At 56.6% G+C, this 56,045-nt stretch carries 54 protein-coding genes and 1 riboswitch (2 of these 55 cut by a window edge); of the genes, 23 read left to right on the top strand and 31 right to left on the bottom strand.

Annotated features, from left to right (window positions below; all coding sequences use genetic code 11):
* Both HMJ29_RS03465 and guaB read right to left on the bottom strand, forming a co-directional pair.
* On the bottom strand, positions 1–1,155 hold the 5' portion of the coding sequence (locus tag HMJ29_RS03465) for a GAF domain-containing SpoIIE family protein phosphatase (RefSeq protein ID WP_171590179.1). It extends 945 nt beyond the left edge of the window; the window shows 1,155 of its 2,100 coding nt (coding positions 1–1,155); its start codon is at positions 1,153–1,155; the stop codon falls past the left edge of the window.
* Between the two features lie 213 nt (positions 1,156–1,368).
* Positions 1,369–2,841, bottom strand: a complete 1,473-nt coding sequence (gene guaB, locus HMJ29_RS03460) for an IMP dehydrogenase (protein WP_171590178.1) — start codon at positions 2,839–2,841, stop codon at positions 1,369–1,371.
* A gap of 434 nt (positions 2,842–3,275) precedes the next feature.
* Between guaB and HMJ29_RS03455 the strand changes: the two genes are divergently transcribed.
* On the top strand, positions 3,276–4,121 hold the full coding sequence (locus tag HMJ29_RS03455) for an oxidoreductase (RefSeq protein WP_171590177.1): 846 nt from the start codon (positions 3,276–3,278) through the stop codon (positions 4,119–4,121).
* An 82-nt stretch (positions 4,122–4,203) separates the two neighbouring features.
* Here HMJ29_RS03455 and hrpB read toward each other — a convergent pair whose 3' ends face one another.
* Together hrpB and HMJ29_RS03445 are read right to left on the bottom strand one after the other, a co-directional pair.
* A complete protein-coding gene (gene hrpB, locus HMJ29_RS03450) occupies positions 4,204–6,732 on the bottom strand; it encodes an ATP-dependent helicase HrpB (protein WP_171590176.1) in 2,529 nt (842 codons plus the stop codon).
* Between the two features lie 86 nt (positions 6,733–6,818).
* Entirely contained in the window at positions 6,819–7,142 is a 324-nt protein-coding gene (locus HMJ29_RS03445; RefSeq protein ID WP_171590175.1) for a rhodanese-like domain-containing protein, read from the bottom strand.
* A gap of 122 nt (positions 7,143–7,264) precedes the next feature.
* On the opposite strand from HMJ29_RS03445, the gene pnuC reads away from it, so the two are divergent.
* The 4 genes from pnuC to HMJ29_RS03425 are packed head-to-tail and all read left to right on the top strand — an operon-like array spanning position 7,265 to position 9,805.
* Complete coding sequence (gene pnuC, locus HMJ29_RS03440; protein WP_171590174.1) at positions 7,265–7,903, top strand: nicotinamide riboside transporter PnuC; 639 nt, start codon at positions 7,265–7,267, stop codon at positions 7,901–7,903.
* Positions 7,903–8,457 carry an AAA family ATPase gene (locus tag HMJ29_RS03435; protein WP_171590173.1) on the top strand — a complete coding sequence of 185 codons (555 nt, stop codon included), beginning with the start codon at positions 7,903–7,905 and terminating at the stop codon, positions 8,455–8,457. The genes pnuC and HMJ29_RS03435 overlap by 1 nt, the downstream gene beginning before the upstream one ends.
* A gap of 27 nt (positions 8,458–8,484) precedes the next feature.
* Positions 8,485–9,360: an aldose 1-epimerase family protein gene (locus HMJ29_RS03430; protein ID WP_171590172.1), complete on the top strand. Its 876-nt coding sequence runs from the start codon at positions 8,485–8,487 to the stop codon at positions 9,358–9,360.
* A 13-nt stretch (positions 9,361–9,373) separates the two neighbouring features.
* Positions 9,374–9,805 carry a GNAT family N-acetyltransferase gene (locus tag HMJ29_RS03425; protein WP_171590171.1) on the top strand — a complete coding sequence of 144 codons (432 nt, stop codon included), beginning with the start codon at positions 9,374–9,376 and terminating at the stop codon, positions 9,803–9,805.
* 179 nt (positions 9,806–9,984) lie between these two features.
* On the opposite strand, the gene HMJ29_RS03420 is transcribed toward HMJ29_RS03425, so the two are convergent.
* The gene (locus HMJ29_RS03420) at positions 9,985–10,230 is read right to left on the bottom strand and encodes a hypothetical protein (RefSeq protein ID WP_171590170.1); all 246 of its coding nucleotides are present in this window, start codon (positions 10,228–10,230) and stop codon (positions 9,985–9,987) included.
* Between the two features lie 199 nt (positions 10,231–10,429).
* Positions 10,430–10,538: riboswitch (TPP riboswitch) on the top strand.
* Between the two features lie 59 nt (positions 10,539–10,597).
* On the opposite strand from HMJ29_RS03420, the gene HMJ29_RS03415 reads away from it, so the two are divergent.
* Positions 10,598–13,081, top strand: coding sequence for a TonB-dependent receptor (locus HMJ29_RS03415; protein ID WP_171590169.1), 2,484 nt, complete (start codon positions 10,598–10,600; stop codon positions 13,079–13,081).
* Positions 13,082–13,267: 186 nt separating this feature from the next.
* Here the strand turns inward: HMJ29_RS03415 and HMJ29_RS03410 are convergent, their stop codons facing one another.
* Positions 13,268–15,007 carry an APC family permease gene (locus tag HMJ29_RS03410; protein ID WP_171590168.1) on the bottom strand — a complete coding sequence of 580 codons (1,740 nt, stop codon included), beginning with the start codon at positions 15,005–15,007 and terminating at the stop codon, positions 13,268–13,270.
* A 501-nt stretch (positions 15,008–15,508) separates the two neighbouring features.
* Here HMJ29_RS03410 and HMJ29_RS03405 point away from each other — a divergent pair.
* A complete protein-coding gene (locus tag HMJ29_RS03405; RefSeq protein WP_171590167.1) occupies positions 15,509–16,741 on the top strand; it encodes an acyl-CoA dehydrogenase family protein in 1,233 nt (410 codons plus the stop codon).
* 232 nt (positions 16,742–16,973) lie between these two features.
* On the opposite strand, the gene HMJ29_RS03400 is transcribed toward HMJ29_RS03405, so the two are convergent.
* Positions 16,974–17,675, bottom strand: coding sequence for a DUF3575 domain-containing protein (locus HMJ29_RS03400; protein ID WP_171590166.1), 702 nt, complete (start codon positions 17,673–17,675; stop codon positions 16,974–16,976).
* Between the two features lie 114 nt (positions 17,676–17,789).
* Positions 17,790–18,251, bottom strand: a complete 462-nt coding sequence (locus HMJ29_RS03395; RefSeq protein ID WP_171590165.1) for a DUF4268 domain-containing protein — start codon at positions 18,249–18,251, stop codon at positions 17,790–17,792.
* A gap of 133 nt (positions 18,252–18,384) precedes the next feature.
* Between HMJ29_RS03395 and HMJ29_RS03390 the strand changes: the two genes are divergently transcribed.
* A complete protein-coding gene (locus HMJ29_RS03390) occupies positions 18,385–18,720 on the top strand; it encodes an HIRAN domain-containing protein (protein ID WP_171590164.1) in 336 nt (111 codons plus the stop codon).
* Positions 18,721–18,747: 27 nt separating this feature from the next.
* Here the strand turns inward: HMJ29_RS03390 and HMJ29_RS03385 are convergent, their stop codons facing one another.
* On the bottom strand, positions 18,748–19,725 hold the full coding sequence (locus HMJ29_RS03385) for a hypothetical protein (RefSeq protein ID WP_171590163.1): 978 nt from the start codon (positions 19,723–19,725) through the stop codon (positions 18,748–18,750).
* Between the two features lie 235 nt (positions 19,726–19,960).
* Positions 19,961–20,641, bottom strand: a complete 681-nt coding sequence (locus HMJ29_RS03380; RefSeq protein ID WP_171590162.1) for a DUF3575 domain-containing protein — start codon at positions 20,639–20,641, stop codon at positions 19,961–19,963.
* Positions 20,642–20,862: 221 nt separating this feature from the next.
* Between HMJ29_RS03380 and ruvB the strand changes: the two genes are divergently transcribed.
* The 5 genes from ruvB (at position 20,863) to queG (ending at position 25,020) form a co-directional block, all read left to right on the top strand.
* Positions 20,863–21,909, top strand: coding sequence for a Holliday junction branch migration DNA helicase RuvB (ruvB, locus tag HMJ29_RS03375; protein WP_171590161.1), 1,047 nt, complete (start codon positions 20,863–20,865; stop codon positions 21,907–21,909).
* Between the two features lie 234 nt (positions 21,910–22,143).
* The gene (locus tag HMJ29_RS03370; protein WP_171590160.1) at positions 22,144–22,671 is read left to right on the top strand and encodes a DUF2975 domain-containing protein; all 528 of its coding nucleotides are present in this window, start codon (positions 22,144–22,146) and stop codon (positions 22,669–22,671) included.
* Between the two features lie 3 nt (positions 22,672–22,674).
* A complete protein-coding gene (locus tag HMJ29_RS03365; RefSeq protein WP_171590159.1) occupies positions 22,675–22,884 on the top strand; it encodes a helix-turn-helix domain-containing protein in 210 nt (69 codons plus the stop codon).
* A 596-nt stretch (positions 22,885–23,480) separates the two neighbouring features.
* Entirely contained in the window at positions 23,481–23,876 is a 396-nt protein-coding gene (locus tag HMJ29_RS03360) for a putative quinol monooxygenase (RefSeq protein ID WP_244678758.1), read from the top strand.
* 187 nt (positions 23,877–24,063) lie between these two features.
* A complete protein-coding gene (gene queG / locus HMJ29_RS03355) occupies positions 24,064–25,020 on the top strand; it encodes a tRNA epoxyqueuosine(34) reductase QueG (protein ID WP_171590158.1) in 957 nt (318 codons plus the stop codon).
* Positions 25,021–25,213: 193 nt separating this feature from the next.
* Here queG and HMJ29_RS03350 read toward each other — a convergent pair whose 3' ends face one another.
* The 5 genes from HMJ29_RS03350 to HMJ29_RS03330 all read right to left on the bottom strand — a co-directional run bounded on the left by HMJ29_RS03350 (position 25,214) and on the right by HMJ29_RS03330 (position 29,061).
* Positions 25,214–25,402 (bottom strand): hypothetical protein, encoded by a 189-nt coding sequence (locus HMJ29_RS03350; RefSeq protein ID WP_171593245.1) that lies wholly within the window; start codon positions 25,400–25,402, stop codon positions 25,214–25,216.
* 265 nt (positions 25,403–25,667) lie between these two features.
* A complete protein-coding gene (locus HMJ29_RS03345) occupies positions 25,668–26,546 on the bottom strand; it encodes a ferritin-like domain-containing protein (RefSeq protein WP_171590157.1) in 879 nt (292 codons plus the stop codon).
* 13 nt (positions 26,547–26,559) lie between these two features.
* Entirely contained in the window at positions 26,560–27,279 is a 720-nt protein-coding gene (locus tag HMJ29_RS03340; protein ID WP_171590156.1) for a ferritin-like domain-containing protein, read from the bottom strand.
* Positions 27,280–27,497: 218 nt separating this feature from the next.
* Positions 27,498–28,307: a ferritin-like domain-containing protein gene (locus tag HMJ29_RS03335; protein WP_171590155.1), complete on the bottom strand. Its 810-nt coding sequence runs from the start codon at positions 28,305–28,307 to the stop codon at positions 27,498–27,500.
* 28 nt (positions 28,308–28,335) lie between these two features.
* Positions 28,336–29,061, bottom strand: a complete 726-nt coding sequence (locus tag HMJ29_RS03330; RefSeq protein ID WP_171590154.1) for a ferritin-like domain-containing protein — start codon at positions 29,059–29,061, stop codon at positions 28,336–28,338.
* A gap of 251 nt (positions 29,062–29,312) precedes the next feature.
* Between HMJ29_RS03330 and HMJ29_RS03325 the strand changes: the two genes are divergently transcribed.
* Both HMJ29_RS03325 and aroC read left to right on the top strand, forming a co-directional pair.
* Complete coding sequence (locus HMJ29_RS03325) at positions 29,313–30,794, top strand: BatD family protein (RefSeq protein ID WP_171590153.1); 1,482 nt, start codon at positions 29,313–29,315, stop codon at positions 30,792–30,794.
* 157 nt (positions 30,795–30,951) lie between these two features.
* Positions 30,952–32,028 (top strand): chorismate synthase, encoded by a 1,077-nt coding sequence (aroC, locus tag HMJ29_RS03320; RefSeq protein WP_171590152.1) that lies wholly within the window; start codon positions 30,952–30,954, stop codon positions 32,026–32,028.
* A gap of 88 nt (positions 32,029–32,116) precedes the next feature.
* Here aroC and HMJ29_RS03315 read toward each other — a convergent pair whose 3' ends face one another.
* Positions 32,117–33,475, bottom strand: coding sequence for an HTTM domain-containing protein (locus HMJ29_RS03315; RefSeq protein ID WP_171590151.1), 1,359 nt, complete (start codon positions 33,473–33,475; stop codon positions 32,117–32,119).
* Positions 33,476–33,544: 69 nt separating this feature from the next.
* Entirely contained in the window at positions 33,545–34,915 is a 1,371-nt protein-coding gene (locus HMJ29_RS03310; protein WP_171590150.1) for a sodium:proton antiporter, read from the bottom strand.
* Positions 34,916–35,147: 232 nt separating this feature from the next.
* Between HMJ29_RS03310 and HMJ29_RS03305 the strand changes: the two genes are divergently transcribed.
* Positions 35,148–35,780 carry a NifU family protein gene (locus tag HMJ29_RS03305; protein ID WP_171590149.1) on the top strand — a complete coding sequence of 211 codons (633 nt, stop codon included), beginning with the start codon at positions 35,148–35,150 and terminating at the stop codon, positions 35,778–35,780.
* Between the two features lie 93 nt (positions 35,781–35,873).
* Here the strand turns inward: HMJ29_RS03305 and HMJ29_RS03300 are convergent, their stop codons facing one another.
* The 11 genes from HMJ29_RS03300 to HMJ29_RS03250 all read right to left on the bottom strand — a co-directional run bounded on the left by HMJ29_RS03300 (position 35,874) and on the right by HMJ29_RS03250 (position 46,699).
* Positions 35,874–36,776, bottom strand: coding sequence for a DUF5777 family beta-barrel protein (locus tag HMJ29_RS03300; protein ID WP_171590148.1), 903 nt, complete (start codon positions 36,774–36,776; stop codon positions 35,874–35,876).
* A gap of 11 nt (positions 36,777–36,787) precedes the next feature.
* Positions 36,788–37,375 (bottom strand): YceI family protein, encoded by a 588-nt coding sequence (locus tag HMJ29_RS03295; RefSeq protein WP_171590147.1) that lies wholly within the window; start codon positions 37,373–37,375, stop codon positions 36,788–36,790.
* A gap of 7 nt (positions 37,376–37,382) precedes the next feature.
* On the bottom strand, positions 37,383–37,820 hold the full coding sequence (locus HMJ29_RS03290) for a cytochrome c (RefSeq protein WP_171590146.1): 438 nt from the start codon (positions 37,818–37,820) through the stop codon (positions 37,383–37,385).
* On the bottom strand, positions 37,817–38,704 hold the full coding sequence (locus tag HMJ29_RS03285) for a hypothetical protein (RefSeq protein WP_171590145.1): 888 nt from the start codon (positions 38,702–38,704) through the stop codon (positions 37,817–37,819). The genes HMJ29_RS03290 and HMJ29_RS03285 overlap by 4 nt, the downstream gene beginning before the upstream one ends.
* A gap of 136 nt (positions 38,705–38,840) precedes the next feature.
* Positions 38,841–40,289 carry an outer membrane beta-barrel protein gene (locus HMJ29_RS03280; protein WP_171590144.1) on the bottom strand — a complete coding sequence of 483 codons (1,449 nt, stop codon included), beginning with the start codon at positions 40,287–40,289 and terminating at the stop codon, positions 38,841–38,843.
* Positions 40,264–40,860, bottom strand: coding sequence for an RNA polymerase sigma factor (locus HMJ29_RS03275; protein ID WP_171590143.1), 597 nt, complete (start codon positions 40,858–40,860; stop codon positions 40,264–40,266). Before HMJ29_RS03275 ends, HMJ29_RS03280 begins: the two co-directional genes overlap by 26 nt.
* Positions 40,861–41,008: 148 nt before the next feature.
* Positions 41,009–43,978 (bottom strand): protein translocase subunit SecDF, encoded by a 2,970-nt coding sequence (gene secDF, locus HMJ29_RS03270; RefSeq protein WP_171590142.1) that lies wholly within the window; start codon positions 43,976–43,978, stop codon positions 41,009–41,011.
* Positions 43,979–44,145: 167 nt separating this feature from the next.
* A complete protein-coding gene (locus tag HMJ29_RS03265) occupies positions 44,146–44,493 on the bottom strand; it encodes a hypothetical protein (protein ID WP_171590141.1) in 348 nt (115 codons plus the stop codon).
* A 342-nt stretch (positions 44,494–44,835) separates the two neighbouring features.
* Positions 44,836–45,465 (bottom strand): uridine kinase family protein, encoded by a 630-nt coding sequence (locus HMJ29_RS03260; protein ID WP_171590140.1) that lies wholly within the window; start codon positions 45,463–45,465, stop codon positions 44,836–44,838.
* 101 nt (positions 45,466–45,566) lie between these two features.
* Positions 45,567–46,154, bottom strand: coding sequence for an RdgB/HAM1 family non-canonical purine NTP pyrophosphatase (rdgB, locus tag HMJ29_RS03255; RefSeq protein WP_171590139.1), 588 nt, complete (start codon positions 46,152–46,154; stop codon positions 45,567–45,569).
* A 149-nt stretch (positions 46,155–46,303) separates the two neighbouring features.
* The gene (locus tag HMJ29_RS03250; protein ID WP_171590138.1) at positions 46,304–46,699 is read right to left on the bottom strand and encodes a hypothetical protein; all 396 of its coding nucleotides are present in this window, start codon (positions 46,697–46,699) and stop codon (positions 46,304–46,306) included.
* Between the two features lie 201 nt (positions 46,700–46,900).
* Here HMJ29_RS03250 and HMJ29_RS03245 point away from each other — a divergent pair, with 201 nt between their 5' ends.
* The 4 genes from HMJ29_RS03245 to hemC all read left to right on the top strand — a co-directional run bounded on the left by HMJ29_RS03245 (position 46,901) and on the right by hemC (position 50,890).
* Entirely contained in the window at positions 46,901–47,146 is a 246-nt protein-coding gene (locus tag HMJ29_RS03245) for a type B 50S ribosomal protein L31 (RefSeq protein WP_171590137.1), read from the top strand.
* A 182-nt stretch (positions 47,147–47,328) separates the two neighbouring features.
* Positions 47,329–48,570, top strand: a complete 1,242-nt coding sequence (locus HMJ29_RS03240; protein ID WP_171590136.1) for a GlmU family protein — start codon at positions 47,329–47,331, stop codon at positions 48,568–48,570.
* A 9-nt stretch (positions 48,571–48,579) separates the two neighbouring features.
* Positions 48,580–49,716, top strand: a complete 1,137-nt coding sequence (locus HMJ29_RS03235) for a DNA polymerase III subunit (RefSeq protein WP_171590135.1) — start codon at positions 48,580–48,582, stop codon at positions 49,714–49,716.
* 226 nt (positions 49,717–49,942) lie between these two features.
* The gene (gene hemC / locus HMJ29_RS03230) at positions 49,943–50,890 is read left to right on the top strand and encodes a hydroxymethylbilane synthase (RefSeq protein WP_171590134.1); all 948 of its coding nucleotides are present in this window, start codon (positions 49,943–49,945) and stop codon (positions 50,888–50,890) included.
* Positions 50,891–50,982: 92 nt separating this feature from the next.
* Here hemC and HMJ29_RS03225 read toward each other — a convergent pair whose 3' ends face one another.
* Entirely contained in the window at positions 50,983–51,612 is a 630-nt protein-coding gene (locus HMJ29_RS03225; RefSeq protein ID WP_171590133.1) for a DUF2238 domain-containing protein, read from the bottom strand.
* Between the two features lie 122 nt (positions 51,613–51,734).
* Between HMJ29_RS03225 and HMJ29_RS03220 the strand changes: the two genes are divergently transcribed.
* The 3 genes from HMJ29_RS03220 to HMJ29_RS03210 are packed head-to-tail and all read left to right on the top strand — an operon-like array spanning position 51,735 to position 53,936.
* The gene (locus HMJ29_RS03220; protein ID WP_171590132.1) at positions 51,735–52,328 is read left to right on the top strand and encodes a GNAT family N-acetyltransferase; all 594 of its coding nucleotides are present in this window, start codon (positions 51,735–51,737) and stop codon (positions 52,326–52,328) included.
* Between the two features lie 36 nt (positions 52,329–52,364).
* Entirely contained in the window at positions 52,365–53,006 is a 642-nt protein-coding gene (locus HMJ29_RS03215; protein WP_171590131.1) for a peptidylprolyl isomerase, read from the top strand.
* 21 nt (positions 53,007–53,027) lie between these two features.
* Positions 53,028–53,936, top strand: coding sequence for an SDR family oxidoreductase (locus tag HMJ29_RS03210; protein WP_171590130.1), 909 nt, complete (start codon positions 53,028–53,030; stop codon positions 53,934–53,936).
* 688 nt (positions 53,937–54,624) lie between these two features.
* Here HMJ29_RS03210 and HMJ29_RS03205 read toward each other — a convergent pair.
* Positions 54,625–55,617 (bottom strand): ABC transporter permease, encoded by a 993-nt coding sequence (locus HMJ29_RS03205; protein WP_171590129.1) that lies wholly within the window; start codon positions 55,615–55,617, stop codon positions 54,625–54,627.
* On the bottom strand, positions 55,614–56,045 hold the final stretch of the coding sequence (locus HMJ29_RS03200) for an ABC transporter permease (protein ID WP_171590128.1). It continues 609 nt past the right edge of the window; 432 of the gene's 1,041 nt are visible here — the last part of the coding sequence; the start codon falls outside the window, past its right edge; the stop codon is at positions 55,614–55,616. Before HMJ29_RS03200 ends, HMJ29_RS03205 begins: the two co-directional genes overlap by 4 nt.

Below are 56,045 nucleotides of genomic sequence, written 5' to 3'. Positions count from 1 at the left end.
GGAGCGCAGGGGCATTACAATCAGGGAGCCATAGGGTAGCTCCAGGCTCCGGAAGCCGGCGCTGTTCTGCAGGTCGTTATTGAGGTACTCAATGTGGCCCAGGTTATACTCTGTGAGTAGGCGCTGAATGGCCGCCGCCTGATCGGGGCTGACGTGGTAATGCTGCCCGGTGTACTCACTGTTATCAATACTCTCAACTTCCAGCCAAGCGGCATCGGCCTCTACCGTCTGAATGGCAGAGTCGAACAGCATGCGGTACACCTCCTCAGGCGTTTGGCTTTTCTGGATGAGCTGGGTGAGGCGCTGCAGGCTTAGAATTTCTTCCCGCTTCTGCTCAAATACACCGGCCGTGGGCAGATTAAAGAAGGTAACCATTAGGCCCATGAAGGCATAGAAGGCGGCGAAGAAAGCATTCAGTACCAGAAAGGCGTGCTGGGGCGCTGGCGCCACCAGCAGCGGATCGTACTGGGTTTGCAGGAAGTAGGCCGCAAAAATGCCCATGGCCACAATCACGCCCGACTGCAGCAGAACTGCCTGAATTTTCTGGCGCCGATTGAGGTAAGCCACCCATTTCTGGTGGCTGCTGATGTACACGCCCAATACGGCCAAGCCACCCAGCAGGGCAGTCGTCAGACTGTAGGGTAAGGACCGGGGTACCAGGCTTAGCAGGAGGGTGAAGCCCAGCAGCAGCTCAAACCACTCCCAGATCCGGCGCAGCCGGGCAGAAGAGCGGAATAGCACCAAGGAACGCCAGCTGTAATTGGTGCGGGCCAGAAAGAGAATGAACAGGCCTACGTTTACGGTGTAGAGAACTGTAAACAGCAGGGGACTCGTGCCGGGCATCTCGGCTTTGAGAAGCCGCTCCACTAAGTGCAGCACCACGCAAACCGTGGCCAGCAGCCCGGGCCCAAAAACCAGGTTTCGGAGCAGGCCTACAAAGTCTAGGCCCCGCAGGCGGTCGGGGCGGGCGCGCTCCTGCAGGAACACGGCCGCCGCAAATACTGCCTGCACTCCCAGCAGCAGCCAACCCGGCGGGGTACCCACTCCGGGCGCCAGCGCAGGGCGGGCGTAGAGAAGTGTACACACCAAAAGCCCAACCCAGCTGAGTATGGCGAATGGCTGCATAAAGGAAGATGACTTCCGGGAGAGAGACATGAATCCGGGTTAAGTACAGAGGCCTAGAATCCCGCAAATGGGTTAAAAGGACAGCCAAGATACAGGGCTAAAAGCAGACTCTTATCGTGTACTAACGAAATTAGATGTTGCTCGCAGCTTAAGCCCCTGGCAATGCGGCTCCAATGAAAACAAATTTGCCGGTGCCCTACGTAGGGCACCGGCAAAACCTGTGAGCAGCAAGCTCAACCGTAGTTAGCGGCTGCTGTAGTTAGGAGCTTCGCGGGTAATCTGCACGTCGTGGGGGTGAGACTCGCGCAGGCCGGCCCCCGTGATGCGCACGAAGCGAGCGGTTTGCAGGGCCTCAATAGTAGCGGCACCGCAGTAGCCCATGCCAGCACGTAGGCCACCTGAGAGCTGGTAAAGAACCTCTGAGGCCAGTCCTTTGTACGGCACACGGCCCACAATGCCCTCAGGCACCAGCTTTTTCACGTCGTCCTCGGCATCTTGGAAGTACCGGTCTTTTGAGCCTTCTTCCATGGCTTCAACTGAGCCCATGCCACGGTAGCTCTTGTACTTGCGGCCTTCAAACAGCGTAACCTCACCGGGGGCCTCTTCAGTGCCGGCCAGCAATGAGCCAATCATAATAGTACCAGCGCCGGCGGCCAGAGCCTTCACTACGTCGCCGGAATACTTAATGCCACCGTCGGCAATGAGCGGAACGCCGGTGCCCTCCAGGCCACGGGCGGCTTCGAGCACGGCCGAGAGCTGGGGTACGCCAATGCCAGCAATAATGCGGGTGGTGCAGATGGAACCCGGGCCTACGCCCACTTTCACGGCATCGGCACCGGCATCAGCCAGGGCGCGGGCACCCTCGGCGGTGGCCACGTTGCCGGCAATTACTTCCAGCTTCGGGAAGCGCTGCTTGATGTTGCGCACGGCATCAAGCACGCCTTTGCTGTGGCCATGGGCCGTGTCTACGCTTACCACGTCTACGCCGGCTTCCACCAAGGCCGCAATGCGGTCCATCAGGTCGGGGGTTACGCCCACGGCAGCTCCTACGCGCAGGCGGCCAAACTCGTCTTTACAGGCGTTGGGCGTGCGGCGGCGCTTCCGGATATCTTTATAAGTGATGAGGCCTACCAGGCGGCCTTCGGTGTCCACTACGGGTAGCTTCTCCACTTTCGACTCCTGCAGAATGTCCTCGGCCAGGTTCTGGTCGGTGCCCGCGTCGGCGGTTACCAGGTTTTCGCTGGTCATTACCTCCGATACCGAGCGGGTCATGTCCTTCTCGAAGCGCAGGTCGCGGTTGGTCAGGATGCCTTTGAGGCGGCGCTGGTCGTCCACAATCGGAATGCCTCCGATGTTGTTGTTGCGCATCAGCTTCTTAGCGTCGGCCAGGGTAGCAGTTTCTTCCAGCGTGAAGGGGTCGAGAATCATGCCGCTCTCGGAGCGCTTCACCCGGCGCACGAGCTCAGCCTGGGCCTTGATGCTCATGTTCTTGTGAATCATGCCAATGCCACCTTCCTGGGCCATAGCAATAGCCATTTCAGCTTCCGTTACGGTGTCCATTGCCGCGGAAACGAAGGGGAGCTTGAGCCGGATGTTGCGGGTGAGCTGGGAGCTGGGGTCGGCGTCGCGGGGCAGTACTTCCGAATAACCGGGCAGTAGCAGGACGTCGTCGTAGGTAAGCGCCTCGAAGGCAATTTTGGCAGCGTAGTCGGCCATGGCAACAAGTAGGTTAGGTTCCGCTTATTGCCGGGTAAAATTACGGCTAATAATTGGGTTTCCGATTGTAGGCCTCCAATTTCCAAATTGTGCTTGTGTTAAATCTTGCCACTCAGCTGCCCCGGACCGCAATATTTGCTTGGCGAGACCTTAACTAAAAAAGCCCCAATGAATTTCACTGGGGCTTTCCGCTGAGGGGAGCTGTTGAGATGAGAAACGGGAATAGAGATACCGCAAGCACTGCGGAGATGATGATTTTAAGTAAGTCTCCCCAATTTGGGGGCGCTTTATGAGTAAATCATGAATGCGCTACTTAGAGCGAAGCCGGAGCATATTTCAGGCCCTTCAAAACTCCTGAGCTATTTCTTCAGTTATACTTCCCAGCCTGCTGAAATAATAGGTGGGCTTCTTCTCATTTTTTCCCTCGAACTTCCATGGCAGACACTAAAACCTGGTTTATTACCGGCGTAAGCACCGGTTTCGGCAAAGAGTTGGCCGAGTATTGCCTCAGCAATGGCGACAAAGTAGCCGCCACCTTCCGCAAGCAGGAGCAGGCCGATGAGTTCACGCAAAAAGCCGGCGAAAACGGCCGCGGCTTTGTGTGCGATGTAGTGCATGAGCAGCAAGTAAAGGCAGCCGTACAGGCAGCTATCGAGCATTTCGGCCAGTTGGACGTGGTCGTTAACAACGCGGGCTACGGCTCTTTGGGCAGCATTGAAGAAATTGACGATGCCGAAGTGCAGCGCCAGTTTGATGTAAACGTGTTCGGGCCGTTGCGCGTGCTCCGGGCAGTGCTGCCTCACTTGCGCGAGCGGAAAAGCGGCCACGTGCTCAACATCACCAGCATTGGTGGCCTGAAAACCTTCCCTGGGGTGGGTGTGTACAACGCCAGCAAATTTGCCCTGGAGGCCATTGGTGAGAGTCTGGCTCAGCAGGTGGCTCCCCTCGGCATCAAAGTCACGAACATTGAGCCCAGCGGCTTCCGCACGGAGTGGGCCGGCAGCTCGGCTACCTACGTCGATACCAAGATTGAGGATTACCGCTCTACCGTGGGCGAAAACCTCAAAGGCATTCAGAGCTACAGCGGCAAGCAGCCCGGCGACCCGCAGCGCGCTGCCAAAATCATGTTCGACGTGGTGCGCCAGGAAAATCCTCCGTTGCACCTGCCCCTCGGCAAAGCCGCTGTGAAAGGTGCCCGCGAAAAATTTACTAGCCTAGTGAAAGATCTGGAAGCTGTAGCCGACCTCGGCGACTCCGCTGACTTCCCGGCCGGCGAGTAAGCAACAAAAACCAAGCAAACAGCCCCGCAGTGTATAACTGCGGGGCTGTTTGCTTTATGGATAGATGTAGCCTTGCAGTAGCCTACAAGCCGTTCTGCTTTTTGGTACCCCGGATAGCTTGCGCCTCCAACGGGTTCTCGGGCCAATAATGCTTGGGGTAACGCCCGCGCAGCTCCTTGCGCACCTCAAAGTAGCTGCTGGTCCAGAAGCTGCGCAAGTCGCGCGTGACCTGGGCGGGGCGGTAGCCGGGCGAGAGCAGATGGAGCGTGAGAGGCACGCGCCCGCCGCCTACCATAGGCGTATCCAGCAGTCCAAATACTTCCTGCAGCCGCACGGCCAGCACCGGAGCCGCCGGCTCGGAGTAGTCTAGCCGGATGTGGGAGCCGGTGGGCACCTCAAGGTGAGAGGGGGCCAGCTTGTCGAGTTCCTGGCGCTGGGCCCAGCCCCCGGGCAGGCGGTTGAGCAGGGCTTCAGCTAAATCTACCCGGCTCAGCTCAGCCATGGACTTTACGTTGGTGAGGTACGGGCCAAGCCAATCCTCCAGTTCGTCCAGCAGCTGCTCATCTGAAACGCTAGGCCAGTTATCAGGCGCCAGATGCTGCAGAAATGCCAGCCGCTCCCGCACTTGGGTGGCCGCCTCGCTCCAGGGCAGCCGACTGATGCCTGCGGTCCGCAAAGCTCCCAGTAGTGCCGCCGAAATAGCTTCGGAGCTTGGGTTGGGCAGGTTAGCTTCAGATAAAACCAGTGCCCCCAAGCGGCGCAGGCGGCGCGCTACTACGCGGCCGGTAGCCTCATCCCACCGTACTTCCTCCAGCGTTTCTATCTGCGTGGCGAAGTGCTCTTCTAGCTCGGCTTTGCTGAGCGGAGCTGCTAAGCCAGCCCGGGGTTGGGCGGCGGTGCCATCCAGCGCGGCCACGGCAAAGTACGCATCCTGGGAGCTAAAGTACTCGGCAGGCAGCGTGGCCCGCTGGCCGGTTACCAGGCGCACGCGCTCTGGAGTTTCCCGTTGGCCTAGGCGGTCGGGGTAGGCCAGGGCGGCCAGTAGCCCCGCTACGTCAGGCTCTATTTCTCCTCTTACCCCGGCGCGGTTGCGGAGCACGGCGGCGGCTTCCCGCACCCGGCGCACCGCGCCGGCATCGGGTTGCAGCCCGGGGAGCGGGGCCCGGCCCGTTACCAGAGCCTCCAGGCGTAGGCGCAAATCTGGTGGGCCAAAAGAGCCATCGGCGGGGCGCAGAATATCGCGCTCGGTGAGCAAAGCCGCCAGAGCGCATGCCGTAGCGCCGTGGCCTGTTTCTTTGCCGCGCACTACCAGGTGGGCGAGGCGTGGGGCCAGGCCCAGGCCTGCCAGCAGGCGGCCGTGGGCAGTAGGGTGGCAATCGGGCGTGAGGGCCTGCAGGCGTACCAGCAGCTCACGGGCCTGGGCCAGCGCCGGGGCGGGCGGGGCATCCAGCCAGCGCAGGGCTGATGCGTCGCGGGCACCCCAGAGGGCCAGCTCCAGGGCCAGGGCGCTGAGGTCGGCGGTAAGAATTTCGGGGGCGAGGTGGTGAGGGAGTTGCTCGTAGTCGTGGGCTGTCCAGAGCCGGTAGCAAGTGCCGGGCCCGAGGCGGCCCGCGCGGCCCCGGCGCTGATCGGCGGCGGCCTGGCTCACGGGCTCAGTACCCAAGGTGGTAAGGCCAGTGCGCGGCTCGAAACGGGGCACGCGGGCGTAACCGCCATCTACTACTATCGTGACGCCTTCAATAGTTAAGCTGGTTTCGGCGATGCTGGTGGCCAGCACAATCTTGCGGCGGCCATTAGCAGCCGGGCGCAGGGCTGCATCCTGCTGCTCGGCGGGCAGCTCCCCGTGCAGCACGTGTATATCAATGGTATCGGGCAGCGAGGCGAGCTTATCTGCCACGCGGCGCTGGTCGGCTAGGCCAGGCAAGAATACCAGCACGTCGCCAGTGGCGTGCTCCGCCAGAGCTTCGCGGATGATGACTGGTGTAAGATCCTGCAGCTTTTCGTGGGGCCGACGGCTGGCAGTAGCGGCCCGCGCCGGGCTTAAGTAGTGCGTTTCTACCGGAAACATGCGGCCTAGGCTGCGCACCACTGGCGCACCCAGCCAAGCGCCAAGCCGGTCAGCGTCCAGCGTGGCCGACATAACCAGCAGGCGTAGATCCGGCCGCAGCACACTTTGGGCATCCAGCGCCAGTGCAAGGCCAAGGTCGGCCTGCAGGCTACGCTCGTGAAATTCATCAAACAGCACCGCTGCCACGCCTTCCAGGGCCGGGTCATCCTGAAGCTGACGGGTCAGAATTACTTCTGTGACTACTTCAATTCGGGTTTGCGCCGATACTTTACTTTCCAGGCGCATGCGGTACCCTACCGTTTGGCCTACGGGCTCACCCAGGAGCTGGGCCATGCGGATGGCTGCTGCCCGGGCTGCCAGCCGTCGGGGTTCCAGCACAAGTATTCGGCCTCCTTCCCGCCACGGTGCATCCAGCAGGGCCAGTGGTACCACGGTCGTTTTACCCGCGCCGGGCGGAGCCTGCAGTACAGCTATGGTAAATGCCGCTAGCGTTTGCAGCAGCTCGGGTAGGGCGTCTCTTATCGGGAGGTCGGGGAGGAGCATGGCGTATTGTTCAGGCGGGTTTAGCCCGCAGAGGACGCGGTGTTTGCGCGGAGGGTGCGGAGTTGTTCTGGGGCAAACCGAGTGGCCTAGTACACTGCTACCGACGGATCGACGCGGGTGCTCCAGGCGTGAATGCCGCCGCGCAGGTTCAGGAGGTTGGTCATTTCGTGGCGGTGCTGCAGGTAAGCTAGGGCCTGCATGGAGCGCACCCCGTGGTGGCAGATGAGCACCGTAGGCCTATCGGGGTCAATTTCCTCTACCCGGCTGGCCAGCTCACCCAGCGGAATCAGGTGGCTGCCTGCAATGCGGCAGTACGCGTACTCTTCGGGCTGGCGCACATCGATGAGCTGGAGGTCATCGCCGCGCTGCAGGCGGGCGTGCAGGTCTTCGGGGGTGAGTTCGGGGAGCATAAGGGGCAGTGCCAGTGAGGAAGAAAAACAAGGGACAGCCGCAAAATTAACCCGTGGCGGGTTAGCTTTGGTCTTTGCCGCGCAACCCGGTCAGGGAAGAGTGGCCTGGCTTAAACTTAGCAGTGCTTTTCGTTTTGTCGCAGTCGTTTTACGAGTTCTGGACCGCTGCCGCGGGTAATACGCCCCTGGAGTGGGTGGCCGTTGTAACCGGTTTTGCCTGTGTGTGGCTGGCGGCCCGCGAGTCACTCTGGAATTTTCCAGTGGCTATTTTCAGCTGCGCCTTATACATAGTGGTGTACTTTCGGCAGGCCCTGTACTCCGACAGCTTGCTGCAAATCATGTTTATCGGGCTGAGCGTGTATGGCTGGTACGAGTGGCTGTATGGTGGGCGCAGCAAAACAGAGCTGCCGGTTTCGCGCACGCGGCGCTGGGAATGGCTGCTATGCGCACTGTTTATACCCGCTTTCACCTTTGGCTTTGGCTATTATCTGGATAACTACACCCAGGACACCGTACCTTATTGGGACAGCTTTACCACGGCCGGCAGCTTGGGGGCGCAGTTTCTGATGATGCGCAAGCGCCTGGAAAACTGGTGGCTATGGATAATAGTGGACATCGTGTACGTGCCAATTCTGTGGCATAAGCAGCTCTACCCCACCAGCGTACTTTACGCAGTCTATCTGGGCCTGGCGGCCTACGGCTTCTGGGAGTGGCGCCGGGCACTGCACACGGCTGAATCATCTTCTCTAGTCTCGGCCTGATGCTGCGAATTGCTTTAACTGGTCCTGAATCAACGGGGAAAACTACGCTAAGCCGCCAGCTGGCCGAGCAGTACCGCACTGCCTGGGCACCCGAGTATGCCCGCCAGTACCTGGAGGAGCGCGGCCCCGACTACACGCTGGCGGATCTGGAGGAAATAGCGCGTGGGCAACTGCAGGCCGAAGACGCCGCCGTGCAGCAGGCCCGGCACCTGGGCAAGCACCTGGTGTTCCTGGATACCGACTTGCTGGTGATAAAAATCTGGTCGGAGCATGCGTTTGGACACTGCCCCGAGTGGATTTTGCGCCGGATTGCGCAGCACCATTATAGCCTGGTGCTGCTGTTAGGCGTAGATTTGCCCTGGGAGCCCGACCCGCTGCGGGAGCATCCCAATCATCGGCAGTACTTTTACGACCTCTACCAGCGCGAATTGCGCAGCCAAGTAGCGAACTTTGCAGAAATAAGCGGTTCACCGGCCCAACGGCTGGAGCAGGCCTGCTTTTACGTGGATGAGTTACTACGTGGAGGCGAATCTTCCCGCCCCACTTCCGCGTAAGGCCGCAAACTGCTTACTGCTATCGAAATGACCTATTTCCTCGAAAATGAACAATGCCGTGTGGGTATCAACTCTCACGGGGCAGAGCTCAGCAGCTTCATCCGCAAGGACCTGGGCGAGCTGGAATACATCTGGGCGGCCGACCCTGCCGTGTGGGCGCGTCATGCGCCGGTGCTGTTCCCTATTGTGGGGCGCCTGCCGCAAGATGAATTCAGCTACCAGGGCCAGACCTACACCTTAGGCCAGCACGGCTTTGCCCGCGACCAGGAGTTTCAGGTGCTAAACCACTCCAATACTGCCGTGGCTTTTGAGCTGCGGGCCAATGAAGAAAGCCGCCGCAAGTACCCCTTTGATTTTGTGCTGCGCATCAGCTACCGGTTGGCGGGCACCATGCTCACTGTGGGCTGGGAAGTTGAAAACCCTGGTACCGGCGAGCTATTATTCAGCATTGGCGCGCACCCTGCCTTCCGGTGCCCCCTGGTAGAAGGCGAGGCGTTTGAGGACTACGATTTCGTGTTTGATCAGCCGGTAACCGTGGAGCGGCACTTGCTGGAAGGTGGCCTGCTGAACGGCAAAACTGCTGCTCTGCTGGAAGAGCAGGAAACGCTGCCCCTGAGCTACCCATTATTTGCCGATGATGCCTTGGTGCTGAAGCATTTTGACTTTACCCACGTAACCTTGCGCAGCCGCCGCTCCGGCCGTGGGGTGCGGGTGCGCTTCGATGGCTTCCCGTTCCTGGGCCTCTGGACCAAGGGTGCCAAGGCGCCATTTGTGTGCATTGAACCCTGGCACGGCATTGCCAGCTCTACTACTGACTCGGGGGAGCTAGCCGACAAAGAAGGAATTCTGACGCTGGGCCCCCATCAACAATTTCTCACTTCCTACAGCATCACTGTTGAGTAACCTTTTGGCCTGAATGTCAAACCAAGTACAAATTCGCCCCATTACGGCCGCCGAAACCTACACGCTTCGCCACCAAGTGCTCTGGCCCCAGGAGACGCCAGATTATATTAAGCTGAATAACGATGATCAGGGCCACCACTTTGGGGCCATGTACAACGGGCAGCTCGTCTCGGTTATCTCCCTGTTCATTGATGGCAATGTGGCTCGCTTCCGTAAGTTCGCTACCCGCCCCGACTGCCAGGGCCAGGGCATCGGCTCTAAGCTGCTGCGCCACGCCATGGACTACGCTCGGGATAAGGGCGCCCAGCGCATCTGGTGCGACGCCCGCGCCGTGAATGAGGCCTTCTACCGTGCCTTCGGCCTGGAGCCAGAAGGCAACCGCTTCTACCGTGGCACCATCCCTTACATGCGCATGGCCCGAGACCTGCAAGAACCCGTACTCTAGGCCTGTAATGAGCTAGGCCTATAGGCCGAAAACATAGTACACTAGACCGTCATGCTGAGTGGAGCCGAAGCATCTCTACCTCTGGCTAATCCTATGTTAGCACCACGGTAAAGATGCTTCGGCTCCGCTCAGCATGACGGTCTTTCGTATTCTAACCAGAGAAATAAACCCTAAGTGGCCTAGAGCAGCATGGGCTCAGTGGGGCGCACTGGCGTACGAGTAGGCCGGCCATAGTCGGGTTCCCAGTCATTGATGGGGCGAGTAATGCCGGGCGGCAGGTCGAGGTCGGGGAGGCCATCATCGAGCGGTTCACCGCCATCATCGTCGTTGTCGGGGGAGGGGGGCTGCCGAAACCGCCGGCGCGGCGAGAGGAGGAAGTAGACCAGAATGGCCAAAACCACGAGCATGTAAACGATGATGTTCATGGTGGAAGATGATTAAAAGGGCGAACGGGATGGGACGCAGCGAGCTATAGCAGAATAACGGAGGCCGCGCGGGAGTTGTTTTGGCAAACGGGATTTTCTGAGGGAGTGAGCCTTGCCTAAGTTACGTGATTATCAGGCGAAAGTAAAGTAACTGTGCGCCGACTGCTGGAACTGGCTCAGGCTTGCCTACATTTGCTGCCAGAAGTTTTAGGGGTGCCTCTAGGCCAGTAATGGCCACGGCGGCTGAGATCATACCCATTGAACCTGCCCGGGTAATGCCGGCGAAGGGAACAAACGATCCGCGAACGAAACACCTAAGGTGCCGACCCCTGGCGCCGGGTCCGTTCCACCTTTCCAGTTTTTCTAGTTGAAAAATGTACTAACTACCGGAGTAGCCGTCTTGGCGCTTTCGGGCTCGGCATGGGCGCAAGGCCCCGTGTCCGGCACCATTCGCGATGCCCGCACCGGCACCGCTTTGCCTGGGGCTACCATCTTGCTTGATGGCTTAGCCGTAGCGGCCGCCGCCGATGGCACTTTCACGCTGCCTGCCGTGGCTGCTGGCGCCCATGAGCTACGCATCACATTTGTGGGGTATGAGCCTCTGGTAAGCCGGGTGCTAGGCCAGGAGGCTCCTCAGCAACTACAGCTCACGCTGCAGCCGGGCGGCGTGCTCACCGGCGACGCTCTGGTTACTGCCTCCCGGGCCAATGAACGCACGGCCACGGCCTATACCAACGTGAGTAAGCAGGAGCTGGCCAAGCGCAACTTCGGACAGGACCTGCCCTACCTGCTCGACCAGACGCCTTCCGTGGTGGTGAATTCTGATGCCGGCGCCGGCGTAGGCTACACTGATATCCGTATTAGGGGCACCAGCAACACGGGCATCAACATGACCATCAACGGCGTGCCCCTGAACGACCCGGAGTCGCACGGCTCGTTTCTGGTGAACCTGCCTGACCTGGCTTCTTCCATCAACAACCTGCAGGTGCAGCGCGGCGTGGGCACCAGCCAGAATGGCGGCGCGGCCTTCGGAGCCAGCATCAACATCTCAACCCTCGAAAACCGCCAGGAAGCTTACGCCGAAACCCAGAATACCTACGGCTCTTTCAACACCTGGAAAAACAACGTTTCCTTCGGGACGGGCCTACTGGGCAAGCACTTCACCGTGGATGGGCGCTTGTCGCGGATTGCCACTGACGGGTACATGAACCGTGCGTTTTCGGATCTGAAGTCGTACTATCTCTCGGCGGGCTACCAGGCTAACAACACGCTCATCAAGTTCATCACCTTCTCGGGCCGCGAGAAAACCTACCAGGCCTGGAATGGGGTGCCTGAGCCCGCCATTACCGGCAACCAGGCATTGCTGCAGCAGTTCATTGATAACGGCGAGCTAAGCGAGGCCGATGCCGAGCGGGTACGCCGCGAAGGCCGCCGCTACAGCTACTACACCTACGACAACCAGACCGATAACTACCAGCAAAACCACTATCAGCTCCATTTGTCGCAGGGCCTGGGGCCAGACTGGAATATCGGGGCGGCCTTGCACCTCACCCGCGGCTTTGGCTACTACGAAAGCTACCGCGCCAACCGTAAATTCTCGGCCTACAACCTCGATAACGTAGTAATTGGCGGCCAAACCATCACGCGCACCAACCTGGTAGACCAGAAGTGGCTGGACAATTACTTCTACGGTGGCACCTTCGCGCTTAACTACCAGCCCAAGCAGAATGACAAGCTGCAGGCTACGCTGGGCGGCGCCTGGAACCGCTTCACCAACGACCACTACGGCGAGGTGATTTGGGCTCAGTACGCGTCTAACAGCAACATCCGGCAGCGCTACTATTTCAACGACGCCACCAAGACCGACTACAACGGCTACGCCCGCGCTACCTACCAGGTGCTGCCCCGCCTGGGCGTGTACGGCGACTTGCAGGTGCGTCGCATTGAGTACGACCTCAACGGCCTGGAAAGCGCCCAGAACGACGTAACCACCCGCGCCCGCTACACCTTTATTAACCCCAAAGCTGGCGCCACTTTCTCCCTGGGCGAAGGCCAGCAGCTCTACGCCAGCTACGCCGTAGGCCAGCGCGAGCCCGTGCGCTCCGACTTCACCGACCGCCCGGCCGGCGACCAATCGGCCAAACCTGAGCGCCTTGATGACTATGAGGGTGGCTACCGCTTGTCGTTGCCGAACACCAACTGGCTGGGCGCCAACACGGCCGTGCGCTTCGAGGCCAATTACTTCTACATGAATTACCGCAACCAGTTGGTGGCTACCGGCCAGCTGAATGATGTGGGAACCGCCCTGCGGACTAACGTAGCGCGTAGCTACCGCACTGGCCTGGAGCTAACCGGCTTTGCCTCGGCCAATGACCTGATCAGCCTGAGCAGCACGCTTACCTTAAGCCGCAACCGCATCCTGAACTACCGCGACGTGAGCTATGATGCGGATTATAACCCCGTTGTCGCCACTGAAGCCCGCACCACCACGGTATCGTATTCGCCTTCCGTGATTTCGGCGCACACCCTGGAGGGGCAGCCGCTAAGTGGGCTACGCGTGGCGCTGCTCTATAAAACCGTGAGCCGCCAGTACCTCGATAACTCTACCAGCGAAGACCGCCGCATCAAGCCCTATCAGGTGCTAGATTTCCGGGTGCGCTACGCCCTTCATCCGGTGTTCGTGAAGGAAATTGAGCTAGGCCTGTTGGTGAACAATGTGCTCAACCGCCGCTACGTAGCCAACGGCTACACCTACGGCTACCCCGATGCCAACGGCCTGCAACAGACCTTCAACTGGTACTTCCCGCAGGCTACCCGCAACTTCCTGGCGTCTGTGGGAGTTAAATTTTAGATAGTTACTGTGAGCCGTTTAAGGTCATTGCGGGCAGAGCGAAGCAGTCCTGCTTTAGGTCTTGACAATCTCTGATCTGCTTAAAAGCCCTTACCTCCACGCTGGAGGTAAGGGCTTTTTATTAGGCAATAAGGGGCTTTACAAGTGAAAAAGGGAGTTTGCTCTCAATAAATGGCCTGGAGCAGATCAGATGATCAACCGCACACCGCCCAGCTCTGATATCTGGTAGGGGAAACGGTCGCCGGGGGAGCCGATGAACATGAAGTTCTTGGGAATTTCCCACTCTTCGGAAAGCTGGTCAATAAGCTCGGGGCCGAAGGTACCGGGCATGGCTACTACTTCCACCTCAATCTGCTCATAGGCGCGGTCCAACACCCGGATGTCGTTCATGAGCTCTTCCGGAAACGTCTCACCATCCTGCAGTAAGGTCACGATTTTAAGGCGGTTAGTAAACTCGTTTTCTACCACATAGGCCATTACCTTGTTGAGGTTCGAGACATTGTCGCCCTTGGTGAAGAACACAAATTCCTGCTGGTGCAACTGCCGCAGCTTCCGCCGCACCAAGAGGCGCGCTACCCGTGAAAACCGCGGCGAGTGCTCAGCAAATGACTTCATGGCCGCCAGCGTGAGGTTCAGGATGGCCGTGCGGTTGAGCATGCCATACACCAGCAGCATGGCCGGCAGGAAGTACTGCAGAAACACGATGAGGTAGTCGGGGTGCAGCCGGATGTTGCCGTACAGGGCCAGCAAAATGCTCAGCAGGGCCACCGTAACCGTGAGAATACCGGCGTACACCGGCCGCGGCAGGTTGGGTCGCTTGCTCTTAAGCAGGAAGTTGCCCAGCGCAAAAAACGCCATTACCGACAGGAAGGAAATAGTATACACCCCCGACAGCGGCCCCAGCTGCCCGTTAGTAATCAGCAACACCGAAACGCACAGCAAAAAGAAAACAATCAGAATGAGGTAGTTGCTCTGGCGCTTGTTTTCCTTCAGAAACGACTGGGGCAGAATCCGGTCCAGAGTCATGCGCTTCATGAGACCACTCACGCCCACAAACGAGGTAAGTACGGCCCCGCTGAGTACGGCTACGGCATCTACAGAGATGAGCGTGCCCAGCCAGCGGCCACCAGTTTTAGTGCCCAGGTAGGAGAGGAGAGTTTCCGTGTTGGGGCCCACCTCGGCCAGCGGTAGCGCTGCCACTGCCAGAAAGGCAATAACCGGGTTGAAAAAGCTCACTACCACCCACATGTTGCGCAGGGTTTTACCAAAAACCCCCGGCGCCTGTTCTTCCACGAAGTTGGCGGAGCTCTCAAAACCCGAAATACCCAGCATGGCTGCGCTAAACCCAAAGAACAGGGCCGTTAGCAGGTGTCCTCCCGGTACGGGCTGCGTGAAGTTGAAGGATAAGGTGCCGAAACCGTTGGTAGCCAGAAACCAGATGGTGGCTATTACCAGCAAGGTAAGTGAGGTAAGGTGCACCAGAAAAATACCCACTGCCACCTTCGCCGACTCCGAAATACCCAGAATAGTAAGAGCCAGAAACAGGCCAAGCAGCCCCAGCGTGGCCCCAATAATGGGCAGCCCGTGCCATAGCGTGTGCAGGTAGTGCATGGCCTCACTGGCCGAAATTACGGCCGTGGCCATGTATGACAGGATGGTGAGGCAAGCTGCCAAGGCCGCGTTGCGCTTGCTTGTGGTGTTAAGCAACACGTTATAAGCACCCCCGTTGAGCGGCAGGGCTCCTACCACCTCACCATAAATCTTACGAAATAGGAACAGCACCGCCCCCACAAATAGCAGCGCTACCCACGCGTATTGGCCAGCATAGGCAATGGCTAATGCTGACACGTACAAGCAAGAGGAAGAAATATCATTGCCACAAATGGCAGTGGCCTCCAGCTCGTTTAGTTTCTTTTCGTGGCTCATGGGGGGAAATGCGGCGGATGGGACTACCTTCTACGAAAGGTAGGCGTTTGTGTCGTTGCTGGCGGGTAATTGCACCTCTGGGAGGGCTCAGCTAAGCCTCGCACTACCGAAATAACTGGTAGAGAAAGTACTGCGCTGCTTAGTTGGTTTGATCTTCTGATAAGCTCAACCATTGCCGCGTACTATTATTTAGGAAGGAGCTATTTTCTAATCTCGAAAAACGGTACTTTATTTATAAAAATTAGCGCGAAGCTATTTTTTCGGCACACGCTTTGCCGGAGGCTTTATACGACTTATTTGGCCGGGAATCTGCCTCCTGGCTTTTAATGGGCACACCGCTGGAGGGCAGTTCTGGCATTCTTCCTCCGCGCCCCGTGCCCCAAGACCCTGACTAGCCCCCTTTCTGGTCAGGGTTTTTTGTCTCTAGGCCAGTAGGGGTGAACCGGCGTTCCTTTCTGAAATGTTTATCTTTGGAAAGATAACCCCACCCACCTTTCTACTATGTCTTCGCAAGCTGACGTTCTCTCACCCAAGGCTCAGGTACAGCAAAACAAAGGCTCCCTGAATGCCGCTGGCTTTACTGATTATTACGACATCGATGGCCTCCTGACCGAGGAGCACAAGCTCATCCGCCAGAGCATGCGCGACTTCGTGAAGAAGGAAATTTCGCCTAATATTGAGCAGTGGGCCCAGCAGGCGCACTTCCCCTCCGAAATTGTGCGCAAGTTTGGTGAGGTGGGAGCTTTTGGCCCGACCATCCCCACGGAGTACGGCGGCGGTGGCCTGGACTACATCAGCTATGGCCTGATTATGCAGGAGATTGAGCGCGGCGACTCCGGTATGCGTTCTACTGCCTCGGTGCAGGGCTCCTTGGTAATGTACCCTATTTACCAGTACGGCTCTGAGGAGCAGCGCCGCAAGTTTCTGCCCAAGCTGGCCTCCGGTGAATGGCTCGGCTGCTTCGGCCTCACGGAGCCCGACCACGGCTCCAACCCCGGCGGTATGATCACCAAAATCGAGGATAAAGGTGACTATTACCTGCTGAACGGCGCCAAGCTCTGGATTTCGAACTCCCCCGAGTGCCAGGTAGCCGTAGTGTGGGCCAAGGACGATAACGGCCGCATCCGGGGCGTGATTGTGGAGCGCGGCATGGAAGGCTTCACTACTCCCGAAATTCATAATAAGTGGAGCCTGCGCGCCAGCATCACCGGCGAGCTGGTGTTTGAGGATGTGCGCATCCCCAAGGAAAACATCCTGCCCAACATCGACGGCCTCAAAGGCCCACTTTCCTGCCTCGACTCGGCCCGTTACGGCATTGCCTGGGGCGCCCTGGGAGCTGCTATTGACTGCTATGAGTCGGCGCTGAAGTACTCTTTGCAGCGTGAGCAGTTCGGCAAGCCTATCGCCTCCTTCCAGCTCCAGCAGCGCAAGCTGGCCGAAATGATTACCGAAATCACGAAAGCCCAACTGATGGTGTGGCGCTTGGGCATGCTCAAGAACGAAGGCAAAGCTACCTCGGCCCAGATTTCCATGGCCAAACGCAACTCAGTAGAAATTGCTCTAGAAATTGCTCGTGAAGCTCGTCAGATTCACGGCGGCATGGGCATCACGGGTGAGTACCCTATCATGCGCCACATGATGAACCTGGAGTCAGTAGTGACCTACGAAGGCACCCACGACATTCACCTGCTCATCACCGGCGCCGATATTACGGGAATTCAGGCGTTCAAGTAAGTCTGGGAAATATTACACTGAAACGGCCGTTCTGGAAACAGAGCGGCCGTTTTGTTTAATCAAGGTCGTATGAAAGAGGGTATTCAGCGTGAATTGTGAGTGGCTGTGTTACGCTGGGTTTGTTTGCGGCAGTGTACCTGTCTGTAGCCTCTCCTAAGCCTCCTAAGTAAGCTCAAGTGCGCACTTGGACTGTCCCTCATACCTTGGTATCGGATAGTAGTAGGTGCGTGAACTACTGGTAGCTCCCTCCCACCCGCCGCAACAGACGGTAACCCACGCGGAAAGATGCGGTAAGGTGTAGTCGGTCAACGTAGCCGCCATCGGCGGGTTGGGTGCCTAGCTGCCACTCTTGGTAGCGGTAGTTGTAGGCGCTAGCCGAGTCGGCGGGCTGCTCGTTGCGAATGCGGGAGTAGCGGGCCGGCACCCGCCGAAGCCCCAAGCCCAGGGCTGTTTCAACCCACCAGCGCTGCTGCCGGCCAAAGGGATAAAGCCAGCCGTATTTCAGGCCCGTACCCCATGTATGACGCACAATGCGGGCTTGGTCGTAAGTGAAAAAAGCGCCCTTACGTTCCAGTACCCCGTAGTGGTTGGTAGAAGCATACGGCACATAGAAACCCTCAACTGCCACAAACTGCTGACTCCTTCTAGCAAGCGGCAGGTAATAGCGCACCTCCGCCCGGTACGTTTGATGGCGCACCTGCTGCTCCGGCTGCCGAAAGCTTTTGGCCAGCACTACGCGCGTGCCGAAATCGACTCCCAGGCTGAGCTGAGGCAGTAAAAAATACTCGATGCCTACCTGCAACGTAGGTCGGCGCGGATCGGCAAGGGAGACAGGGGCAATGCGCGGTGCCCAGCGCCGGAGCGTGTCGGCAGGAGAGTTGGGCACCTCTGCTGCTGAGAGGCAGGTTAAAACCAGGATAAAAGTAATCAACATAGAATGAGTCCGCTAGCGTAAAAGGGAGAGGAGAATTCCAGGGCTATGGTTGCAAGCCTCTCCTTTCTGAGCGGTATCGATAGTCACTTATACAGCGCCAGTAGGCCATGTCTACTACCGCAACTCATCAAACGCGTACTGCGCAGTACTCCAAAATTCATCCAGGGCCATAATGCGCGGTTTAAAGAACGAGATGAGCCTAGGCCAGTCGTCGCGCGAGAATAAGTTGGCGGGGCGCAACTCCTGGTAGATCCGGCTGATGAGCTGGCCGTTGGCATCTTCCGTAGTGGGCTCCCAAATCCATTGTTCGCCCAGAGTTTCGTGCAGCACGAGCTTCAGGGCTTCAAACTGCTCAAAAAACAGCTCCCGGATATCGGAGTCGGGGTGCGTGAGCTCAATGCCGATGGTAGCGTGGCGGCCGTCGGCGTGCATGCGGAAGTACACGTGTTTGAGGCCGGTTTTGTAATTGATCCAGTTGGTGGGTACGCCCTCGGCAGACGGTACTGGCTGCATATACTGCCCAAAGGTGGTCCAGAAGGCTTGGCGGAGCTGGCTGACTTCAGTTTTGCTGTACATTGAAAAGAAAGGCACCAGCTGAGCCAGGCCTGTTTTGGTGAGTGGAGGTAAGGGCTACAAATACCCACGCTGAGCCGACGTGGCAGATCTGCTCGTTCCGGTGTTATTTTACGGCTTCACTTCCTCTTCCGCTATGTCTACGTCTTCTCCTGAACCTCTGATCTTGTTGGAATGCCTGGTGGCCGGTACCACGCACCGCACTGGCCTACGCGAGCTTGAGCCTCAGCTGCAACCCAACCAGCCTCTCGCCCTGCAGCGGGAGCCCGACAGCTCCTACGACGACTGGGCCGTACGCGTGTACACCACTGGTGCCAATGCTTTCTGGCTGGGGTACCTGCCCGAAGGCCGCAACGAAACCGTGGCGCGCCTGCTGGATGCGGGCTACCCGGTGGCGGCGCGCCTCACCCACAAAGCCTGGGAAGAGGACTGGCTGCACCTGGAAATTGAAGTGCTGCTAGAGCGGGCCTAGGCCAGTTGCAGTAGGGAGAAGGGTGGCCTAGAGCAAGTCGGCCAGGGCCATAACTTCTTCGCGGGCCTTGGCAATTTCCGGGTCGTTGGGGAAGGTATGCTGCACCCAGCGCGTGAAGCCGGTTACCATTTCGCCCACTGCCTGGCGGTGGCTGGCCGGCGCAGCTTCCGCGGTGGCGGGGTCGGCATCGGTAGGCAGAGTGGGAAATAGCTCTTCCAATCCAATGCGCGCCATAATATCCGACACGAACACCATGCCGCATACCTGCATGCCCTGGTAAAGCTGAATCAGCTCGGGCATGGTCAGGGAAAGCTGCTCTTGGGCGTGCGCCCGGCCCAAGTGCTCCAGCAGTGGCTCCAGAGCTTCGGGCTGCAGGTTTTTCAACTGGCCTACGGCGCGCATAAAGGGGTGGTCGGCGGCCTGAGGCAGGCTATGCACCAGTAGCAAAGACAGGCGCAGCATCTGAAGCTGCGGCTCGGAGAGGTTTAAGTTGGCAACCGGTGGCACGGGGGCCGGAATATGCGCTATGTATTGAGCGAAGACTTCTTCAATCTGCAGACGATGCAGGCCGAGGGAAGCTGCGCCAGCGGGAGCTGGCACATGCTCTTCCAGGGTAGTGAGGAACGCGCCGCTGAGCTCCAGGCAATACTCATTAAGTACCATGAGCTGCTCCTCCTGAATGTGCATCTGCTGCTGCACGTAGGCCAGTACGGGTACGGCCAGGGAGGTCTGCAGCGTGAGGCGCCCCAGCAAAAGCAAGTGATAGAGGGCCAGCGGCTCGGTGCGAAGTGCTGCCAGAAGCGCCGTGTGGTCCTGAATGGTGTTGAGCCGCTGAACATCGGCCGAGTCTAGGGCCGTAAGCTCATGGAGCTGCTGAGAAAAGTCTGTGTCAGGCCGGCTGAATAGTTCAGCGGCGGCCATACCATGTAAGCTCAGGCAATGAGCCAGTTGGTCGTAAAAATCAAGGGGGAGAGCGTCGAGCCAGGAAGAAGAAGGAGAAGACATGCAGCAACAACTGATGAAGCCGCAAGTTACGGGCGCAGCAATACCGAACTGCTGTTGGGCTGGTGAGAAAGGTCAGCACGTAGTACGTGCCACAAAAGCCTGTTTCTCGTCGAACACAGTGAGCATCCGAAGCCGCGCGGTATTGGCTACTCGCTGGCCGCTCGTCGCGAAACGGGGTTTTGCGCTACAAAATGCTACCAGCCTATCGTCTTTGGGTGCACTGCCTAAGACAGGCCTAGCGGGTTACCAGTGTATATGCTAGGCGCAGGGCCAAAGCGGGGTGCACCTTCCGCTGCACTCCAGGGTCAGGCGTCTTACTCAGGAAGTTCTGCTCGGGTGCATCGTAGAGGTAGTCGCCGGGGCGTTCATTCTGCGTGGTGTACTCGGTTTCAATGCGCCGGAAGCCGAGACCCAAGGCGGCATCCAGCCAGAACCGCTGGCCCAGCCGGCGCATCATGCCCGCTTTCAGGGCGCCGCCCTCAATGGTCTTTTCAATGTGGGCCTGCTCATACGCCCGAAACTCGCCGTTGCGGTAGAAGTTGCCCTTGCCCAGGTCATACTCTTCCGGCACATAAAAGCCTTCGGCGGCTACGTACCATTGCTTTTGCTCAGTGCGCGGGAAGTAATAGCGCGCCTCAGCCTTAAACTTCTGGTAGCGCATGTTCTCCTTCTTGATGTTCCAGCTGAACAGATGCAGCGGCGTAAACCGGAACCCGTAGTCTAGCTCCAGGCCTATGCGAGGCACCGGCCGGAACTCTGCTCCCAACAAAATTGCGCTGGTGCTGGGGTCAAACAGCGTAAGGGGCGCAATCTTCAACAGCAGCCGCTCGGTGGGCCGCGCGGCGGGCGTAACCGATTGGGCAGAGAGTTGATGGGATAAGGCCATGCTGGCCAGCAGGAGATAGAAGTTGCGCATCAACAAATGGGGTAGCAGCCTGGCCTAGAGGGAGTAGAGGCTGCCCGAAAATAGCAAAACAGATGCTCTCAGCCTAGTTATTCAGTTAATGAGCAGCCTAGAATACAAGCTTTGCTAATTTAATTAGCCAAAATAGACTTTGGACAATATTTTTTGCTAAAAAAGGCACAAAGCCGAATGATCGGGTGTTATCTTTCGACAAACAGAACCGACTTACGCTTATGCGCGAACCGTATATGACGGGTGGCAACGAACACTTCGACGCCACCGACAAAGACATTGACAAGGCCTTGCGCCCGCTCTCCTTCGATGACTTCACGGGGCAGGGTAAGGTGGTTGAAAACCTGAAAGTATTTGTGGCCGCCGCCAAGCAGCGCGGTGAGGCCCTCGACCACGTGTTGCTGCACGGGCCTCCCGGCCTGGGCAAAACCACCCTCTCGCACATCATTGCCAATGAGCTGGAATCAGGCATCAAAATGACCAGCGGCCCGGTGCTCGATAAGCCCTCCGATCTGGCTGGCCTGCTCACGAACTTGGAGCCCAACGACGTGCTCTTTATTGATGAGATTCACCGCCTGAACCCGGTAGTGGAAGAGTACTTGTACTCGGCCATGGAAGACTACCGCATCGACATCATGCTCGACTCGGGTCCGAATGCGCGTTCGGTGCAAATTTCGCTGTCGCCCTTCACGCTGATTGGGGCTACCACGCGTTCGGGTATGCTCACGTCGCCGCTACGGGCCCGTTTCGGTATTAGCTCCCGCCTGGAGTACTATGATTCCAAGCTGCTGACCAGCATTGTGCAGCGCTCGGCCGAGATTCTGGGCACGCCTATTTACGAGGATGCCGCCTTTGAAATTGCCCGCCGCTCACGTGGTACGCCCCGTATTGCCAACAACCTGCTGCGCCGCACCCGCGACTTCGCCCAGATCAAAGGCACCGGTACCATCACAAAGGAAATTGCCCACTTCGCCCTCAACGCCCTGGACGTAGACCAGAACGGCCTCGACGAAATGGACATCCGTATCCTGACCACCATCATCGACAAGTTCAAAGGTGGTCCCGTAGGCTTGTCTACCATTGCCACCGCCTGTGGTGATGAGGCCGAAACCATCGAGGAAGTGTACGAGCCCTTCCTGATTCAGGAAGGCTTCATCAAGCGCACCAGCCGCGGCCGCGAAGCCACGGAAAATGCCTACAAGCACCTCGGCCGCCCCATGCCCCAACACCTGCGCGGGAATGAGGCTACAGGAGAACTGTTTTCCTAGCACCAGGACTGCCTGACAACACAAGCGGCAGCTTACGGATACGTTCTGTAAGCTGCCGCTTGGTGTTTGTACTCGTCATATTATACCCTCCAATGGGGCATAGCTTCCGAAGTAGAAGATGTATTGTTGTATTTTTATTGATTATCAATAAATTTTTATCGATATTTGAAATGTAGAAAGTTAGTTGCCGAATAAGAGAAGACTAGCGGATGGTCATTATCCAACACAACGCTTATGAAAACCAATTCAACTTTTGTCCTGAAGGTAATGCGCATTATGTCTTGGGTGCTGTTTGTTGGGTTTTGCATCCAAATTGGGTCTGTGCTCATTTCTGTTTTAGTAAGTGAGTTTCTAAATCCCGGAGGAGCGCAAATTCTTGCCATGGGAATGGATCTCTCAGCCTTGAAAAACTATAGCGAAGCACATTACGCCGGTGTGGTATCTCTCACAGTATATTTCTTGGCAATTAAAGCTTGTATGGCCTACTTGGTAATTCAGCTGTTCCGGAAAACAGATTTTGAAGCACCGTTCAGCATTGGTGTGGCCGCGCTCATAACAAGAATTAGCTTTGTGGCTTTAAGTGCCGGCGTAGTGGGGTTGGTTGCCAATAGATACACCAAATGGCTTGTAAAAAGTGGTGTTGTTGAGACGCTGACCTGGCCAGGCGGGGAATTTCTGCTGTTGGCTGGTATTGTCTTCCTTATTGCTCAGATTTTTCAAAGAGGTGCCGACCTTCAAGCCGAAAATGCCCTGACGGTATAACCTATGCCTATAGTCGTGAACCTTGACGTTATGATGGCCAAGCGGAAGATGAGCCTAAGTGAGCTATCAGAAAAGGTAGACCTTACGTTAGCTAACCTCTCCATCCTAAAGACCGGCAAAGCCAAAGCAGTGCGATTCAGCACGCTTGAGTCATTATGCAAAGCCCTTGATTGTCAGCCAGGCGACATTTTAGAATGCCGCTCATCCATCTAGCTGAAACTACTAACATAGGCCAGGTGGTTTTCCTGGATAGTGATATCTAGGAAAACCACCTGGCCTGTGTTATGCTTGGCCGTGACCTAACTCGTGCCCATGGTCTTTTTTTCTCCAAGCGCTGGGGAGATAGGATTTATTTACTTCAGTAAAGGGCGAGTTCCTAATAAGCAGTCAATAGAGAACAGATTGTCAACTTGACTAGCGTAGTCAGTATGAGCCGAGCCAGAATAGCAAAGCTGTACAAGCGGGCTACGTACTGCTATGCCCTACCTTTCATTTTCCTGATTCTGGCAATGGTAGGAATAGGGGAGGGGCTGCTTTTAGGTGCATTCTGCCTGAGCTTATTGCTGTTTGCGGTAACTGGTCTCGTATTCACTTGGAGAGGCCTAGGACTTTCCTCTAGAAGCGGTGACTACGAGAAAAAGGATGTAGGCTTTGCCAACCTAATAGTAGGGGTGATACTAGGCGGCCTAGGTTTGCTGGCCCTTGGGTTTGCCTATGTGCGAACCAGCCTGTAGCCAAGATAGTACGTAGGCAGGTACGTAGCTCGCTGGTCCCTATCCTAGCGCATTAAAAATGAAAAGCCCAATAGAATGAAACTGTCTCTAACTGTAGCATTACTTTTTCTTCTTTTTACCTGTGTATTAGCGCAAAAGAAAAGCATGATGATTAGGATAGCTGAAATAGAAGTTGAGGCAACTAGTTTAGAAAAATACAAGGCTATCTTAAAAGAAGAGTCCCGAGAATCAATGAAGTTAGAGCCCGGAGTTATTTCTATATATCCAATGTATCAGAAAGAAAACCCAACGCAGATACGGATTCTGGAGATATATGCCAGCAGAGAGGCCTACGAAGCGCATTTGAAAACGCCACATTTTCTGAAATACAAGACAACTACCCTGAATATGGTAAAGGCTTTGAAGCTCACAGAAATGGATGCAATTGATGCGGAAACTATGCCTCGCATTTTTAAAAAGCTAAAGAAGTAGAGCGCGACAGCCTATAGCTTATGCCATAGCATACCTGTGATAAACGTAGAATAAAAGCCAAGTGGGGCACTGGCAGTTGCGAAACTCGCATAGCTCCGCAGTCTTAATAGGTAGCTCAGAGCTACTCGGGCAAGAACGCTTCTGTAAGAAAGGGTGTTTCGGCATTTCTAGCCGACCTTTGTACCCAATGCTCCCCACTGCTCACTATACTGCCTTCATTAAGCGCCGCGCCGCGGAGCTGGGCTTTATGTATTGCGGTATTTCCAAGGCGGACTTTCTGGAGGAAGAAGCGCCGCGGCTGGAGAACTGGCTCAACCGCCAGATGCACGGGCAGATGGCCTACATGGCCAACCACTTTGATAAGCGCCTCGACCCGCGCCTGCTGGTAGACGGAGCTAAGTCGGTGATTTCGCTGCTGCTCAACTACTACCCACCCGAGGAAGCCCAGCAGCCTGATGATACGCTCAAAGTCAGCAAGTACGCCTACGGCCGCGACTACCACTTCGTCATCAAAGACAAGCTCAAGACCTTACTGCAAGATATGCAGGAGGAGATTGGGGAAATAGGCGGGCGGTGCTTTGTGGACTCAGCACCGGTGATGGACAAGGCGTGGGCCAAGAAGAGTGGCCTAGGCTGGGTAGGCAAGAACAGCAACCTGATCCGGCCGGGCGTGGGCTCTTTTTTCTTCATTGCTGAGCTGATCGTAGACGTAGAACTGGCCTACGACGGTCCCATCAAGGACTACTGCGGCACCTGTACTAAATGCATGGACGCCTGCCCAACGCAGGCCATTACCGAGCCCTACGTAGTAGATGGCAGCAAGTGCATTAGCTACTTCACCATTGAGCTGAAAGACCAGATTCCACGGGAGGTGGAAGGCAAGTTTGGCAACTGGGTATTCGGGTGTGATATATGCCAGGACGTATGCCCCTGGAACCGCTTCTCCAAACCCCACCAGGAGCCACAGTTCAATGCCCATCCCGGCCTCAAAGACCTCACCGCCGGCGACTGGCGCGAAATCACCCACGAGCTATTCTCGGAACTGTTCAAGCAATCGGCCGTGAAGCGTACGGGCTATGCAGGCCTCACGCGCAACATCAAGTTCGTGACGGGAGAAGATACGCCAGCCATCCAGGAAGGATAGTGGCCTAGCATGTCATAACTGATAATCCTCTCCCAATTAGGCAGAACAACTATAGCTTGGGCAGCGAGCAACGGCAGGCGTTGTAAGTAGTGCTAGTAAAAATGAAAGTCCCCATCCGGCCCGCCCAGGGTTGCTGTAGCAACTGAGGCGAACCGGATGGGGACCAGTCAGGTTGTAGGGCTTTGCGAGAGCCCTACGCGGTCTGTACGAACACGCGGTTCAGAATGCGGCGATACACCGTAGAGAACTGCTGGTAGCACCAGGATTTTAGCTCCAGCAACTCGGCCGGAACCAGCATTCGTAGAGCTTTGCGCAATTCCTTTTCGAACAAGATCTTGTCGAAGCTCACTTTGAGCAGGATGGTTTTGGCGTACTCAAGCATGGTGAAGTGGGTTTTCAAAAAGCGGGTTAGAACAGAGCGGTTAGGTAATGTGACCTGCTATACGCAAACCTTGAAAAAAGGCTATTGTATATAGGGCTTTTTACCTGGGTTTATAGAAAGATACAAAAGATTGTTTGAAGGATACAAGCAAACGCTTGTTAGTCGTTCCCGACTTAAAAAATAAAAACAAAAAGAGGAACGGTTATGCCGTTCCTCTTTGTTTTAAACCGCTTTTTAGCAGCATTAAGAGTTGATGAAGCCTTGGTTAATAGATGAATAAGCTTGCTACTTCCGTGGCAGTTAGCGCATCGAGGGGCTCATCAAAGGCCTCAGCTACTTTGGCCAGAATGGCTGCCTGAGAGAGCGGTGGCGTAGCTATGTTAATCGGCAAATTATCCACGAAAGGCACGAGGTTGTTTCCGGCCAGATACTGGGCATAATTTTCTTCGCCCGCGTAAGCTTTTGCTGCCACTGAGCCTGCCGTAGTGATGGGGGCATCAGAGGGGCTTACCCAGCTTTTTACGGTAGCACCGCGCTGCCGCCGCATAGTGCGGATGTGGGAAGCGTGGCGGGCCTCTACGGAGTGCACCCGTACCGCCGACTCTAGCAGGAAGTTATCAAACTGAACGTACTCAGCCTGGCCCTTATAGGCACGCACGCCGGTATCTTCTAGCAGTTGCGCTACCCGCAGAAATGTATCAAAATTGGTAAACACATCAGGGTACAAAGCAGCCTGGGTACCGTTTTTGCTGCCGGTAAAATCAAAGCGCGGAGCAGCATCAAGCGTAGCACCTGAGTTAACAAGTAAGCGAGTAAACACAGCTACGTGCTGCTGCTCATGGCGCTGTATAGTCTGAATGGCCGCCTGGTTCTCCGTAGTGCCGAAGAAGCTCAGAGGTTGTTTCAGGGCCTGGGTGTAAAACTCATTCTCAAGCTGCTCCAGAACTAGTGCTAGCTTCAGTACATCTTGCGCGGTACGGCTGTCGCGGGCGGCGGCGGGCTGAGGCAGCGCCGTGAGCACGGCTGGCAGCACTGCAGTGCCGGCCTGAGCCAGGCGGCGGAGTGCCGTACGGCGTGGTCCCGTTACCGTGAGGGTTTGGGTATTGGTTTCGGCCAAGCGGGCCAGAAGTTTCAGAAAATCCATCTGGAAGAGCGGCTTAGGAAGTTGGGAGGGAGGTAGCAACAATAGTAGCCGGCACAAACTTGGCAATCAGCTCAACTACTTCAAGGGGCGTTTTAGCCGTGTCGAGGCCGGCGGCATCGCCGGAATCAGCTACAACATCCGAAGCTGCAAAAGAGCCCGGCTGAACCTGATCGCGTACGAAGGCCGCATGCCGCGCCTCCACCGACGCAATCTTGGCTAGCAACCGGAGCGTAGTAGTGTCAGCAATAAGCTTTGCCGCACCATTGTAGGCCGCCACGCCTGTGTCTTCCAGCGTGCGGGCGGCAGCATACACGCCAGCTCGGGTAGTGAGAGCGAAAGAGGAAAAATCAAATGTAATGCTCGTGCCCCCTGAGTCGTAAGCATTGGTGCCCAGGGCGTATCTAAAGAACTCCCGGTGAATTACTTCATGGTCGCGCAGGTCCACAAAGGCCGCTTTGTCTTCGGCGGTAAAGTCAGCAGGGAAGGCATCAACTACTTTCTGGTAGAAGGCCGCCTCTAACTGCTCAAGCAGGTAGGCATAGTTTAGGAGACCGTTGTCGCCGGAGCCTAAGGTCAGGCTGGCGGTAGTGGGGGCAGGGTCGGGGTTGGTGTTGTCGTTGCAGCCCGCCAGCAGCAGGGTGGAGGTAGCTACGGTGGCACCTACCACACGAAAAAACGAGCGGCGGCGCAGCGTACGCGCCAGAAAGGAATCAGAAAATAGTGGCTCAGACATGCGTAATTTACTCAGCGGGCTCATCTTAGGCACCCGGCAGCGGGGGCCTGATAACAAATGTACTCCGATAAACCGGGATGCACTAGACAGCAGAGCCGTAAGCCAGCGGAAAGGTTGCTTGCAAAGCAGGCCTAGAAACAAAACACAGCAAAAAGGCTGGCCTACTACTAGGCCAGCCTTTTTGCTGTAAATTCAAGAAGTGAATTTCTTGAAGGATACTATTGGATAAGGCCGCCAGCCCGTGACGAGTCCGTCACTTCAGCCATCGTCAGAATCTCATCAAAAGCAGCAGCGGCATCGTTGGCGCTGTAGCCAGCACCAAGCTTGGTTACGTCAACGCCGGCTTGCATTACGTTGTCTTCGCGGGTGGCACCGGTGTATACTGGGCCAAGCGGAGCAGGCAGGTTAGAGTCGGCAGCTGGAATCCAGGGGGCTTGCATGCGCATGGTGCGGATGTGAGCCGCGTGGCGAGCCTCAACCGAGTGAATCTGCAGAGCTACCTGAAGCAGGCTAGTAGTGCCAGCCATAGCGCCAATCAAATTGCCGGCCTGGCCTTTGTAAGCACGTACACCGGTGTCTTCCAGAGCCTGAGCATAGGCTAGCTGAGTAGCATAATCTGCTGGGAAAGCCGAACTCTTGAATTTTACGCCCGTCTTAGGCGTGCCTTTCAGGGCTGTAACGGTATCAGTCAACAGTTTTACGTGTGCTGATTCGTGCTTCAAGATCAGGTTAATGGCTCCCTGGGGAGCACCTGCTGGCACCTGGCCGGCAGCTACCATTTTCTTGTAGAAGTCTTCCTCCAGAAGTTCCAGAGTCAGGGCGTAATTCAGCACATCAATAACAGAAGTGCTGGTGGTCTGGCCATAGGCTTTCTGGAACAGAGAAGCTACGAAAGCCGGCGCGGCAGCGAGGGCACCCATTTTAGCGGTATTGCCCAGGGTTTTGAAAACGGTACGGCGAGAGTCGAAGCGTCCCAGGACGTCGGCATCTACCTCCGACAGTTGCTCGATAATGCGAAGTATATTCATGGTGAAGTGTCGTTGAACTGAGGAGAGATTACTTGCCTACGCTGGAAGCGTCAATCTTTTGCTGGATGAATGGCTGTGCAGCAGAAATTACGTCTACTGGCTCCATTGCTTTGTCTAAGCCCGTGGCCGCATCAATGATAGAGTCATCGGCGAAGCTACCGTTGGCAATCAGGTCACGTACGTAAGCGGCGTGGCGTGCTTCTACTGAAACAATTTTACCAGCAACCACTAGGTAAGCGGCCGTCTTGAGGTACTTACCAGCACCATTGTAGGCAGCTACGCCTAGGTCTTCGAACGTCTTGGCGGTTGCCAGTACAGAAGCACGCTTTGTAAAGTCAACTCCGGTGAAAACGGGAGTCAGGTCCTGGATGATCTTGCCGGGAGCATCACGGTTGATGGCTGCCTTAAAGAAGTCGCGGTGAATGGCTTCGTGAGCAGCAACCTGCGTGAAATAGTCTTTCTCAACAGCCGAGAAGTCGGCGGCTGGGGTTGCTTTCACCTGAGCGTAGAAGGCAGCTTCCAATTGCTCCAGTGCGTATGCATAGTTCAGTACTCCTACATCGCCCGAGCCTAAGCTAACCGTGCCGGGATCCATGGAGTTGTTATTGTCATCATCGTCGCAGCCCGAGAGCAGCAGCGCGGTAGCACCGGCGGTGGCACCAGCGTACATGAAGAAGGAGCGGCGCTTGATTGGCGTGTAAAGCGGCTTAGCGAATTCCGCGTCGTCTCCACCTGATTTGGTGATGTTAGACATAGAAGGGGAAATTTGGAGTGAGAAAAAAGAAAGGGCAATGCTTATTCAGGCCACCTCACGGAGGCTTTTTTTGTACTTAGTAAAGTGCGGTAGGGGATTCTAATGTTCAGGTACGCGGGTCTTGAGAAAGCGGATTGCCAAAAGCCAAAATTTTGCACCTATCATTTTTGGGGCACCAGGCTGCTTTTGGAGGAAAGCAGCCACTGCTAAGGATTTACGTAGATTTGGCTCTTTCTCCATGCGTGCTGTACATGCAGAGCTTGTTTCGCTTTATTTCGGGCTTATTGTTATTTCTGCTGGTAGCGCTGCCACTAGGTGCGCAGCCTGCCAATCCCGGCGCAGAAGCTGAAATCGTCCTTGGTCCGGCGGCCTTTGCCATTAGTGAGTACTTCACGATCAGTTTTCAGCTGCGCGGCGCGCCACTGGAGCGCTACTCGGCCTTCCCGGAAATTGAGGGCTTTAAGAAAAGTGGGAAGTCAAGCACCACTACTACCCGCATTGTAAACGGTGCCCGCTCTACGGAGCTTACTATTACCCAGCGTTACGCTGCTTATGAGGAGGGCGAGTTCCAGGTGAAGCCCTTCGTTATGACCATTAATGGGCTCACGGTGCGCTCAGCGGGCACGAAGCTGAAGGTAGGCCCTCAGGCTGCTGTGGTGCCCGTACCACCAGCGGGGACTACACCGCCGGCTATTGGCCTGCTAGATCAGCTGTTTGGCAAGCCCAAGCCGCAGAATTTTGTGGAACCCAAAGACGAAGCTTTTCTGGCGCTGATACCTGATAAAACCCGCGCCTACGTGGGCGAAGGCGTGCACATTGGGCTGTACTTTTACCTAACGCCCCAAGATCAAGGGATACTTGACTTCTACAACTTTGCCGACCAGCTGCAGAATATAATCAGACTGCTGCGGCAGCGCACCGTGTGGGAAGAGACGTTTGACGAGCAGGAAATTGTGCCTGAAAACGTGCAGGTGGGCGGTAAGCCCTTTCTGCGCTACCGCCTCTATGAGGCGGAGCTGTACCCGCTAAATGCGCAGCCACTCACTTTCCCGGTGGTGCCCTTACGAATGGTAAAGTACCGGGTGGCAAAGAAGCCCGAAGCCGGCCTAGACAACCGTATGGAGGGCTACAAAACTTATTTCACTGCTCCCATCAATATTACGGTGCTGCCCCTGCCGCCCCACCCCCTGCGTGATGAGGTGCCCGTTGGCGACTACCGGTTACGGGAGTCCATCAGCCGCACCTCTTTCCGCACGGGGCAAACCTTTGCCTATAGTTTTATAGTGGAAGGAGAAGGCAACCTCTCAGCACTCAATATGCCGCCCCTTACCCCCCTAGCTGGCCTGGAGGTATACGGGCCCAATATAGAGCAAAGCACTACCCGGCAGAGTGGCCGCGTAGGCGGGCGCAAGAGTTTCCAGTTCCGGTTGGTAGCCCGCAGGCCTGGCCCACTGGCGTTTGATAGTCTGTTTTCATTAGTAGTATTTAACCCTACCACTGCCCGCTACGATACCCTCCGCTCTGAGCTGCACCCGCTGGTGCAGGGGCCGGTACGGGAGGCCCTGCAGTTCCGGCCTGATCCTACGGATCCGTTTTACCAACAGGCCCTCCGGGAGGCCGATAACACCCCCCAGAAGATTTCAGTGTATCAGGATGTTCGGCGTTATGCCAATGTGCTGCTGCTGGTGCTGCTGGCAGGCGCCGCCGTAGGGTGGTGGCGGGCTAAAGGCTGAAACCGGGAAATGTAAAAACAGGAAAGGACTGGTTTTGGCGCAACCAGCCATACCTTTGGCCCCAGCAGCTGCCTGCTTAATGCCCCCAGCCAACAGCCTGCTGGCTGCCCGGTTGGGCCCGTAGGCTTCGCCCTTTCACCTTTCACTACTTCTCCCTATGAATACCTTTGGCACCTTGTTTCGCATTACCACGTTTGGCGAGTCGCATGGGCCGGGGATTGGGGTGGTAATTGATGGCTGCCCGGCAGGCTTACCCATAGAGGTATCTGACATTCAGGCGGCGCTGGACCGGCGTAGGCCAGGGCAGAGCGACCTGACCACCCCCCGCAAGGAAGCCGACCGGGTAGAAGTGCTGTCGGGGCTATTTCAGGGGTTTACTACCGGTACGCCCATTGGGCTCTTTATCCGCAACCAGGATCAGGCCAGCCACGATTATTCGCACATTGAGCACGCCTACCGCCCTTCGCACGCTGATTATACCTACGACCAGAAATACGGCCGCCGCGACTACCGCGGGGGTGGCCGCAGCTCGGCCCGTGAAACCGCCGCTCGGGTGGCCGCGGGGGCCGTTGCCCAGAAGCTGCTGGAGCAGCACGGCATTCGGGTTAGCAGCTATGTGTCGCAGGTAGGGGCGGTGCAGGTGCCCGTGAGCTACGAGGCCCTGGACCTGAATTTGATTGACTCCAACCCCGTGCGGTGCCCCCACCCTGAAACCGCTGAGCGTATGGCCGAGCTGATCCGGCAGACTCGCGACCGGCACGATACGGTAGGAGGCGTGGTAACGGGCGTAGCCAAGGGCGTGCCCGTAGGCCTGGGCGAGCCGGTTTTTGATCGGCTGCATGCCGAGCTAGGCCATGCTATGCTGAGCATTAACGCCGTAAAAGGGTTTGAGTATGGGTCGGGCTTTAGTGGGGTGCTGCTCTTTGGCTCAGAGCACAATGACGAGTTTTACCGGGATGAGACCGACCAGGTACGCACCCGCACCAACCACTCGGGTGGTATTCAGGGTGGCATCAGCAACGGCCAGGATATTTACTTCCGGGTGGCATTTAAGCCGGTAGCCACCATTTTGCAGCCCCAAAAAACGCTCAACGACCAAGGTGAGGAAATTACCCTGGCTGGCAAAGGCCGCCACGACCCCTGCGTGCTACCCCGCGCCGTGCCCATCGTGGATGCCATGACCAACCTAGTGCTGGCCGACATGCTGCTTCGCGCCCGCAGCAACAAGGCGTAAATGCGGGCTCTACTGCTGCAGTAGCACCAGCGGAGAATAGAAGACTATTGCGCAATGAGAGCTATGTTAAGCTGTCGAGATAGGTGCTTTACTCATCGAGCGGAGGAGCGGGCATAATCCAAGGCGAAGGCGCCCACGTGCGGGGCTGAGCGGCTAAGTCAGTGGTGGGAGCAACCAGCGGCTGCGGTGGCCGGCGGTTCAGCTGAAGATACGAGTCGGCATAGACCTGTACCTGGCCTAGGCCCCGCCGGTGGTATTCCTTGGCGAGGAAGTGTGCAAACTGAAGAACTAAATCAGGCTGAGCGGCTAATTTATTGCACTGGCGTGGCGTGAGGTAAGTACCGGGAGCTACTACTTCTGTACGCCCATTGGGCAGTACTACCCGAAAGCTGATATAGCCTGACTTACTACGGAGCATCATATGCCAGGCGAAGTGGTGGCCCTCTTCCGTCCAGTGCACATCACCGGGGTACAGAAAGGCCCGCAATGGCACCAGCAGCTGAACCGTGGCGTAGAGGCCCAGGCCAGCAAGCAGCAGACCAGCGTGCCGCGGTACGCTGGTGAGCGTGTTCAGTCGGCGCACAGCTGCCACCGGCAAGCGCGGGCTCAGCCAGCGACGTAGGCCACGCACTTGCCTGGGCCAGTAAGGTGGGAAATAGATGCAGGCCGTCATCATCAGGGAAAACCACGGGAACGTGCCCAGTCCAAAGATGATGACGTTGGAAAGATGAAATAGCACGGCTGCCGCAAACATCCAGCGGCGAGTGCGCGACCAGAGCAGCAGGGGGGCTGCCAGTAGGTCAAAGGCTAAGCCTGCGTAGCTCATAACCCAGGGGGTAAGCCAATGCCCCAGCACCGGCCCCAATACTGGGTAAACCGCTTTAGGAGCCATCCAGACGCTAAGTGGGCGGGCCAGGAGCCAGTCGGGGTTGAGTTTTGCTATACCCGCGTAGAAGTACACCAAGCTTAGTTGAAAGATAAACACGTAGCGCACCCAGGCCGGAACGGTGAATGCAGGGGACACTCGCCCCTGGCGTACATCAACTGAACAAGCACGGTGAGCAGGTAACAGCCAAAGCCAGGCGGCAATCAGGCAATACAGGTACAGATGGTTGATGTAGCGCGTTTGCTCAGCCAGAAACAACAATGTGTAGCAAACCGTCAATAGAAAGGCGTTTAAGCGGTAGCGCCAGCCTACGGCCACAGCTATTCCGGTAGCTACAGCCCCAAAATGCAGGCCTAGGCCTACAGCGGATGGCCACTGCGGCAACCAGTCAAACCAGAGGTAGGAGAAATGAAATTTAGGCTGCGTATACTCGCGGTAATAGCCCAGAGCTAGGCTTCCGGCCATTTCAAGCGCTAACAACGTGCCGGCTCCTATTCGGAACGCCACCAGCCACGCGCAATCTATGGGGCGGAACAGCGCAGTTAGTAAGCGACTAGGCATGGCAGCATAATGTTACCTTCCTACGCGCTCATAGGGGCAGAAAGTTTGCATCAGAAATGCGCGGAGGCGTTAGCTAAATAGTAGCCAAATACTGACTACTCCTAATATTGGCAACAAATACGGTACGGCAAACCGCCCGATGTAAGCGAAAAAGCTAGGCATGGGGACACCTTCTTTGTCCGCAATGGAGCGCACCAAAAAGTTGGGGCCGTTACCAATATACGTAAGAGCTCCAAACAGCACGGCTCCGCAGCTAATGGCGCGCAGGAGCGGCATGGTAGCAGCGCTTTCTGCAAATTGCTGCACTGCGGCCGCTTCTGTAAAGTGCAGGTTGTACCCCGCCATGCTCAGGCTCAGGAATGAGGCGTAGGTGGGGGCATTATCAAGAAATGCAGAGAGCATACCCGCCAGCCAATACAGAGCGGTAGGGGTTAAGCTTTTAGCTACTGCAGGCTTACTGGCAATATGTGCAGCAGTCTGGAGGGCCGGAATCATGGTCAGGAAGATGCCAAAAAACAGAAAAGCAACTTCCTGAATAGGCCCAAACGTGAAGTGGTTCCCCGATAAAGCTTTCGGCGAAGCCGTGCGGTAGCAGCCCCAGGCCGCCAGCAGCTGAATGATTTCCCGCACAAAGGAGATATGCATGCCGCCCAGCGAAATGGCCGGCAGCCAAGGCAGGCGGGCGGGGTCAAGGAACACGGCGCCTAACACTACTAACAGCCAGATGAGGTTGTAGCGCCCATGAAAGTCATAGAGCGGTAGGCCACCCTCCTGGCGGGCGCGCCGCTGCTCACTGCGGGAGAGGCGAGAGGGGTAAGGCGTTTTACGGTCGCGGAACCAGAAAAGCAGCAGTAACAGACTGGTAGTAAGAAGCCAGGGCACCAGCAAGTGCCACGACGTCCAGAAGAACGGTACGCCGCGCAGAAACCCAATAAATAGGGGAGGGTCGCCGAGGGGCGTGAGCAACCCACCGGCATTGCTCACCAGAAAGATGAAAAACACTACTTGGTAGGGACGCACGCGCTGGTCGTTGAGGCGAATAAGGGGCCGAATCAGCAGCAGGGAGGCACCGGTAGTGCCGATCAGAGAGGCCAGAATAGCGCCTAGGGCCAGCAGAATTACGTTGCGACGGGGGGTGCCGGCCAGGTTAATGTTGAGGTACATAGTGCCGCCTACCACAAACAAGGCCGTTAGCAACGCCACAAAGGAGAAGTACTCAGCCAGGGTTTCGGCGGCCGTGTGCCAGTCATGCAGTACCAGGCCGTAGTAGAGCAGCATGAGCAAGCCCAAGCCTACAGCCACGTAGGTGTAGCTCTTTTCCCAGAGCTTAGCGAACAACAGTGGCCCGAGCGCAATTAACCCAAGCAACGCAAAAAAAGGCACCAGCAATGGCCACGGAGGCGCTACCGTAGCGGCGAGCAGGAGCGGAGAAAGGACCATAGGCAGAGCGCAAAGGTACAGACTACCTGAAACTGATTTTTTGCGGAGTGAGTTATAGCCTAGGCCTCTTCTGCCCAACTGGTGGGCTGCGGCCTGCTTATCTTGCCAAAAGCCACTGTGGCTACGCATACTTGCGTACTTTTGTAACTTCTGCCGCCCCGCGCGGTTTTACCTACCAGCCCGGCACTTCGGCCGGCTGCTTATCTCCCGCTTGTCTCCAAGTCTTTCAAACATGGCTGAACAACTCACTGCCCCCGCTGGTCCGGTTTCAATCTACGCCGAAGCCAGCCCCAACCCCGAATCCATGAAGTTCGTGCTCAACACCCACCTCCTGTCGGATGGGGTGAGCGTGGACTATCCTAATGCGGAAGCTGCCGCCAACTCACCCTTGGCTCAGGAGCTGTTTCAGTTTGATTACGTAAACCGCATCTTCATTGCCCAGAACTTTGTAACCGTTACCAAAGGTACCGACCACCAGTGGGCCCAGCTCATTCCCGAGCTGCGCACTTTCCTGAAGTCGTACGTAGAGGCTGGCGGCCCCATCTTCACCGTTGACCCCGCCGCCGAGCAGCAAGCTGCTCAGCAGGCTGCCGCAACTGGCAACTCCTCAGAAGTTGACCAGCAGACCAGCCAGAAAATCATTGACCTGCTTGAGAACTACGTGCGCCCCGCCGTAGAGCAAGATGGTGGCAACATCACCTTCAAGAGCTATCAGGACGGCATCGTGACCGTGAATCTGCAGGGTTCATGCTCGGGTTGCCCTTCGGCTACCGTTACCCTGAAGTCGGGCATCGAGAACCTGCTCAAGCGCATGGTGCCTGAAGTGAAAGAAGTGGTAGCCGAAGGCGTTACCGCTTCCTTCTAAGTTAGCCAAGCCTAAACAGCTACGCAGCTGTACACCAAAAACCCCGGCCGTAATGACCGGGGCTTTTTGCGTGTTGCGAGGGTGGCAAGTGGCCTAGAGTTGGGGCTTAAGCGTGAAGTTGCGGGCCACGTTAAAGCCAAAGTAAATGTCGCCCTTAAAAAAGTCGCCGCTTGTGCGGGGCACAAAGAAGGGCTCAATCATGCCGCGGGAGTTCGTGACGTGCAGTTGAAACACGTGCCCTCCGGTTTCAATGTCTATGCCGACGGCCAGGGCGTCGCGTAGGCCAGTAGCGCGGGAGTTGGGTAGGCGGTAGTAGTACTCCAGTGTAAGGGCCAGCCGCTTGGTGAGCTTTTGCCGGCCCGCAAAGCCTAGGGCATACACATCGTTTTCATCTTCCTCGGTATCCACCAAATTTCGGTGTACTACCGTAGGGCTTACCTGCACCGATAAGCCAGGGGTGAACTTGCGGGCCACCAGAGCCTGCCAGGTGTAGGTGAGCCGGCGCGGGAAAGTGTGCTCAAACCCTTCATTAGCATAGCGCAGGCTGGTGAGAGCAGTGGCGCCCAACAGGGTTACGCTCACGGGCACGGCGCCTAGGCCAGTACTCTGCCGTAGGGCGCGGTATTTCACGAAGCCATCAAAGGTTTTTTCAAGGGAGCTGCGGCCAATGCCTACGGCCAAGCGGTCAGTGAACCCATACTCCAGCCCCAGCCTAATGGTAGCCTGATCGAGGCCGAAGAAGTTATACGCTCCACTGTTAAGGGTACCAAAGCGGTGGGAAATCAGAAAGATGAGCGTGCCCCCACCCGGCGTTTCCACGGAGTGCCCATTAATTATCCGGGTGCCTTTGAAGGTTGCCGTTACGGGTGCCCGGCGGGTACTGTCGGGGTTTTGGCGCTCCAGTTCTTGCAGCAGTGCATCTTGCGCTAGGCCACTATGAGCACAGCATAGCAGGCCTAGCAAGCCCAGGAGGCGATAGGTAGTGGGTGAAAGCATAGCCATAGAGGTCAGGGGCGGGAAGCCATGGTCCGGAGTGGGTCGGCGGCGAGGCGCACTTTTATTTGCACGCTCTTGGCAATATGGTCGCGCACCAGGGCCGGAATCTCAATCTTGTAGTCAGCGGGGGCCACAGTGAAAACGGCTTGCACCAGCAGCTGTCCGTTTTGCAGCTGCAAGGTGCCGGGCACTTGCACGCGGTGCGTGACGCCATGAATGGTCAGGTCGCCCTCGGCGGTTACCATTTGCACCTTGGAGGCTTCCCGCAGTTCCGGCAGATTCACCTCCAGCAGCCGACCAGAAAACGTAGCCTTGGGGTAGCGCTCCGACTCCAGGTAGTTCTCATTGAAATGCTCCTGCATGAGGGTGCGCTTGAACGCAAACGACCGAATAGGGATGCTAAACGCGAGTTGGCCGGTTTGCAAATCCAGCACGGCAGAGGTTTGCTGGCTTCGAGCTTCTATATCTTCCAGAGGGCTAGATGAGAAAAAGGAAATAAAGCCAGTGCGCGTTTGGTAACGCGTTTCCTGAGCCTTACCCCAGTGGGCGCACAGCACCAGCCAGCCCAACAGCAAGGGCCGAAAAAGTAAGCGTTTCATAGGCTGGCTAGTTGTTTGGAGCCCCTTGCCGTACCCAGGAGCGGATGCGCGCTATTTCACAATCAGAAAGCTTTGGGCCTCCCTGTGGCATGGCCGGATAGCCGGCTGCGTGTGTAATCACGCCCACTAGGCGGCCATCGGCGGCTACGCGCTGCACTTGCGCGTAAGTGGTCAGGTTCACATCGCCGTTGCGGAGGGTGGGGTTGTGGCAACTCACACACCGCTGCTGCAACAGCGGTGCGACGGATGCGGCGAAGGTAACGGCCAGGGTATCGCAGGCGGGAGCGGGTGGGGTTTTGCTCAGCAGCTCCTCGGCACTGTCGTAGGTGCAGGCGGGCAGCAGGGTAGCCAGCAGCAGCCCAAGCCACCAGTAGCGGATGGCGGCGGCTGCCAGGGGAACACGCGCCGCGGTCATCTGCTTCAGTGGAGCTAGTAGCTGGCTCATGGAGTTGCTACCAGCCATTTGTCGCCTTCACTTACCAAACCGTTGCCTTCCACCTGTCCGCGAGTCTGGTTGTCGGCGGTGTAATAGTAGAGGGGCTTTCCTTTATAAGTAAGCTGCTGATTGGTAGTGGTACCGTCGCCGTAGGGGCCGCTAACGGTAGTGGTGCGCGTGATGGTGCTGAAGTCGCTGCCTTTAAGGGCCGATGGCAGGTTACGCCCCGTGGTATAGAAGGGCGGCCACACGGTAGCACAGTCGCCGGTGCAATTAGTAGCTAGGGTAGTGGGGTTACGGTCGTCTTTGAGAAAGGTGTAGAGCGTACGTCCCTTGGCATCAATCAGAAAGTTTTTGTTGGCGCTTTGGTTGGTTGATTTATCGACGATGCTCTTGGTAGCCACCATTATGGAGTACGATGGGTTTACCACATACCACACATTGCCCACACCGTCGCCGGAGGTTTGGCCGGTGGCTTCGCGCACGTTTTGTCCGTTCACCAGCGGGGCGTAGTAGTAGAGCGGCCACCCTTTGTACAAGGTTTGAGGCTTGCCATCGGCGGTCATTTGAGTAGAGAAGTCGGAGGCTTGCAGGTCGCCGCTTACTTGGATATTGGCCTCATAAAAGAGTGGCCACACGGCCGCGCAGCCGCCGGTACACACATTTTTGCCGTCAGTATCACGCGAGAAATAGTACAAAGTGTTGCCATCCTTATCAGTAAGGAAGGAGCCCAGGTTTGCGGTTGAAGCCACTTTAATGGTTGGGTCGGGCGTCACGACCTGCTTTTCTTTTGAATCGCTGCAGCTGCTGAGCAGCGGTGCCCAGCCTAGTACTAGCAGCAAAAAGAGTTGGGAAGCCCAACGGGTAACCCAGGAGGAATGAGGGTAGAGCATGGTTGTGAGTAGATAAGGTGAAGGAATAGACAGCGACATAAGGGCCCTGAAAAGGCATAGCAGAGCCAGGACTTCAAAAAATGAAGCCAGTAGGAGAGGGGTGACTGTGCCAACCCCAGCAAGAAATGAAGGTGGCCTAGGGGGCCGGTGCTACCACTTTAGGATGGCCTAGGCCATAGCGGAGGCCTAGCAGCAGGCCCGTGCTGCCCAACCGCATTTGCCCAAACCCAACGCCATGAAGCGGTACGTTTACGAATGGCTCAGCCTGTACTACCCAGCGCGGAGCTACGTTGCGCTCATACCCAGCCGCCAGCCTGAGTACCTGTAGGGCTTGCGTGCCGCCGTTGGGGTAACTTCTGGTGCGTTCCATGTACTCGCCGTTTAGCTCGTAGTGGTAGGTGTAGCGCTCATTGCGCAGCACGAGGGAGGTAAGGCCCGCGCTGGCGTACAACGAGTAGCCGGGGCGCAGCCAAACGTCGTAACGAACATCCAGCGGAATCTCCAGAATGCGGCAATTGGCCTCTACTTCCTCCACCGGAATGCGCCACGTCCAGTACCCGGCTGGGGGGCGGTAGTCGGAACCGCGGGCGCCGTAGCGCTTCACACTCCGCAGCACTCCGGTACGCACCCGCAGCCGTGAGCTAAGGCGGTATTCGGCTACCAAGCCTACTGTGCCGCCCGTGCGGGGGCTAGGGCTTGGCAGCACAGCCGACAGCTCAGGACCACCAACCACGCCTACCAAAAAACGGTAAGCTGGGGCTGCGGGCCGTTGCCGCCTTGGCAGCAGAGAATCGGCAGCAGCGGCGGGTGCGACAGTAGGTTCTGCTGCAACTGCCGGAGCAGTAATTTTGCTTGAGTCAGCGGCCGCCGGTAGTTGGGGTACCACAGCTACCCTACCCGAAGGAGCAGGTATTGCTTGCTCATCAATAGTAGGAGTGGCTAGACTAGGAGTGGCTAGGCCACTGCCAGCCGCTGGGGTTAACGCTGTTTCCGAGGCTCTATCAACGGCGGCTTCTTTCGTGGGAGGTATAACTGCAGGCCGGTAAGTGCGGGAGCTGCTAACTGCCAGACTAGCAGCTCCCGCAAAAGGCATCTTCGGGCGTGAAAACCGAAGCAGCCGTCCTGACCTGGTTTCTTGCAACGCAACCTCAGACCCCTTTAAGTCAGCCAACTTTGGTGCCGTGGTACTGGGGTTTTGCCTCTGTGCCAGCGGCTGGTGCTCTCGCTCAACCTGGCTGGTCGCTGCCTGCTTAATAAGGGTAGACTGCTGGGTGACTGTGACTTCTTTAGATAAAGTGCTTGTAGTTTGAGATAAGGGGCTTGTGGGTAGCCCAGTGGTAGCTAGGCCACCTGGGAAGTGGCCTAGCCAGAGCCACAAGAACACAGCAACTACTCCCATTTCTGTTGCAAACAAGCCAGCCACGCGTTGCCACAGCTGGCGCCGCACTTGGTGCTGCCGCGCCGCCTCATCTAGTTGCGTTTCTAAGCGCAGCCAGCCGCTAAGGGATGTCTCGTCGGGGAAGGCCTCGGCTCCCCGTTGGAACAGCCGGTCTAGCTCTTCATCTGACATATCCGGCGTACGCATGGTGTTGTTGTTGTTTAAGCAAAAGTTTGAGCTGAGCCCGAGCCTTAAATAAATTCGACTTGGAGGCGCCAACCGAAATACCTAGCTGTTCCGCAATTTCTTCGTGGGTGTAACCATCAATCACAAAGAGGTTAAATACGGTGCGGTAAGCAGGGGGCAGATGCCCAATCAGCCGCAATAGTTCCTCAAATGAGAGCGTGTCGAGCGGTGAGCAGGCGACATCAGGAGGAGCAGGCACGGTATCCAGATCCACCTGAAAGGCGTGGCGGTTCAGGGCCCGGAAGTGGTCAATGGCCGTACGAACCATAATCCGCCGCAGCCACCCGCGCAACGACCCGGCCAGATCAGGGAAGCGCTGCTCATCAAAGCGCGGAAGCTCCTGGAATACCTTGATAAATCCGTCGTTTACGGCCTCCTGACTAGCGTCCCGGTCGTGGAGGTAGCGCAGACAGATGCTGAGGGCATAGGCGTAATGGCGCAGATACAGCTGCCGCTGGCTGGCCCGGTCGTTCCCTCGGCATCCGACGAGCAACTGGGTGAGAAGCGCATGTTCAGGGTTGGGAGTAACCACGGCAGCGGAGCGTCTATCTACTAACCCACTCGGAGCAGCCCGCCTAAAGGTTGCCTGAGTATTCAGAAAATTTAATAAAAAAAGCCCGGTCCTTGCGAACCGGGCTTTTTAGCTAGAAAGAGAGTGGCCTAGGCCACCTTTCTAAGCATTAAATGTTGGCCGTCGAGAGCTTAGGAGCACCAGCGTCGGTAGTAGTATTCAGGTTGGCTTTCTCCCTGCGACCGTAGGTGTCCAGGATCAGCGGAGCCGCAATAAACAGCGACGAGTACGTACCGTAGATGATACCGATCAGCATGGCAAAGGAGAACGAGCGTAGAGTTTCGCCACCGAACACGTAGAGTACCCCAACCACCAGGAATACCGTGGTGAACGTAATCATGGTGCGGGAGAAGGTGCTGTTCAGGGCGGGGTTTACCACCTGCGCAAACGTCAGGTGCTTGTTCTCGCGTAGGTACTCTCGAATTCGGTCATAGATAACGATGGTATCGTTCATCGAGAAGCCAATTACCGTGAGCACAGCTGCCACAAACACCTGATCCATTTCGTAGTTCAGGCCCAGGGCCCGCGCAATGGGGAAAGTAGCAATTACCAGCAGAGCATCGTGGAACAGCGCCACTACGGCAGCCATCGAGTACTGCCACTTCTCAAAGCGGAACAGTACGTATACGAAGATGGCCAGCAGCGTCAGGCCCAAGCTCACTACCGAGGTCTTCTTGATGTCATCGGCAATGGTAGCGCCTACTTTCGAAGAGCTCTTAATAGTGGGATTTTCTGCGCCATATTTCTTGGCCAGGCCAGTCTCCAGCGCGGTGCGCACCTTCTTGTCGGCGTCGGTGCTTTCATCGGCGGCCAGGTAACCCGTAGTGATACGCAGGCGGTTGTTGGCACCGAAGGTTTTTACTTCTGTACCAGCACCCCCGAAGTATTCTTTCGTCAGCACGTCGCGCACATCCGAAGCCGGAATGGCCTTGTTGAAGTCTACGATGTATTCGCGTCCACCGCGGAAGTCAACACCCAGGTTCGGGCCGCCCTGCATGGCCATCAGCACGAAGCCCAGCACGATAACCACCGTAGAAACGATGTAAGCGTACTTGCGCTTGCCTACGATGTCAAAGTTGGTGCCTTTGAACAGGTGACGCGAAACAGCAGTGTCAAACGTGAGAGAGCTGGCTGCTTTGCCTTTGGTGATACGCTCAATGATGAGGCGCGACACGTATACCGCCGACAGGAACGAGGTGAATACACCAATACCCAGCGTAATAGCGAAGTTCTGCACCGGGCCCGTACCGAAGAAGCCCAGAATCAGGGCAATGATCAGCGTGGTAACGTTGGAGTCGAAAATGGCCGAGAAGGCGCGGCTATAGCCTTTGCTGATAGCGTCCTGGGTCTGTAGGCCATGGTCAAGCTCTTCCCGGATGCGTTCGAAGATCAGTACGTTGGCATCTACAGAGGTACCAATTACCAGTACCAGACCGGCAATACCAGGCAGGGTGAGGGCGAAGGAGAACTGCGCCAGCACACCCAGAATCAGGAACATGTTGAACAGCAGGGAAGCATCGGCTACCATGCCGGCCCGGCCGTAGTACACGGCCATGAAGATCATGATAATCACGAGGCCCGCCAGCGAAGAGTACAACCCCTGGTTGGTGGCTTCCTGACCCAGTGAGGGGCCTACTACGGCTTCTTCTACAATGCGGGTAGGAGCGGGCAGCTTACCGGCCTTCAGAATGTTAGCCAGGTCCTGTGCTTCCTCAATGGTGAAGTTGCCGGAAATACTGGAGTTGCCGCCTGCAATTTCAGCCTGCACTACTGGGGCCGAGTACACATAGTCATCAAGGACAATAGCAACCTGACGGCCAATGTTGGCGCCGGTTAGCTTCTGCCACTTCCGGCCGCCACCGGGTGTCATCTGCATAGATACTTCAGCACGACCGCTGAGCTGGTCGAAGTCGCCACGAGCGTCGCTGATAACTTCGCCGCCAATGGGAGCTTCAACGCCATTAGCTTTGCGGATAGCGTAGAGCTGCAAGTACTCCTGACCTTCGATAATGTCGGGCTTCACACCCCACAGGAACGTTAGGTTAGAGGGCAATACAGCCCGGGTGTCGGGGCTGCGCAGTACGGCATTCACGCGGGCGGTGTCGCGCACGTTAGCACCCAGGGTGCCAGGCATGGTGAACAGGCTGGCCAGTACGTTTTTCTTAGGCGCTGCCGAGTCGGTTTTAGCGGTAGCAGTTCCTTTTTTAGCGAGTTGGCTAGCCAGAGAAGTGGTGTCGCCGGCGGCAGCTGTGGTGCCAGTAGTGGCCGCAGTGTTGGCCGCTACTGGAGCAGCGGCAGCTTCCTTGGCACTCAGTACTTCATTAAGCTGGTTGAGGTAGGGAGCAAACTCATCGGGGCGCCATACTTCCCAGAACTCCAGCTTAGCCTGGCCTTGCAGCAGCTTACGTACACGGTCGGGGTTGTCTACGCCGGGTAATTCTACCTGAATACGGCCAGTGCCCTTTACGCGCTGAATGTTCGGCTGGCTGGTGCCAAACTTGTCGATACGGGAGCGGAGGATGTTGAAGGAGCGGTCAATGGCTTCCTCAATTTCCTTGTTAATAGCGCCCAATACCTTCGCGTCGGAAGAGTTGATGTCGATGTTGCGGCTCTTGTTGAGCGTGTTGGCGAAGATGGAAGCCAGTTTGCCGTTAGGAGCGGCGTCGCGGTAGGTCTGCGCAAACAGGGTGGTGAAGGGCGTAGAAGGGCTAGCCTTCTGCAGCTCCTGGGCCTGAGTAATGGCTTTGTTGAAGGCCGGGTCTTTTGAGTTGGCCGACATGGCCCGCACAATCTCTACCGGCGATACTTCCAGCGTTACGTGCATACCACCATTCAGGTCAAGGCCGAGGCCAAGCTCTGAGGTGCGCACATCCTTGTAAGTAAGCGGCCCGAATACGGGTGCGCGCCACACGGAATCGAGGTAGTGCTGGCGCTTGGCTTCCACGAGTTTGCCCCCGCGGCTGGCGTAGGCCACCGCGTCGCGCTGCACCCCTCGTGACACGAAGGTGAGCGTCAGGAAGTAGATGCACAACGCCGACACAATAAGCGTCAGCGTAATGACGAGTCCTTTATTTCGCATTTGATAAAAAGTAGGTATTCTGAATCCAGGATAAGCTGATGCGGCGCAAAGGCGCTCCGGAAAAGCATGGTTGATGCCTGTAGGGCCAGCATTCCCGGCCGCATCAGCAACGGGAGAGGGCGCTAAGTGGCCTAGCAATGCAACTGCTTTTCAGCAGGCCAGCTTGCCTAGGGGGCATGTGGCGAGAGGGCGGCAACGAGCAGCCGGCTCCGAAACAAATCCGGTACGGCGCTGGGGCGGGGCTGCGGCTCCGCTAAACGAGCCCGCAACCAGGAAATGGTAGTCGGCGGTGTAGGTGAAGGCAGCCAGGCATCAGCCGCCGGCGCCAGCAAAAACACCAGTGGCGAAGTGGCTTCCAGCGTTACGCGCTGCTTTACCACGGCGGCCCTAGGGCCCGCGCTTACCTGAGTGCCTTTACCCGCCGGAATTACCCGGAGCGTAGCCACGGCCTGGTGGTTCAGCGACAGCACAAACAGCACGGTGGCTGTGAGCAGCGCGAAGCGCAGGCGAGGCATAAAGGCAGGTAGGAAACGCAAAATCTTCGGGGGTAAGAAGTACAAATATACTTTTTTGCGTAGCCCGGTGCAAAGTATCCTGCTACAGTCTGCTCTCAGGCAGGAGTTTTTGTGTGCTTTACAACTGCACTTTGCCCTTACTATTGCAAGAAAACTGCTTTACTATATTCCTGTTGGTGCGGTGCAGTACAGCGCAGGAAGTTGGCATTACAGAGCTATGTAAGCCAGCACGTTTCAGTATTCTACCGCTTCCTGGCCTGCATTAATCCTTTACACAGTGGAAATAAAAAGTCTCGCTGCCGGTAGGGCAGCGAGGCTTTTGTGATTGAGCTAGGCCAGTGGCTATGAGGCGTTAGCGGCTATTTTGCCCTTCAGGTACCCCACCAGCACATCCAGACCACGATCAAAGTGCCGGTTGTTGGGGATAATGACGTCGGCGTCGTGCTTGAAGGGCTTAATGTATTTCTCGTAAGTGGGGGCCACGTGGTTGGTGTAGCGGTACAGCACATCTTCCAGGTCATAGCCGCGCTCATCCCGGTCCCTGACGATGCGGCGCTGCAGCTTCACGTGTTCCCGCGCATCGATGTACACTTTCAGGTCCAGCAGCTTGGCTACTTCTTCAAAGTAAAACACAAAGATGCCTTCTACTACTACAATGGGAGCGGGCCGGAACACCAGCTCAGCGGGTACTACGTTCGGGTTATTAAAGGTGTACTCTTGCCGGCGTACCTCCAGGCCCTGGCTGATGCGCAATACGTCAGCGGCATACGCCGCCGAATCAATGCTGCTGGGAAGGTCAAAGTTCGTGACGCCCTGGGCATCTACCAGCTGGCTTTCACGGGGATGATAGTAGTTGTCCTGTGAAATCAGGCAGATATCTTCCTCGGGAAACGAAGCCAGTAGCCGACGCAGAAAAGTAGTCTTACCGGAGGCGCTACCGCCCGTGATACCGACGATGAAAGGGTGTTGCATTGGGGGTGGGAATAGGCCCGTACCGGCGGGGCCAACCCTGCAAAAGTAAGAAGTTTGCTGCTGAGTAAGAGAAAAGCCGGGCGAAATGGCCCGCTAAACCTCTATTTCAGCCGCTGGTTCAGGAAATGCACCAGCTTGGCCACGGCCCGGCTGCGGTGGCTGATGGCATTTTTTTCTGGCAGGCTCATCTCGGCAAAAGTGCGCCCGTTACTCTCAATAGGACAAAAAACCGGATCGTAGCCGAAGCCTTCCTGCCCGCGTAATTCGTTGATGATAGTGCCTTCTACGGCGCCCGCAAACTCGTGTACTTCGCCGCCGGGCAGCACCAGCGCCACCACGGTGCGGAAGCGGGCCGAGCGGTCGGAGCGGCCCCGGAGCTCCTGCAGTAGTTTCTGCACGTTATCAGCCGCTGAGCGCTGGGGGCCCGCGTACCGGGCCGAGTACACACCGGGCTCCCCGTTTAGGGCCGTCACCTCTAGGCCAGTATCATCAGCGAAGCAGGCTACGCCGTAGTTGTTCCACACGTATTCAGCCTTTTGGCGGGCGTTGCCTTCCAGCGTATCCTGGGTTTCGGGTAGCTCTTCTTCGCACCCAATGGCGGCTAGGCTAACTAGCTCCACTGAAGCCGGCAGCAGTGGCCGAATTTCATCTAGCTTGTGAGCATTGTTGGAAGCAAAACAAAGGCGCATAGAAACGGTGAAGAGGAGAAAAGGTAAAAGAGCGAAGTGATGAACGAGGTATACTGAGTACTACGTACTGCGCAGAAAGTTTAGCCCTTTATCGGCACTGGTGGTGCTACCTAGGCCACTTTGCGTCTTCCTCACTCCCTCGTTATCTGTTAGCGAAACATCAATTTGATGCTGCTCCAGGAGCGCTCAACGGCGCTGGGTGTCTGGTTGAGAACAGTATAAAAGCTCTGCTGGCCAGCCGCCGTACGTAGTTGCAGGCGGTACGTGAAAGGCCCACCGCCCAGGCCATGGTAGCTGTTTTGATCAACGTACTGGTACGTGCGCTGGTTGCTGGGTTCTAGGCTGGTCAGTTTGCTGAAGCTAGGTTCATTATTGGCCTTCCGGAATAGGGTATATTCCTGCACATCACCATCATGGTTTGCTTCCCACTCAACCACCACGTGGGTATCGTTGTAGGTGGCTTGGAAAGAAGTAATGGTGGCGCCGTAGGCTAACAAAACACCACCACTGAGCAGCACCAGACAGGCAATAAATTGGCGTGACATAGGCAAAGCAAGTAAGTAGAGCCGGGTAGATATAGATAGCGTAGCGGCCCAAACATAAGCAATTCCAAGAGCCACCACGGTGCTGCAGGGTTGCAAGGGGCGGAAAAGTGGCCCCATATTTTTGATATTCCGGCGTAACGTGTACTTTTGCAGTCCCTTCCGCAAAATCGGCAGGCACTCAGGTACAAACGGTATTAAACCATGAAAAAGGACATCCACCCCGAGTATCGCGAAGTTGTGTTCCAGGACACTTCTAGCGGCTTCAAATTCGTTACCCGTTCGACGATGAACTCTAATGAGACCATCACGATGGAAGACGGCAAGACTTACCCCGTCATCAAGGTGGAAGTTAGCAGCGAATCGCACCCCTTCTACACCGGCAAAAACGTGCTGCTTGACACGGCTGGCCGCGTAGAGAAGTTCCGCAACCGCTACCAGAAGAAGTAGTTTACTACTGGCTCGTAGCCGTTTGCCCTATAAAGAAGCTCCTTTCAGCAATGGAAGGAGCTTTTCTTTTATCCACGGCAGATGCCCTGGGAGTCGTATTTTTGCTCACCGCTCCCGGCTGGCCACGTAGCTTTGCTGCCAGAGAGTGGTCTAGGCCCCTCGCCGCTATTAACTTGCCCCTTATGACTATCCTGCTCTTCGACGACCCTCTGATTCGGCCGCGCCTGTTGCCATTTACGTTTACCCGGCCCGTGGCTGCTCTGCGGTGTGGCATTCTGACTATTGCTGAAAAGTGGCAGCTGAGGCTCAAGAGTGAGCAAGTAGGATACCTCACGGAGGCCTACTTGCAAGCGAAATTCCCGGCGGGCAACACCCAGGGACCCGCCCTGATCATCAACGGAGCCGTGTGCCCCGATGATTTGCTGGTGCAGCAGGTGCAGAGCCTGCAGCCCGGCGAGGCCTTGTTTGACGAGAAGATGCTGGTGGCCGCGCACCTGTCGGATGCTTCACAGGTAGCAGAGTTAATTCAGGATGGCTTTCAGCGCACCCGCGATGTAGCGGAGCCGGTAATGGCCATCAAGGAAGTGTGGCACCTGTTCCTGCGCAACGGCGCCGAAATTCGCCGCGATTTTGACTTACTCACTAAAGGCCGCCAATCAGCGCCCGTGGGCGATGCGCACACCATTGTGTATGCTCCGGAGAACATTTTCATTGAAGAGGGCGTGAAGATCAGGGCGGCAATTCTGAATGCTGAGGATGGTCCGATTTACCTTGGCAAAAACAGCCAGGTGCACGAGGGCGCCATCATAAAAGGTCCACTAGCTCTGTGCGAAGGTTCTCACATTAATGCGGGCGCCAAAATGCGCGGCGATAATACCGTAGGCCCCTTTAGCAAAGTAGGCGGCGAGGTTGGCAACAGCATTCTGCTTGGCTACAGCAACAAGGGCCACGATGGGTACCTCGGCAACTCTGTGATAGGGGAGTGGTGCAACCTCGGAGCCGATACGAATACCTCGAACCTAAAGAATAATTACGCTCCGGTTAAAATCTGGAGCCACTCAGCCGGCCGCTTCGTGAATACGGGCCAGCAGTTTTGCGGCCTCATGATGGGCGACCACAGCAAGTGTGGCATCAACACTATGTTCAATACCGGCACGGTGGTGGGCGTGGGCGCCAATATTTTTGGGGCGGGTTTCCCGCGTACCTTCATCCCGAGCTTCAGTTGGGGCGGATCGGCCGGTTTCGAAACGTTCCGCCTGCCAAAGGTGGCTGAAGTAGCCGAGCGCGTGATGGCCCGCCGCCACCTGGCCTACGATGCAACCGAGCAGACCATTATGAGCCACGTGTTTGAGGCGACGGCCAAAGACCGGGTGTGGGACCGTGCCGCCCCGGCAGCGCCCCAGGCAGGAGGAGTTGAGCTGTAAACTATTCTGATGCGTTTTTCTGATATTCCTGGGCAACAGAGCGTGAAGCAAGTGCTGGTGCAGTCGGTGCAGCGGCAGCACGTGGCGCATGCCCAGCTGTTTCGGGGGGCTGAAGGCTCGGCAGCGCTAGCGTTGGCCCTGGCCTACGCCGCTTTCCTGAACTGCGAAAACCGTCCGCACGAGGCGGAAGATTCCTGCGGGATATGTGTCAGCTGTCAGAAAATCGATAAGCTAGTGCACCCCGACCTCAACTTCATCGTGCCCGTCACGACAACCAAAGCGGTGTCTAAAGATGCCGTGAGCAGCAAGTTTGCGGCCGATTGGCGGGCGTTTGTGCTGGCTAACCCGTACCAGGGGCTCAATGACTGGATGCAGCACATTGGGGCCGACAACAAGCAGGGCAGTATTTCTAAGGAAGAAAGCCTGCAACTGCTGAAGCTGGTGTCGTTGAAAGCGTTTGAGGCCCAGTTTAAGCTGGTGGTGATCTGGCTGCCGGAGCTGATGCACCCCGCAGCTTCTAATGCCGTGCTGAAGCTGCTGGAAGAGCCGCCACCTGCCACCGTGTTTTTGCTGGTGAGTAATGCGCCAGAGCAGTTGCTGCCAACCATTATCAGCCGAGTGCAGCCGGTAGTAGTGCGCCCTATCCCAGAGGCCGAGCTGACTGACTGGCTGCATGCGGTGCACCATGTGCCGGAGGCAAAGGCCCGCCAAATTGCGCAGTTAGTAGAAGGTAACCCGGGAGCAGCCCTGGCCTCCAAAGATGCCGCTACCGCCGACAACGACTACTTCACCTTCTTTGTCGACTGGATGCGTCTGTGTTTTAGCGGCAAAGTAGACAAGATGCTTACCACTGCCGACGAGTTCCAGAAGCTGGGCCGCGAAAATCAGAAAGAGCTGCTGCAGTACGCCCTCACGTTGCTGCGCAAAGTGCTGCTGTTTGGCGTCGACCCCCAGCTGGTGCCGCATTTGCCTACGGGAGAACAACAGTTTGTGCAGGGCTTTAGCCGTTTTGTAACGCCCCGCAACGCCGATACCATTACCAGGGAGCTGAACGAAGCGCACTACCACGTGGAACGCAATGCCAACCCGCGCATGGTGTTCGTGGATACCTCACTGCGGGTAGCAGAGCTCCTGAAAATGGCCTAGGAGCGCTGGAAACTGAGAAAATACAGCTTGGTCAAAAGCTATAGCTGGTGCTAAATCTGCTATAGTCGGCTCAGAAACTGGTGAGCTGGTATCTTTGTCTGGTTACTGGAGTGGGCAGTTGCTCGGGCAAAACGGGCCTAGCCGGAACCGGGGCGCACCCAGCACCCGTTTTAGACACTGCCTAAAGTAAGGCGACATTTTTCAATTTTAAACCAGAATTCTTCTCGTGAAAAAGCCTATCCGCATCGGAACGCGCGGCAGCAAGCTGGCTCTCTGGCAAGCGAACCATGTGGCCGCTCGCCTGGAGCAGGCCGGGTTGCCCACTGAAATCGTTATCATCACTACCCGCGGCGACGTGGTGCTGGATCGTTCTCTGGACAAGATTGGCGCAAAAGGCGTGTTCACGGAAGAGCTGGAAGAGAGCCTGCGCACGGGCCACATTACTATTGCCGTGCACAGCGCTAAGGACGTGCAAAGCTCTATCCCGGCCGACCTGGAGCTGCTGGCCTTTATGGAGCGGGAGCAAGTAAACGATGTCATCGTGAGCTTTAATGCTGACCTCGATTTGCAACGTCCCGACCTTGTGCTGGGCACCAGCAGCACCCGCCGGAAAGCCATGCTGAAGCGCTTTTTGCCCCACGCCACTACCGCCGAAGCCCGCGGCAACCTGCAAACCCGCCTGCGCAAGCTAGAGGAAGGCCAGTACCATGCCTTGGTACTGGCCTACGCCGGTGTGCACCGCATGGAGTATGATGGTCTGATCCGTTATATCCTGCCCGAGACCCAATACATTCCAGCCACTGGCCAGGGTAGCGTGGCAATTGAGAGCACGCGTGATCTAGAACCCAGCCTCAAAGCTGAGTTGAAACGCATCTTGGACCACCCCGATACACACTTGGCTCTGGTAGCTGAGCGGGCTTTTTTGCGCACCATGGAAGGCGGCTGCAGTATTCCGTCGTTTGCGCTGGCTACGCTCACCTCTGAAGGGCATGTGCATTTGCACGGGGGGCTAATCAGCCTCGATGGGCAACAGTTCATTGATGTAAAGCAAACTGCTCCGGCCGACGACGCGGAGGCGCTTGGTATTCGAATTGCTGAAACTGTTCTGGCGCGCGGTGGCCAGCAGATTCTACATGATATCCGGCAAGTGCGCAATGCCGAGAATGTGGCCTAACAACCGAGCCAATAGATAAACAGAAGAGGCCTACGCAAATTAATGGCGTAGGCCTCTTCTGTTAAAATGAGTTTGAGCGGCAAGCTCTTGGGCTAGGCCACTTCACGCCGGCCACGGCCGAAGAAGGCGTATAACAACAGGGCAAATAGGGCGCCGCTGGTATCAGCTAGCATGTCTTTCTGGGCATCCCAGATGTCGCCCTGGCTGCCGAGGAAAGCGGCTCCGGCTTCACCACCGGCTGTAGCCGCATACACCCACTCAATGAGCTCATAGCTCATGGCCACCGTCCCGATAACGCACAGTGGGAATAAGTAACTGATGAAGCGGTTGCGAATGGTGCCGTTGCGGTCTGTCAGCTCAATGATGGGGTACGCGTAAAAGCCAACGGTGAAGTGAGCTACTCTATCGTACATGTTGCGCTTAAAGCCAAATAGGTTGTTAAACCAATCAAAGGGTACCTTCTCGAAGGTGTAGTGCCCGCCAATGGTGTGCATAAACAGCAGTACACTCATGAGGGCGTAAGCTAGGTTAGAGAACCGCACTCCGCGCAGGTACAACACCACTAGGGCTACCACTATCAGGAAAATGGGGATATTTTCGGCCCACCATGTGCCTCGTTCCGCCGGACTGATGCCCAGCGCCACAAACTCAATTAAGTAAACTGCCAGTAACAGTGTAGGAAACCAGCTTGGCTGGGAGGCAGGGGTAGCAGTGTTGTTCATGCAGGAAAATCAGGTAGGTAAAGAGGCGTTGGGCCCACATACGCGGCTGAAGGCAAATAGCTGGAAAATGTGAAATAAATTTCCGGTCTTCGCACCTGAAGTTGTATCAAACCTTCTGCGCCATGAATGAGCTTGCTATTTCTTCAGACCTTACCTTGGTTACGGCCCGGCTCCGGCTCCGTACTTGGCAAACCTCCGATGCACCGCAGCTGCACGACCTGCTAAGCGCTAACCACGAGCGGCTCCGGCTAAATTTCCCCAAGACCTTGGCTGCCACGCGCACTCTAGAAGATACGGCCGCCTTTATCCGGGAGCGGCAGCGTGATTGGCAGCAGCGCCGGGCGTACCAGTTGGGCCTGTGGCGAGCGGAAACCGAGGAGCTGCTGGGTCTGGTAAGCTTGCGGAACCTGGCCTGGGAAATTCCGAAGGCGGAGCTGGCCTACCTGATCAGCGCCGAAGCAGAAGGACAGGGGCTGATGCGGGAGGCCCTGGGAGTAGTGCTGCACTGGGCATATCAGGAGATAGGCCTGGCCCGGATATACTGCCAGCTGCGGCCCGAAAACCTGCGAAGCGCCCAACTGGTGCAGCGCCTGCAGTTTCGGCATGAGGGTTGCTTTCGCCAAGACTACCGGGGGGCTGATGGGCGCCTCTACGACCTGGATCAGTATGCTCTGTTGCGCTCTGAGTACGTACCCCTGGCTACAAAAAGCGTGTAACTTGGCGCCTTGGCTCGTTATCAAACCTGTTTTTGCATGAAGCTATTTGCTCGGCTTACCCTGCTGGTGTGGGTTCTATTGCTGTTCTCTCCTCTGTCAGAAGCAGCCCGCCTGCCCCGCAAATCCAAGAAGGATCAGCTCATAACTATCAGTACCGCTCAAGGTGATATCCGGCTCATCCTCTTCGATCAGACCCCTCTGCACAAAGCTAACTTCCTGAAGCTGGCCCAGAGCGGGTTTTATAATGGTACCACCTTTCACCGGATTATTCCCAACTTCATGATTCAGGGCGGCGACGCCAACTCAAAGGATGCTGACCCCACGAACGATGGAGCCGGACTACCAGATGAAAAGCGCATTCCTGCGGAAATCCGGCCGGAGCTGACGCACAAGTACGGCGCAGTAGCCGCCGCCCGCACCGGCGACATGATTAACCCCCAACGGGCCAGCAGTGCCTCGCAGTTTTACATTGTGGAAAACCACAACGGCACGCCTCATCTGAATGGGGCATATACCGTGTTTGGGCAGGTGATAAGTGGCCTAGAGGTAGTTGACAAAATTGCCCAACAGCCAGTAGCCGAGCGCAACCGCCCCATAACCGACATCAGGATGACGGTGAAGGTGGAGAAGCTGAAAAAAAAGAAAATAACGGAGCTCTACGGCTACCAGTATCAATAGCAGCGGCAAGCTACCATCCCCATGAAACTACTCATTACGGGCTCTAATGGCCTGCTCGGGCAAAAGTTGGTAGCCTTGCTTAGTCGGCAGGCCGGGGTGCAGCTGGTGGCTACTTCTCGCGGTAAGAACAAGTTAGCCGCTCTGTACCCTGAGGTAACGTTTGTGGGGCTAGACGTAACCGACCGCGCCCAGGTGCAGCGCGTACTGGCTGCCGAACGACCCACGCACCTCATTCATACCGCTGCCATGACCAATGTGGATGAATGTGAGCAGCACCAGGAAGCCTGCTGGCAGCACAATGTGGCGGCCACGGAGTATATGGTTGAAGCTTGCGAGCAGCAGAATATTCATCTGTTGCACGTGAGCACAGATTTTATTTTTAGCGGTGAGCAGGGCCCTTTGAGCGAGGAGGCTGTACCTGCGCCCGTAAATTACTACGGAGAGAGTAAGCTGGCGGCTGAGAAGGCTGTGCAGGCCTGCCGTGCGCCCTGGGCCATTTTGCGAACCGTATTGGTGTATGGTACCGCCCATGAGTACGGGCGCACCAACATTGTGCTATGGGTGCGAGACTCACTGAGGGCCAACAAGCCTATACAAGTGGTGAGCGACCAACTCCGGACGCCTACCTTAGCTGAAGACCTGGCACAGGGCTGCTGGCTCGCGGCGAAGCATAATGCTACGGGCATTTATCACCTCAGCGGCGCGGAGCTGCTTACTCCCTATCTGATGGCACTACAAGTAGCTCAGTATTTTGGGCTAGATGCTACGCTTATTGAAAAAGTAGATGCCAGTACCTTCACCCAGCCAGCGAGACGCCCCCTCCGTACCGGGTTTATCATTACCAAGGCCCAAAAAGACCTTGGTTACCAGCCCCGCACCTTTGCAGAAGGTATTGCCTTGCTGGCTCAGCAAACGGAAGCTGCTGCCTAAACCCTGGTAGGCCTGCTACCGGCTCAACGGCGCATACATAAAAGCCAGAGCAGGTATGTTACTTTGAGCAGCCAGGAAATGTAAGGGCGTAAAAAAACCCGCAGACAACGCCTGCGGGATTTTCACACACCTATTGCAACAACCTTTAGATCAGGCGGCACTGCGAGCAACTGCAGGCACCTGAGTCTGTATTTTCATATTCAATGTCTCGCGACTAGACCGCTCCGACGAGCAGTCCTCCTACCAGAACAGCAGTGCCATTTTCAATGGCTTCCATTCCAGTTCTATAGGCTACTATATCTCCATCAATTGTCGTGAACCCAGTGGGTACGGCAGGCGTCTGTGGCATTGCTGTGTGCAGGGGTAATACCTGGTTAGCGTGGCACTGACTATACTGAAAGAGCGAGGAGCCCATGTGTTTTTGCAACTGCGAACAGCTGAGTAATCCGGCTATTATTTCCTGTGTGCCGTTCCACATAACAATATTAAGGGGTCAAAATAGTGCTGTAAAGGACACTACTGCACTAATTGTGACTTGTATTGATTTTAAAAAAAATTATATAATATTTTGATAGTGCAAAGGGCTGAATTGTCTTAAACCACCCGGGGTCTCACCTAGCCAATTACATAAGCCCATCAGTAGCGCGCAAATTGATAAGCGAGTAGGTAGGGGTTGTGAAAAAGCAGCTCATTTTGTGACATCATTGTGTGTAGCTACTGCTAAATTTTTAGGCTGCCCCAGGGTCTGTAAGGCCCAAATGGTCAGAAAAAGAGCAGCGCTAGGCCACCCAATCAGCCACCAGGCAGTTGGGGCTAAGCGAGAAGAAGCTAACAGCCGCCCCCAACTGGCTACGTCCGGTGGCAGCCCTACTCCCAAAAACGCCAGGGTGGTTTCTAGGCCTATTATCAGTGCAATGCTAAGCGGAATGCGTATTCGCAACACCGGCCATACGTTTAAAGCTATGTGCTTCCGCACGATTTGTAGCGGCGGAATACCGGCGGCTTCTGCCGCCAGCACGTAGGGCAGAGAAGCCGTGCGCAAGGTGGCGGCGCGTAGCAGGCGGGCGGGGGTGGTCCAGCAGGTAACAGTGAGCAGCACTACCAAGCCCAGCGGAGAAGGCTGCTGAATGGCCGCCACGGTCAAAACCAATACCAACAGCGGAATTGAATCAAGCAGGGCAATAAGTGACTGAACAAATGTGTCTAGTGGCACGGGCAGTGGCCGGCGGCCCCAGTGGGTACGGTGCAAAAGGGTTCCAGCAGCTCCTCCGATGCCAATAGTGAATAGCAGGAGTAACGAGGGGGAGTCCCAGAGTAAACCAATACCTGCCACCAGCGCAAGCACGGCGGCCAGGCTGCCTATGCACCAGCTTGTTGCAACACGCAGGCGGCTGTTCCCGAAGAACCCAGCTGCCACACCCAGGCAGCCACCCAGCAAGTTAGAGAGTAAGGCCGCGGGCAAGCTGATGAGTAGGGTAGAGCGCGCGCCAGCTAGCAAGCTGTTCCAAATATCGTGGCCTACAGTATCGGTGCCGAGCCAGTTTGGCATGTGAAAAGGCGGCACCAGCGTATTGAGCAAATCAGGCGGGGGCGAAACAGAGGGTGCCGCTAGGGCAGCTAGGCCTACTAGCAAGAGCCAGCCCCAAGCGGCTACATGCGTGCTCCACTGCTTGCGCTTCATGCCGGGAGCCTAATGCGCGGATCTGCCCACTGGTAGAGCAGGTCTGCAAGTAATTGGCTGAGCAGCCGAACGAACGATACCAACAGCACGGCCCCAAGCAGAACCGGATAGTCTTGCGTAGAGGCGGCTTCTGCCAAGAGCCGGCCCATACCCGGCAGAGCATATATCATTTCCACCACCACTGAGCCGGTTACCAAGCTCGGCAGGAGTTCGGTAAATAAAGGCAGCACCACTAATAAGGCATTACGGATGATATGGCGCCGGACTACAGCACGCGGCGTTGCGCCTTTGGCCCGGGCCGTAGCAACGTACAATGCCTGTCGCTCCTGCTGAATAGCGGCATCTAGCTGAACCAGCAGCCCTGGCACACTAACCGCCACCAGGCTACATAATGGCAGCGCTAAGTGGTACAGATACTGGCCTAGGCC

This window comes from Hymenobacter taeanensis (genome assembly GCF_013137895.1).
GTDB lineage: Bacteria > Bacteroidota > Bacteroidia > Cytophagales > Hymenobacteraceae > Hymenobacter > Hymenobacter taeanensis.
This window is presented reverse-complemented; position numbering and strand designations above follow the sequence as displayed.

Coding starts and splice junctions, on each gene's coding strand:
- secDF (WP_171590142.1), bottom strand. CDS start 43,978: ATGCGAAATAAAGGACTCGTCATTACGCTGACGCTTATTGTGTCGGCG.
- HMJ29_RS03335 (WP_171590155.1), bottom strand. CDS start 28,307: ATGAATATACTTCGCATTATCGAGCAACTGTCGGAGGTAGATGCCGAC.
- queG (WP_171590158.1), top strand. CDS start 24,064: ATGCTCCCCACTGCTCACTATACTGCCTTCATTAAGCGCCGCGCCGCG.
- HMJ29_RS03305 (WP_171590149.1), top strand. CDS start 35,148: ATGGCTGAACAACTCACTGCCCCCGCTGGTCCGGTTTCAATCTACGCC.
- HMJ29_RS03400 (WP_171590166.1), bottom strand. CDS start 17,675: ATGTTGATTACTTTTATCCTGGTTTTAACCTGCCTCTCAGCAGCAGAG.
- guaB (WP_171590178.1), bottom strand. CDS start 2,841: ATGGCCGACTACGCTGCCAAAATTGCCTTCGAGGCGCTTACCTACGAC.
- HMJ29_RS03385 (WP_171590163.1), bottom strand. CDS start 19,725: ATGTCTTCTCCTTCTTCTTCCTGGCTCGACGCTCTCCCCCTTGATTTT.
- HMJ29_RS03430 (WP_171590172.1), top strand. CDS start 8,485: ATGACCTATTTCCTCGAAAATGAACAATGCCGTGTGGGTATCAACTCT.
- HMJ29_RS03245 (WP_171590137.1), top strand. CDS start 46,901: ATGAAAAAGGACATCCACCCCGAGTATCGCGAAGTTGTGTTCCAGGAC.
- HMJ29_RS03280 (WP_171590144.1), bottom strand. CDS start 40,289: ATGCGTACGCCGGATATGTCAGATGAAGAGCTAGACCGGCTGTTCCAA.
- HMJ29_RS03405 (WP_171590167.1), top strand. CDS start 15,509: ATGTCTTCGCAAGCTGACGTTCTCTCACCCAAGGCTCAGGTACAGCAA.
- rdgB (WP_171590139.1), bottom strand. CDS start 46,154: ATGCGCCTTTGTTTTGCTTCCAACAATGCTCACAAGCTAGATGAAATT.
- HMJ29_RS03295 (WP_171590147.1), bottom strand. CDS start 37,375: ATGAAACGCTTACTTTTTCGGCCCTTGCTGTTGGGCTGGCTGGTGCTG.
- HMJ29_RS03420 (WP_171590170.1), bottom strand. CDS start 10,230: ATGAACATCATCGTTTACATGCTCGTGGTTTTGGCCATTCTGGTCTAC.
- HMJ29_RS03445 (WP_171590175.1), bottom strand. CDS start 7,142: ATGCTCCCCGAACTCACCCCCGAAGACCTGCACGCCCGCCTGCAGCGC.
- HMJ29_RS03455 (WP_171590177.1), top strand. CDS start 3,276: ATGGCAGACACTAAAACCTGGTTTATTACCGGCGTAAGCACCGGTTTC.
- HMJ29_RS03215 (WP_171590131.1), top strand. CDS start 52,365: ATGAAGCTATTTGCTCGGCTTACCCTGCTGGTGTGGGTTCTATTGCTG.
- HMJ29_RS03290 (WP_171590146.1), bottom strand. CDS start 37,820: ATGAGCCAGCTACTAGCTCCACTGAAGCAGATGACCGCGGCGCGTGTT.
- HMJ29_RS03350 (WP_171593245.1), bottom strand. CDS start 25,402: ATGCTTGAGTACGCCAAAACCATCCTGCTCAAAGTGAGCTTCGACAAG.
- HMJ29_RS03265 (WP_171590141.1), bottom strand. CDS start 44,493: ATGCCTCGCCTGCGCTTCGCGCTGCTCACAGCCACCGTGCTGTTTGTG.
- HMJ29_RS03410 (WP_171590168.1), bottom strand. CDS start 15,007: ATGAGCCACGAAAAGAAACTAAACGAGCTGGAGGCCACTGCCATTTGT.
- HMJ29_RS03285 (WP_171590145.1), bottom strand. CDS start 38,704: ATGCTCTACCCTCATTCCTCCTGGGTTACCCGTTGGGCTTCCCAACTC.
- HMJ29_RS03250 (WP_171590138.1), bottom strand. CDS start 46,699: ATGTCACGCCAATTTATTGCCTGTCTGGTGCTGCTCAGTGGTGGTGTT.
- hrpB (WP_171590176.1), bottom strand. CDS start 6,732: ATGCTCCTCCCCGACCTCCCGATAAGAGACGCCCTACCCGAGCTGCTG.
- HMJ29_RS03325 (WP_171590153.1), top strand. CDS start 29,313: ATGCAGAGCTTGTTTCGCTTTATTTCGGGCTTATTGTTATTTCTGCTG.
- HMJ29_RS03205 (WP_171590129.1), bottom strand. CDS start 55,617: ATGAAGCGCAAGCAGTGGAGCACGCATGTAGCCGCTTGGGGCTGGCTC.
- HMJ29_RS03365 (WP_171590159.1), top strand. CDS start 22,675: ATGCCTATAGTCGTGAACCTTGACGTTATGATGGCCAAGCGGAAGATG.
- HMJ29_RS03225 (WP_171590133.1), bottom strand. CDS start 51,612: ATGAACAACACTGCTACCCCTGCCTCCCAGCCAAGCTGGTTTCCTACA.
- HMJ29_RS03340 (WP_171590156.1), bottom strand. CDS start 27,279: ATGTCTGAGCCACTATTTTCTGATTCCTTTCTGGCGCGTACGCTGCGC.
- HMJ29_RS03235 (WP_171590135.1), top strand. CDS start 48,580: ATGCGTTTTTCTGATATTCCTGGGCAACAGAGCGTGAAGCAAGTGCTG.
- HMJ29_RS03380 (WP_171590162.1), bottom strand. CDS start 20,641: ATGCGCAACTTCTATCTCCTGCTGGCCAGCATGGCCTTATCCCATCAA.
- HMJ29_RS03315 (WP_171590151.1), bottom strand. CDS start 33,475: ATGCCTAGTCGCTTACTAACTGCGCTGTTCCGCCCCATAGATTGCGCG.
- HMJ29_RS03240 (WP_171590136.1), top strand. CDS start 47,329: ATGACTATCCTGCTCTTCGACGACCCTCTGATTCGGCCGCGCCTGTTG.
- HMJ29_RS03260 (WP_171590140.1), bottom strand. CDS start 45,465: ATGCAACACCCTTTCATCGTCGGTATCACGGGCGGTAGCGCCTCCGGT.
- ruvB (WP_171590161.1), top strand. CDS start 20,863: ATGCGCGAACCGTATATGACGGGTGGCAACGAACACTTCGACGCCACC.
- HMJ29_RS03345 (WP_171590157.1), bottom strand. CDS start 26,546: ATGGATTTTCTGAAACTTCTGGCCCGCTTGGCCGAAACCAATACCCAA.
- HMJ29_RS03395 (WP_171590165.1), bottom strand. CDS start 18,251: ATGTACAGCAAAACTGAAGTCAGCCAGCTCCGCCAAGCCTTCTGGACC.
- aroC (WP_171590152.1), top strand. CDS start 30,952: ATGAATACCTTTGGCACCTTGTTTCGCATTACCACGTTTGGCGAGTCG.
- HMJ29_RS03210 (WP_171590130.1), top strand. CDS start 53,028: ATGAAACTACTCATTACGGGCTCTAATGGCCTGCTCGGGCAAAAGTTG.
- HMJ29_RS03390 (WP_171590164.1), top strand. CDS start 18,385: ATGTCTACGTCTTCTCCTGAACCTCTGATCTTGTTGGAATGCCTGGTG.
- HMJ29_RS03300 (WP_171590148.1), bottom strand. CDS start 36,776: ATGCTTTCACCCACTACCTATCGCCTCCTGGGCTTGCTAGGCCTGCTA.
- HMJ29_RS03310 (WP_171590150.1), bottom strand. CDS start 34,915: ATGGTCCTTTCTCCGCTCCTGCTCGCCGCTACGGTAGCGCCTCCGTGG.
- HMJ29_RS03370 (WP_171590160.1), top strand. CDS start 22,144: ATGAAAACCAATTCAACTTTTGTCCTGAAGGTAATGCGCATTATGTCT.
- HMJ29_RS03425 (WP_171590171.1), top strand. CDS start 9,374: ATGTCAAACCAAGTACAAATTCGCCCCATTACGGCCGCCGAAACCTAC.
- HMJ29_RS03330 (WP_171590154.1), bottom strand. CDS start 29,061: ATGTCTAACATCACCAAATCAGGTGGAGACGACGCGGAATTCGCTAAG.
- HMJ29_RS03435 (WP_171590173.1), top strand. CDS start 7,903: ATGCTGCGAATTGCTTTAACTGGTCCTGAATCAACGGGGAAAACTACG.
- HMJ29_RS03220 (WP_171590132.1), top strand. CDS start 51,735: ATGAATGAGCTTGCTATTTCTTCAGACCTTACCTTGGTTACGGCCCGG.
- HMJ29_RS03360 (WP_244678758.1), top strand. CDS start 23,481: ATGAAACTGTCTCTAACTGTAGCATTACTTTTTCTTCTTTTTACCTGT.